The sequence below is a fragment of the Paenibacillus sp. PAMC 26794 genome (genome assembly GCF_000316035.1).
In the GTDB taxonomy this organism is placed as follows: domain Bacteria; phylum Bacillota; class Bacilli; order Paenibacillales; family Paenibacillaceae; genus Paenibacillus.
On record NZ_ANHX01000081.1, the window covers coordinates 1 to 57,671 of the forward strand.

The 57,671-nt window shown below is 46.1% G+C and carries 44 protein-coding genes, 1 pseudogene and 1 riboswitch (1 of these 46 running past the window's edge); all 45 genes and pseudogenes read left to right on the forward strand.

The window, feature by feature from the left end:
- Positions 1 to 384 (forward strand): annotated as a pseudogene (locus tag D829_RS0126370) (protein-(glutamine-N5) methyltransferase, release factor-specific); the annotation flags it as partial.
- 85 nt (positions 385 to 469) lie between these two features.
- A complete protein-coding gene (locus tag D829_RS0126375; protein WP_017691921.1) occupies positions 470 to 1,690 on the forward strand; it encodes an FtsW/RodA/SpoVE family cell cycle protein in 1,221 nt (406 codons plus the stop codon).
- Between the two features lie 226 nt (positions 1,691 to 1,916).
- Positions 1,917 to 3,134: an FtsW/RodA/SpoVE family cell cycle protein gene (locus tag D829_RS0126380; protein WP_017691922.1), complete on the forward strand. Its 1,218-nt coding sequence runs from the start codon at positions 1,917 to 1,919 to the stop codon at positions 3,132 to 3,134.
- A 771-nt stretch (positions 3,135 to 3,905) separates the two neighbouring features.
- Positions 3,906 to 4,565, forward strand: coding sequence for a stage II sporulation protein R (gene spoIIR / locus D829_RS0126385; RefSeq protein ID WP_017691923.1), 660 nt, complete (start codon positions 3,906 to 3,908; stop codon positions 4,563 to 4,565).
- A gap of 354 nt (positions 4,566 to 4,919) precedes the next feature.
- Positions 4,920 to 6,002, forward strand: coding sequence for an L-threonylcarbamoyladenylate synthase (locus tag D829_RS0126390; RefSeq protein WP_241230825.1), 1,083 nt, complete (start codon positions 4,920 to 4,922; stop codon positions 6,000 to 6,002).
- Between the two features lie 175 nt (positions 6,003 to 6,177).
- Entirely contained in the window at positions 6,178 to 6,738 is a 561-nt protein-coding gene (locus D829_RS0126395; protein WP_017691925.1) for a manganese efflux pump MntP family protein, read from the forward strand.
- 58 nt (positions 6,739 to 6,796) lie between these two features.
- The gene (locus D829_RS0126400) at positions 6,797 to 7,375 is read left to right on the forward strand and encodes a low molecular weight protein arginine phosphatase (protein ID WP_017691926.1); all 579 of its coding nucleotides are present in this window, start codon (positions 6,797 to 6,799) and stop codon (positions 7,373 to 7,375) included.
- 90 nt (positions 7,376 to 7,465) lie between these two features.
- Positions 7,466 to 7,547: riboswitch (ZMP/ZTP riboswitch) on the forward strand.
- A 141-nt stretch (positions 7,548 to 7,688) separates the two neighbouring features.
- Positions 7,689 to 8,282: a TIGR01440 family protein gene (locus tag D829_RS0126405; protein WP_017691927.1), complete on the forward strand. Its 594-nt coding sequence runs from the start codon at positions 7,689 to 7,691 to the stop codon at positions 8,280 to 8,282.
- 218 nt (positions 8,283 to 8,500) lie between these two features.
- A complete protein-coding gene (glyA, locus tag D829_RS0126410) occupies positions 8,501 to 9,748 on the forward strand; it encodes a serine hydroxymethyltransferase (RefSeq protein ID WP_017691928.1) in 1,248 nt (415 codons plus the stop codon).
- A gap of 428 nt (positions 9,749 to 10,176) precedes the next feature.
- Positions 10,177 to 10,806 (forward strand): uracil phosphoribosyltransferase, encoded by a 630-nt coding sequence (gene upp / locus D829_RS0126415; protein ID WP_017691929.1) that lies wholly within the window; start codon positions 10,177 to 10,179, stop codon positions 10,804 to 10,806.
- Between the two features lie 38 nt (positions 10,807 to 10,844).
- A complete protein-coding gene (wecB, locus tag D829_RS0126420) occupies positions 10,845 to 12,002 on the forward strand; it encodes a UDP-N-acetylglucosamine 2-epimerase (non-hydrolyzing) (RefSeq protein WP_017691930.1) in 1,158 nt (385 codons plus the stop codon).
- Positions 12,003 to 12,189: 187 nt separating this feature from the next.
- A complete protein-coding gene (locus D829_RS0126425; RefSeq protein WP_017691931.1) occupies positions 12,190 to 12,444 on the forward strand; it encodes an AtpZ/AtpI family protein in 255 nt (84 codons plus the stop codon).
- A complete protein-coding gene (locus D829_RS0126430) occupies positions 12,437 to 12,814 on the forward strand; it encodes an ATP synthase subunit I (RefSeq protein WP_017691932.1) in 378 nt (125 codons plus the stop codon). The genes D829_RS0126425 and D829_RS0126430 overlap by 8 nt, the downstream gene beginning before the upstream one ends.
- A 45-nt stretch (positions 12,815 to 12,859) precedes the next feature.
- Entirely contained in the window at positions 12,860 to 13,678 is an 819-nt protein-coding gene (gene atpB, locus D829_RS0126435) for a F0F1 ATP synthase subunit A (RefSeq protein WP_017691933.1), read from the forward strand.
- Between the two features lie 78 nt (positions 13,679 to 13,756).
- A complete protein-coding gene (gene atpE, locus D829_RS0126440; protein WP_017691934.1) occupies positions 13,757 to 13,981 on the forward strand; it encodes a F0F1 ATP synthase subunit C in 225 nt (74 codons plus the stop codon).
- Between the two features lie 114 nt (positions 13,982 to 14,095).
- Complete coding sequence (atpF, locus tag D829_RS0126445) at positions 14,096 to 14,584, forward strand: F0F1 ATP synthase subunit B (RefSeq protein WP_017691935.1); 489 nt, start codon at positions 14,096 to 14,098, stop codon at positions 14,582 to 14,584.
- Positions 14,581 to 15,129 carry a F0F1 ATP synthase subunit delta gene (locus D829_RS0126450; protein ID WP_017691936.1) on the forward strand — a complete coding sequence of 183 codons (549 nt, stop codon included), beginning with the start codon at positions 14,581 to 14,583 and terminating at the stop codon, positions 15,127 to 15,129. Before atpF ends, D829_RS0126450 begins: the two co-directional genes overlap by 4 nt.
- Before the next feature lie 16 nt (positions 15,130 to 15,145).
- Positions 15,146 to 16,660 (forward strand): F0F1 ATP synthase subunit alpha, encoded by a 1,515-nt coding sequence (atpA, locus tag D829_RS0126455; RefSeq protein WP_017691937.1) that lies wholly within the window; start codon positions 15,146 to 15,148, stop codon positions 16,658 to 16,660.
- A gap of 209 nt (positions 16,661 to 16,869) precedes the next feature.
- Positions 16,870 to 17,742, forward strand: a complete 873-nt coding sequence (gene atpG, locus D829_RS0126460; RefSeq protein ID WP_017691938.1) for an ATP synthase F1 subunit gamma — start codon at positions 16,870 to 16,872, stop codon at positions 17,740 to 17,742.
- A 93-nt stretch (positions 17,743 to 17,835) separates the two neighbouring features.
- Positions 17,836 to 19,239 carry a F0F1 ATP synthase subunit beta gene (atpD, locus tag D829_RS0126465; RefSeq protein ID WP_017691939.1) on the forward strand — a complete coding sequence of 468 codons (1,404 nt, stop codon included), beginning with the start codon at positions 17,836 to 17,838 and terminating at the stop codon, positions 19,237 to 19,239.
- A 60-nt stretch (positions 19,240 to 19,299) separates the two neighbouring features.
- Entirely contained in the window at positions 19,300 to 19,704 is a 405-nt protein-coding gene (locus D829_RS0126470) for a F0F1 ATP synthase subunit epsilon (protein ID WP_017691940.1), read from the forward strand.
- Positions 19,705 to 20,311: 607 nt separating this feature from the next.
- The gene (locus tag D829_RS0126475; RefSeq protein WP_017691941.1) at positions 20,312 to 20,569 is read left to right on the forward strand and encodes a DUF1146 family protein; all 258 of its coding nucleotides are present in this window, start codon (positions 20,312 to 20,314) and stop codon (positions 20,567 to 20,569) included.
- 523 nt (positions 20,570 to 21,092) lie between these two features.
- A complete protein-coding gene (gene murA / locus D829_RS0126480) occupies positions 21,093 to 22,439 on the forward strand; it encodes a UDP-N-acetylglucosamine 1-carboxyvinyltransferase (RefSeq protein WP_017691942.1) in 1,347 nt (448 codons plus the stop codon).
- A gap of 469 nt (positions 22,440 to 22,908) precedes the next feature.
- Complete coding sequence (gene spoIID, locus D829_RS0126485) at positions 22,909 to 24,249, forward strand: stage II sporulation protein D (protein WP_017691943.1); 1,341 nt, start codon at positions 22,909 to 22,911, stop codon at positions 24,247 to 24,249.
- Positions 24,250 to 25,317: 1,068 nt separating this feature from the next.
- Positions 25,318 to 26,055: a M23 family metallopeptidase gene (locus D829_RS0126490; RefSeq protein WP_017691944.1), complete on the forward strand. Its 738-nt coding sequence runs from the start codon at positions 25,318 to 25,320 to the stop codon at positions 26,053 to 26,055.
- Between the two features lie 170 nt (positions 26,056 to 26,225).
- Positions 26,226 to 26,513 (forward strand): sporulation transcriptional regulator SpoIIID, encoded by a 288-nt coding sequence (spoIIID, locus tag D829_RS0126495; protein ID WP_017691945.1) that lies wholly within the window; start codon positions 26,226 to 26,228, stop codon positions 26,511 to 26,513.
- A 219-nt stretch (positions 26,514 to 26,732) separates the two neighbouring features.
- A complete protein-coding gene (locus D829_RS0126500; protein ID WP_017691946.1) occupies positions 26,733 to 27,731 on the forward strand; it encodes a rod shape-determining protein in 999 nt (332 codons plus the stop codon).
- A 102-nt stretch (positions 27,732 to 27,833) separates the two neighbouring features.
- Positions 27,834 to 28,718, forward strand: coding sequence for a flagellar hook-basal body protein (locus D829_RS0126505; RefSeq protein ID WP_017691947.1), 885 nt, complete (start codon positions 27,834 to 27,836; stop codon positions 28,716 to 28,718).
- A 532-nt stretch (positions 28,719 to 29,250) separates the two neighbouring features.
- Positions 29,251 to 30,090, forward strand: coding sequence for a flagellar hook-basal body protein (locus D829_RS0126510; RefSeq protein ID WP_017691948.1), 840 nt, complete (start codon positions 29,251 to 29,253; stop codon positions 30,088 to 30,090).
- Between the two features lie 12 nt (positions 30,091 to 30,102).
- Positions 30,103 to 30,327: a DNA-directed RNA polymerase subunit beta gene (locus D829_RS0126515; protein ID WP_017691949.1), complete on the forward strand. Its 225-nt coding sequence runs from the start codon at positions 30,103 to 30,105 to the stop codon at positions 30,325 to 30,327.
- Between the two features lie 488 nt (positions 30,328 to 30,815).
- A complete protein-coding gene (gene fabZ / locus D829_RS0126525; protein WP_017691951.1) occupies positions 30,816 to 31,247 on the forward strand; it encodes a 3-hydroxyacyl-ACP dehydratase FabZ in 432 nt (143 codons plus the stop codon).
- Between the two features lie 111 nt (positions 31,248 to 31,358).
- Positions 31,359 to 33,080 (forward strand): phospho-sugar mutase, encoded by a 1,722-nt coding sequence (locus tag D829_RS0126530; RefSeq protein WP_017691952.1) that lies wholly within the window; start codon positions 31,359 to 31,361, stop codon positions 33,078 to 33,080.
- Positions 33,081 to 33,491: 411 nt separating this feature from the next.
- On the forward strand, positions 33,492 to 35,513 hold the full coding sequence (locus D829_RS0126535) for a DUF5693 family protein (RefSeq protein ID WP_017691953.1): 2,022 nt from the start codon (positions 33,492 to 33,494) through the stop codon (positions 35,511 to 35,513).
- Positions 35,489 to 36,670, forward strand: a complete 1,182-nt coding sequence (csaB, locus tag D829_RS0126540) for a polysaccharide pyruvyl transferase CsaB (RefSeq protein ID WP_017691954.1) — start codon at positions 35,489 to 35,491, stop codon at positions 36,668 to 36,670. The genes D829_RS0126535 and csaB overlap by 25 nt, the downstream gene beginning before the upstream one ends.
- Positions 36,671 to 36,677: 7 nt before the next feature.
- Entirely contained in the window at positions 36,678 to 37,439 is a 762-nt protein-coding gene (locus D829_RS0126545) for a WecB/TagA/CpsF family glycosyltransferase (protein WP_017691955.1), read from the forward strand.
- 372 nt (positions 37,440 to 37,811) lie between these two features.
- Positions 37,812 to 38,939 (forward strand): MraY family glycosyltransferase, encoded by a 1,128-nt coding sequence (locus tag D829_RS0126550; protein ID WP_017691956.1) that lies wholly within the window; start codon positions 37,812 to 37,814, stop codon positions 38,937 to 38,939.
- Between the two features lie 165 nt (positions 38,940 to 39,104).
- Positions 39,105 to 43,013, forward strand: a complete 3,909-nt coding sequence (locus D829_RS0126555; protein WP_017691957.1) for an S-layer homology domain-containing protein — start codon at positions 39,105 to 39,107, stop codon at positions 43,011 to 43,013.
- 204 nt (positions 43,014 to 43,217) lie between these two features.
- Positions 43,218 to 43,559, forward strand: a complete 342-nt coding sequence (locus D829_RS0126560; RefSeq protein ID WP_017691958.1) for a hypothetical protein — start codon at positions 43,218 to 43,220, stop codon at positions 43,557 to 43,559.
- Positions 43,560 to 44,139: 580 nt separating this feature from the next.
- The gene (locus D829_RS32000) at positions 44,140 to 47,097 is read left to right on the forward strand and encodes an S-layer homology domain-containing protein (protein WP_017691959.1); all 2,958 of its coding nucleotides are present in this window, start codon (positions 44,140 to 44,142) and stop codon (positions 47,095 to 47,097) included.
- A gap of 181 nt (positions 47,098 to 47,278) precedes the next feature.
- Positions 47,279 to 49,894 carry a hypothetical protein gene (locus tag D829_RS0126570; RefSeq protein ID WP_017691960.1) on the forward strand — a complete coding sequence of 872 codons (2,616 nt, stop codon included), beginning with the start codon at positions 47,279 to 47,281 and terminating at the stop codon, positions 49,892 to 49,894.
- Between the two features lie 135 nt (positions 49,895 to 50,029).
- A complete protein-coding gene (locus tag D829_RS0126575) occupies positions 50,030 to 50,596 on the forward strand; it encodes a hypothetical protein (protein ID WP_017691961.1) in 567 nt (188 codons plus the stop codon).
- Positions 50,597 to 50,744: 148 nt separating this feature from the next.
- Positions 50,745 to 51,017, forward strand: coding sequence for an alpha/beta-type small acid-soluble spore protein (locus tag D829_RS0126580; protein WP_017691962.1), 273 nt, complete (start codon positions 50,745 to 50,747; stop codon positions 51,015 to 51,017).
- A gap of 255 nt (positions 51,018 to 51,272) precedes the next feature.
- Positions 51,273 to 52,475 (forward strand): methionine adenosyltransferase, encoded by a 1,203-nt coding sequence (metK, locus tag D829_RS0126585; RefSeq protein ID WP_017691963.1) that lies wholly within the window; start codon positions 51,273 to 51,275, stop codon positions 52,473 to 52,475.
- A 192-nt stretch (positions 52,476 to 52,667) separates the two neighbouring features.
- Positions 52,668 to 56,381 (forward strand): SwmB domain-containing protein, encoded by a 3,714-nt coding sequence (locus tag D829_RS0126590; RefSeq protein ID WP_017691964.1) that lies wholly within the window; start codon positions 52,668 to 52,670, stop codon positions 56,379 to 56,381.
- Between the two features lie 296 nt (positions 56,382 to 56,677).
- A protein-coding gene (locus tag D829_RS0126595; protein WP_017691965.1) for a stalk domain-containing protein crosses the window boundary here: on the forward strand, positions 56,678 to 57,671 show its beginning. 1,730 nt of this gene lie beyond the right edge of the window; only the first 994 of its 2,724 coding nucleotides appear in the window; the start codon lies at positions 56,678 to 56,680; its stop codon lies off the right edge, out of view.

The following is a 57,671-nucleotide window of genomic DNA, read 5'->3' on the forward strand; positions in this document are numbered from 1 at the left end:
GTACAGATCGACTTCCGTGAAGGCGATCTGCTGGCCCCGTTCGCCGGGGCTCGGGTGGACATCCTGGTGTCCAACCCGCCCTACATCCCGGCGGCGGATATCGCCGGGTTACAGCAAGAGGTGCGCGATCATGAGCCGCGCATGGCACTGGACGGCGGTCCGGACGGGCTTGCACCGTACCGTATCATGCTGGAGCAGTTGGCGCTGCTGCCTGCGCCGCCGCAGATCATTGGTTTTGAGCTGGGCCAAGGGCAGGCTCGCGACATCGCAGCTTTGCTTGAAACGGCGGGACATTGGCCGGAAATAATCATTGTACCGGACCTTGCCGGAATCGAGCGGCATGTCCTGGGTGTTCGTACTTCGGAACAGGTGACGAAAATGTAAGGTTCCGCGGGTTTTCTTTTTGCCGTGAAATCCTCTACAATGAGATATACCGAAGATTTCTGAATGCTTGGGGGAACATAATTACATGCTGCACAAATTTAAAAAAATAGACTATTCTATTGTCTTTATACTCGTTATTCTGATGGGTATCAGTATTTTGTCGATTTACAGTACAACGTTTGGTCGTCCGAGATGGGAATCCTACCCCCAAAAGGCAGGGATTTTCTATATTATAGGTTTCATCGTATTCTTCGGAATGTCCATGATTAACTATAAAGTGATTATTAAAAACTATTTATATATCTACGGTGTGGGTCTACTGCTACTCGTCATCGTTAACTTTTTCGGTGTTACGTATTATGGAGCCCAAGGCTGGTTATCCATATTTGGCCTGAGTTTGCAGCCTGCGGAATTATTTAAGCTGTGTTTAATCGTTTTCCTGTCTGCTCTGCTTGCCAAAAAGAAAAATAGACCCTTATATTTCGGGCGGGATGTTATTCCGATCGCACTGTGTGTTCTGCCTCCTTTGTTGCTGGTATTATTGCAAAATGACTTGGGGAACGCCCTCAGTTATGTAGTCATTCTTGTCGGTCTATTGTGGATTGGTAATGTGAAATTCAGCCATGCACTGATTGGTTTTGTGATTGCTGTCGCTGCCTTTATTGGTGGAACACAGGCCTATATTCATTATCATGATGAAGTTGCCAAGTTCCTCAAAGATATTGGACGTGCTCACTGGGCTGAGCGGTTTGACCCTTGGCTCGTGCCAGAACAGACATCCAGAGATGTATTGTGGCAGACCTATAATGCCAAGTTAGCCATCGGTTCCGGAGGAATCAGTGGTAAAGGGTATCTCGAAGGTACGACAATCCAGTCCAATCGAGTACCGCTCGCATACGCGGATTCCATCTTTGTGCAGATTGGTGAAGAATTCGGTTTTGTTGGAGCCTCGGTATTGTTACTGCTTTACTTTATTCTGATTCACAGGCTGGTGTTGATCGCACTGGAGTGCAAAGATCGGGCTGGGCCGTACCTGATTGTAGGTATTATTTCGATGCTGCTCTATCAGATTTTTGTTAATATTGGTCCGTTTATCGGTCTGATGCCATTAACAGGGATCACACTTCCATTTATCAGTTTCGGCGGTACCTCTCTTGTGCTCAACATGCTCAGTATGGGTGTTGTCATGAGTATTAAAGTTCATACGGAAGAAAATGAAGATATCCTGGGTTCTTCAGAACAACTCAGTATCACGGAGATGGTCATGAAGTTGTTCAGACGGAAGCCGTCCCAGCAAGAGCAATAACTCTCGTGAACAGAACGTAAGATATATGCGTGTAAGCGTAAATAACGATATAACTATTAAACCCTGGAACAGATCTACCTCAGTCACATTGGGATAGCTGCTCCGGGGTTTTGTTTGTTCCTGTGGAGATTAGGATTTCCAATTTATTATCCAATTATATACAATGGTAATATTGAGTTCAATTGGAAATCATAGAATGCTAGATTTCAGGGGGATGGACGGAGTCATGTTTAGAATGCTGAAGAAGATGGACGGTGTAATCTTTTTTGTAATGCTGTTGCTCATGATTATTAGTGTATTTGCGATTTATAGCGGAACGCGGACAGATGCCAACCTGGCGAATCATCATGTCAAAACGATGTATTTCTATGTGGCCGGGTTCATTGCGGTGCTTGTGATCGGGCTTGTGAATTACAAGTTATACGTGAAATATGCGTTTTATTTGTATGGCTTGGGGATCATACTACTGATCCTTGCGAATGTCCTGGGCAGTTCGATCAATAATGCTAACGGCTGGCTGAAGCTGGGGGAATTTTCTTTTCAACCGGCAGAGCTGTTCAAGATGATTCTGATTCTGTTCCTCGCCCATTTAATTGTGAAGAGACAACGAGGCACGCTGAAATTTTGGAGAGATATTGTGCCGATTGGCTGCTGGGCGTTTATTCCGTTTGCCCTTGTTATGGCTCAGAATGATCTGGGAAATGCATTGGGGTATGTGGTGATTCTGGCTGCGGTATTCTGGATCGGAAATATGAGGCTGAAGCACGTATTGATTGCGTTGACGGTTGTGGGAGTAGCGTTTTTTGGCTTTGTTAAAGCCTACACCTTCTACCATGATGAAGTATTCACTTTTCTTGAAAAGATAAAAAGGGAGCATTGGGCGGAGCGAATTGATCCCTGGCTTGTACCGGAAAAGGCTACCTCTAAAGCTTCCTGGCATACGAAAAATGCAGGTTTAGCCATCGGTTCAGGGGGCATCATAGGCAAGGGTTATTTGCAAGGAACATCTGTTCAGAGTGGACGAGTCCCCTATACGTATTCTGATTCCATTTTTGTCGTGATCGCAGAGGAGTTTGGCTTTGTCGGTGCATCCGTACTGATTCTGTTGTACTTTATTCTGATTCAACGTATGGTGCTGATTGCTCTGACTTGCAGAGATCGCGCGGGACCCGTCATCATTGTTGGTATTATCGGAATGTTATTGTATCAGGTGTTTGAGAACGTGGGGGCGTTCCTCGGACTGATGCCACTCACAGGTATTACGTTACCGTTCATCAGTTACGGCGGCACCTCTTTGCTTATTAATATGGCTTGTATTGGGGTAGTCATGAGCATTAAGTTGTACGGGCAAGAAGAGGAGGATGAACTTCTGATGGGAGAGCAGCAACCCCGGTTGTCGGAACGTTTATGGAATATGCTCAAGAAAGAGAAAAGTGCTGTGTAACTGTTGAGTCGGTATAGTGAAAAGTAAAGCGGTGAGACGTATAACGTGATCGTTCGTAGGAATAAAGAGGTTGATTTGCCCTGTAACCAGGTGCGGATCAGCCTTTTTAACATGATGGGTGAGAAAGTGTGAATGAGAGATGAGAGAAGCAATGCATAGGTGTCTTCAAGCCAACTGTAGGCTGAGGCGCACCTGAAAGAGTTGGGAATAGAGTGTTGAGCATTGTGTGGAGCTTCAGGTGCCAGCTGTTAGGAGTTAAGAGTTAGGTGGTGCTAGGAGCTAACGAACCACACACGTCTTATTCGGGGATTTGAAGTGTCTGGAGAAAACTAAGGAATCTGAGACACGTTATATCAGCATAAACAGCCTTTTGTAGCGTGTTGATCAGATAACTTTGGGGAATAACGTGTCTCATGTTCCTTACAATTTCAAAAGAATGCCTGAAGGACAAATAAGACGTCCTCGGTTCTTTAGAACATCGACTGGTCACTCGCGAGAGTCATTCGCCTAGGGTCAGCCAGTACAGTCTTCAAGGCTTTTTGGACGCTGACATTTTGTCATCGTATAACTTGCCTGGGTTTAACCACACATTCTAGTAGTACGTGTTCAAATAGTTGGGTTTTCAGTACCGAGAAGATGGGATGAGGCTTTTTGAACAACCTCTAGTAGATTTATTACAAATGCTAGGTTTACTTCCGTCTCTGCCGGGCATACTGATAGACATGAGAGAGTTGCAGGTAGCGTGATCAGAGAGCCGAGGGGGAGAACGGATTGAGCAGACGAATTGTAAAGCAAATTGGACTTATTATTGTATGTCTTATGATGATTATCATGATGTGGGAAGGTCAGAAAACGGATGCAGCTGTGGCGGCCACAGCGATCCCTGAACAATCGATTCGCTTGCGTATTCTAGCAAACTCAGATGCACCGGGTGATCAATTGGTGAAACGCGAGATTCGGGATGCTATCGTTGCTCAGATGGGCGAGTGGGTAGCCGAACTGGAGAATCCGCAAAGTCTGGATGAAGCGCGCCAGGTCATTCGTGAGCATTTGTCCGAGATTGAGAATAGAGTAGGAGAAGAGCTGGCAAGTCGTGGCTTGCATTATGCATATCAGGTGGAGCTGGGTTCTGTTCCGTTCCCGACCAAACTATATGGGGGTACCGTCTATCCTGCCGGAGATTATGAAGCGGTTCGGATTACGCTGGGCGAAGGCAAAGGTCAGAACTGGTGGTGTGTGTTGTTCCCGCCGCTGTGTTTCATTGATGCAGGGACCGGGGATGCACTGGCGAAATCTTCAACGGTATCAGCCGCAGCGGCTGAACCAGGAGATGCAGAGGCATCTGTGCAGGGAGATACACCGGAAGCGAGATTCTTTCTGTGGGATATGGCTGTGAAACTGTGGAGTTGGGTAACTGGATTGTTCGCATAACAACTTAATTATACTATATATAAGGGCGACTTCGATTCAGGAAGCTGCCCTTTTGATATGAATTGGTGGCGAAGTTACAGTGAGACTCATGCGTGGAGTGAAGTGTGAAGGGCATCCGTGGCGGGACAGGTATGTTATAATTACTTATATTGAATATGGATATGAACTAACCTACTTGAAGTTTAGGAATGATGATATATGAGCAGAGAAAACGAACCATTGCAACACACCTCTGAGATGAGGGATGGTAGAGAAGAACGTGATATGAAAGCTCCGGGAGAAATGGTCACCAAGATGTGGGATGTACGCGTCTTGGTGAGCGCTGAGAACGATCACGGATTGGGTAATATTAAAATGTTGGATGTGAAAAAGGGGAGCGCCGATCAACAGGCGCTCGCCGACTTGCAGGCTGCCGCAGCCTGCATTCGTCAAGGTCAGACGGTGGCCTTTCCGACCGAGACGGTCTATGGCTTGGGTGCCGATGCGCGTAGCACAGCAGCCGTGGAGGCTGTATTTGTCGCCAAAGGCCGACCTTCCGACAATCCACTGATTGTGCATATCGCCCACCGTGACCAGTTGGGTGCTCTGGTCACGGAAGTGAACGAGACAGCCGAAGCGCTGATGGCGGCCTTCTGGCCGGGACCACTGACGCTGGTGCTGCCGGTTAGGCCGGGGGCGGTGTCCCCGCGTGTCACCGCCGGTCTGGACACGGTGGCCGTGCGCATGCCGGACCACCCGGTGGCCTTGCAGTTGATCGCGGCGGCGGCATGCCCTGTGGCTGCGCCAAGCGCCAACCGCTCCGGGCGGCCAAGCCCGACACTCGCGTCTCATGTACGCGAGGATCTGGATGGCCGCATCGGCGGCATCGTGGACGGCGGCCCCACCGGGGTGGGCGTCGAGTCCACGGTTGTGCAGGTCGGTGACGACGGTACCGTCACCATCCTGCGCCCTGGCGGCATTACGGCGGAACAACTGTCCGCCGTTGCCGCCCGTGTCGCCACGGACCCCGCGCTACTCGCGGAGGGGGCCGATGGCGTAGGCAACCCGGCGCCGCGCTCGCCGGGCATGAAGTACACGCACTACGCACCCACAGGGGCGCTGTGCGTGGTGGAGGGGCCGCCCGCAGCGGTGGCGGCCTGGATTAGCGCCGCCCTCGCAGAGGCGGCGCAGCGCGGAGAGCGCACCGCTGTGCTGGCGTTCGCCGAGCACGCGGAGCAGTACCGCGCCGATGCCGTGTTCTCGCTGGGCGACGCCAGCGAGCTGGAAGAAGCAGCGCGCCGGCTATACGCCGCGCTGCGCAGCTGCGATGAGCAAGGCGCCACATATATTGTGGCTGAAGCCTGCTCACGCGAAGGGCTGGGAGCAGCCGTCATGAATCGGCTGCTCAAGGCTGCGGGGAACCAACTCATACAAGTTGGCAACCAGCAACCCTCTTAACCTCTCCTGATCATACAGTCAGGAGAGCTGCTTAACTTTTTCCAAAACAAAATCAAGATTCTATAGAGCCAGCATCTGACCAGAGATCCGTCGCTGTTTGCCTTTCATCGGTCATGTTTAGGTCCTTGTCCGCATATCGTGTACAAGAACCTTTACGTGACTTGGGGGTATGGGGATGTGGGATGTGTCTGCCCATGTAGGGCAGTTGGTAACCATTTTGATCATGGCTGTTGCGCTTGGCCTCGATGCGTTCTCACTCGGAATCGGAATTGGCATGAAGGGCATTCGGCTGCGGGATGTATTGCGAATCAGTATTGTAACAGCGCTATTTCATATCATCATGCCGCTCATCGGCATGTATATGGGAAAATACGTCAGCTCCCTGCTTGGTGACATTACGACATATGCGGCAGGTGGATTGCTTGTACTGCTGGGTGCTCATATGATTCTGAATGCATTCCGTGAAGGAGATACAAAGCTGGTGGACCACCGTTCCCTGCTCGGCGTTGTTTTGTTCTCCCTCAGCGTTAGTGTGGACTCGTTCTCTGTGGGTGTTTCACTGGGGATGTTCAGCAGTGATCTGATCTTAACTGTACTTGCGTTCGGCGTTTGTGGCGGGGTGATGTCGGTTATGGGGCTGCTATTAGGCCGTCGGGTGAGCCAGAATCTCGGGGATTACGGCGAAGCTATTGGTGGTGCAATCTTGCTTGCGTTTGGACTTTTGTTTATATTTTAGAATAAAACTTAAGGAATCATATCATTCGCATCATATGTAAAATGGGGAGGCTAACACAATGAAACATATTTTATTCGTATGTACAGGAAATACGTGCCGCAGCCCCATGGCAGAGGGGCTTTTGCGAAAACTGGCATCGGAGCGCGGCATTCAGGTAGAGGTTCGCTCCGCAGGTGTGGCAGCAACGTCGGGGATGCCGATCTCCCGACATGCTGAAGCGGTTTTGAGAGATCATAACGTTGAAGGTCCACCTCATTCCACACAGCTTAGCTCTAACCTGGTAGGTTGGGCCGATCTGGTTCTTACATTAACACGGAGTCATAAGCAGCATGTCATGCAGGTTTTTCCCGATTCAGTCCACAAAACCTATACGTTGAAAGAGTATGTGGAGGACGACGAGCAGGTATTAAGAGATGTTCAGGAATTGGACAGCCTGTTTGCAACGCTTGAGATGAAACGTGCCCTTGGGCAAGAGATCCTGGCATCGGAGCGTGAGCGAGCCATCGAGATTAGACAACGGATTCCAAGTTTCGACATTTCTGATCCGTTTGGTGGCAGCCGTGATGATTACAATATAGCTGCGGCCGAGATTCGGACGGCACTGGATCGGCTTTTGGATAAGCTGGGAAAATTCTGATCCTGCGGGGCAGGTTATAGAAATAGGACATGTGATGTAAATTAACCGTTGATTTTAGCCGCGGGTTGTTTTATGATGAAGGGGAAAACAGGGATCCGGTGTAACTGGCGACGAAGTGGGCATAACCACGATGGAGCACCGGAACAAACGGCCGGTCGCCTGGGCAAAAGAGCAATTCTGCGTTACCCGCAGACTGCTCTTTTTTTCGTCTTTCATCTGATTATTCGCTATAATAGTACCTGAGATGCCGTGCAAGAATACGAAGGACAGCCAAGAGACAGCGGGCATGATTTTATCGGGAGGCGATGATAGGATGTCTATAGAGTTAAATTCGGAACAACCCGGATTGCAGGAACAGACAGCGTCTATTCTGCATGAACTGGCGCTTGCCGGACAGCTTGGGCCTGGACAGATCGTTGTGATCGGTACAAGCACAAGTGAAGTCGCAGGCGCTCGGATTGGTACGAGTGGTGCCATTGAAGTGGCGCAGCAGCTTCTTGCGGGTATACGCGAGGTGCAGGAGGAATTCGGTTTTGACACGGTATTCCAATGTTGTGAGCATCTGAACCGTGCGCTGGTAATGGAACGTTCTGTGCTTACTCGACTTGGATTGACCGAGGTTGGTGCAGTACCCGTGCCCAAGGCCGGGGGTTCAATGGCATCCGCAGCATATCGTTCGCTGACCGATCCATGCCTGGCTGAACATGTGCAGGCCCATGCGGGACTGGACATTGGGGAGACGATGATAGGGATGCATCTCCGGCATGTAGCCGTACCCTATCGTACAGCGCTCCGCTATGTTGGAGATGCTCGTGTAACCACAGCGTTGACCCGTCCGAAGTTGATTGGCGGCGAACGCGCGGTGTATCGTATGGAAGAACAACCAGATTCGACATTTTGTGACTAACATATAAAGCGAAACTAATTGGGTTACACTCCTGACTTTGATTGCATCACCATCTTCCGATCGCTGTTATCCCCAGATTTTTTAATTCCCTATTTAAAGGGGAAATCCGGTGATAAAGGCGACCACTTCGTTTCTTCAGATTGGTGTTGCGCTCGCCGTTTTCGTGTAAACATTAGTTTCACTTTATAACTTCACTTATAACTGGGAGGAATTTAATCATGGAACAATTGCGCAAGAATGACCCGGCAGTACTGGAAGCGATGAATCTTGAACTGAAACGTCAACAGAACAACATCGAACTGATTGCATCGGAGAACATCGTAAGTGAAGCAGTAATCGAAGCAATGGGATCTGTTCTGACCAACAAGTATGCTGAAGGCTATCCAGGTAAACGTTACTATGGCGGTTGTGAGCATGTGGACATCGTTGAAGACATCGCGCGTGATCGTGCCAAAGAATTGTTCGGAGCAGAACACGTGAATGTTCAACCTCACTCCGGTGCACAAGCAAACATGGCAGTTTATCTTGCAGCGTTGAAACCTGGTGATACTGTACTCGGTATGAACCTTGCCCATGGTGGACACCTCACACACGGTAGCCCGGTTAACGCATCCGGTTTGCTGTACAACTTTGTAGCATACGGCGTACAGGAAGATACATTCCTGATTGATTATGATGAGGTACGCAAAGCGGCTTTCAAACACCGTCCTCGTCTGATCGTTGCAGGTGCAAGTGCATATCCACGTACCATTGATTTTGAAAAGCTGGCTTCCATCGCCAATGATGTAGGCGCTTTGTTCATGGTGGATATGGCTCACATCGCAGGACTGGTTGCTGCTGGTTTGCATCCAAACCCGGTTCCACATGCGCATTTCGTAACAACAACAACACACAAAACGCTGCGTGGACCTCGTGGTGGTATGATTCTGTGCCGCAAAGCATGGGCAGCAGCGATTGATAAAGCCGTATTCCCTGGTTCCCAAGGTGGCCCTCTGATGCACGTGATTGCATCCAAAGCGGTAGCATTCGGAGAAGCTTTGCAACCTTCGTTCAAAACATATGCACAGAATGTCGTGAAAAATGCACAGGTTCTGGCTGAAACACTGATCGCTGAAGGATTGAACATCGTATCCGGTGGTACAGATAACCACTTGATGCTGATCGACACACGCAGTGTGAACATCACAGGTAAGGAAGCTGAGCATGTGCTCGATTCCATCGGTATTACCGTGAACAAAAATGCAATTCCATTCGACCCTACAAGCCCGTTTGTAACGAGTGGTATTCGAATTGGTACACCTGCTGCAACTTCCCGTGGAATGAACGAAGAAGCTATGGTAGCGATCGGTAAGATCATTGCTAAAACGCTGAAAAATCCAAAAGATACAGCGAAGCTGGATGAAGCCCGTGCAGAAGTGACTGCACTGACAGACCAATTCCCGCTCTATACAGATCTTAAATACTAAAAAACTTTGCTCATGCTGTTTGTATTTGAGATGTTTTTAAAATGGGATACAAAAAAACGAAGCAGACAGAATGAGACCGCAGAAGCGAAGCGTTCGCCTTTATCCCCGGATTTTCCCCTTGTTAAAAGGAGAATAAAAAAATCTGGGGATAACAGCGATCGAAGGATCATTCTGTAGGCGGAGTGCCATTGTATTCATCATTTTCATTTTCACAACGACATAACAGCAAGAGCAAAACAGGACCGGATGGATCATTTTCCGGTCCTGTTTTTTATAGGATTCGGTAATCTGTAATGATTGGGTGCCCTTTGATGGTGTAATTCGTTGTTGGTGATGATATAATATACAGGATTTATCGAGCCCATGAATGGTGGCTAGGTATATTTGGAAATGCTGAACATGAAGAACTTACCGGAGGGACAAATTAGATGGGAAAATTAGTAATATGTGATCACCCTTTGATTCAACACAAACTGACGTTTATACGCGACATGCGTACGAATACGAAAGATTTTCGTGAATTGGTGGATGAAGTGGCAACGTTGATGGCTTATGAGATTACAAGAGATGTTGAACTGGAAACGATTGATGTACAGACACCTGTAGCTGCAACTCAAGGTAAAGTCATCTCTGGACGTATGCTCGGACTGGTGCCGATTCTGCGCGCAGGACTCGGAATGCTGGATGGCGTTGTGAAATTGTTGCCAGCGGCAAAAGTTGGACATGTTGGTCTGTTCCGTGACCCAGAAACACTGCAACCGGTAGAATACTACACCAAACTGCCTACAGACGTAACAGAGCGTCAATTGATTGTAATTGATCCGATGCTGGCAACGGGTGGTTCGGCAATTGCAGCTATTGACGTGCTCAAAAAACGTGGTTGTACCCAAATCAAGATGATGAACCTGGTTGCAGCGCCGGAAGGCGTAAAAGCTGTGCAGGATGCACATCCCGATGTGGATATCTATGTAGCAGCATTGGACGACCGTCTGGATGATCATGGTTATATCGTTCCAGGGCTTGGAGATGCAGGAGACCGTCTATACGGCACTAAATAAGCATATTGCATGCGGAGTAGAAAAGGGGCTTTGCTCGAATGTCCAACAAAATTAAAGTCATGACGATCTTCGGGGTGCGTCCGGAAGCCATCAAGATGGCTCCGCTTATTTTGGAATTGCAGAAACACCCTGAGTCTATTGAATCTATTGTTTGCGTAACTGCGCAGCATCGCCAGATGTTGGATCAGGTACTTGAAGTTTTCGACATTCATCCCGATTACGATCTGGATGTGATGAAAGACCGTCAGACATTGAATGAAATTACAATTCGTGTGCTTGGTGGTCTGGATCCGGTGTTAGCCGAAGCTAAGCCGGATATTGTACTGGTTCACGGGGATACATTGACTACCTTTGTAGCGAGCTATGCAGCATTCCTGCAACAGATTCAGGTAGGGCATGTGGAAGCGGGGCTGCGTACGTGGAACAAGTTGTCTCCATATCCAGAAGAGATGAATCGTCAGCTGACGGGAGTACTGGCTGATCTACACTTTGCGCCTACGGATTGGTCTTCTTCCAATCTTGCCAAAGAAAATAAATCAGAGTCTAGTACGTACGTCACAGGCAACACGGTAACAGATGTGTTTCAATATACAGTACGGGAGGACTACACACACCCGGTACTTGATTGGGCCCAAGGCAAACGCCTTGTGCTGATGACAGCTCATCGCCGTGAATCTCAAGGCGAGCCTCACCGCAACATTTTCCAGGCCGTCAAACGGATTGCCGACGAATTCGAAGATATTGCCATCGTGTACCCGGTGCATCCAAGTCCTGCTGTGAAGGAGCCGGCTCACGCGATCTTGGGGAATCATCCCCGTATTCAATTAATTGATCCACTAGACGTGGTGGATTTGCATAACTTTTACCCGCACACTCACTTGATTTTGACCGATTCAGGCGGTTTGCAGGAAGAAGCGCCTTCGTTTGGTGTGCCTGTGCTCGTATTGCGCGATACAACAGAACGCCCGGAAGGTATTGAAGCCGGAACGCTGGAATTGGTAGGTACCGAAGAGGAACGTGTGTATGAACGGACCAAAGCTCTGCTTACAGACAAAACCCTGTATGCAAGCATGAGCCAGGCTGCCAATCCATACGGTGATGGACATGCTTCGGAAAGAATTGTCAATGCGATTTTGCATCATTTTGGTGTAAATAGTGAGCGTCCGGAATCATTTCACAGAAAATTCAAAAAGTAATACATTTTTTTTTGGCGGATTTATAAAGGGCATAGCATACAGTTAAACTGTACGGTTTACGTGGGTTTATGGGCTTTGAGGGTCCATATTCCCGTCGTTTCCCCCTTTAAAACGCTAAAATCATTCAATTGACAAAGGCTCTCATCATTCAGTAAAATTAACTGGGATTGCAAGGGTGGCGTGTAAAATGGCCGATTCGAACAAACCAAATTCATCCCGTAACCATGACGATAATGTATGGAAAGCGATGGGACTCGTGACAGCTTTTGGGATCGAGATTGCCATTCTCGCTGTTGCCGGATATTACGCTGGCTCCTGGTTGGACAAGACCATCGGAGGTAACGGAATATGGATCGCCGTAAGCGTTCTCTTTTTTCTTGCGGCAGGCGGTGTAAGCATCTACTTTATCGCGAAAAAAATCATGGGGGAAAGTGATGAGTGAACTAACCAGATACCGCAGATCGATGACTGTTTTCGTCATGTACTTTCTTATGATTTGTTTTCTCGCAGCGGCCTTTATGCCACGTGTGGAGACAATTGCTTTGGGACTGGCCCTGGGTACAGGAGTTAGCTGGATCAATGCATTTTACCTGGGCTACAAAGTAAGGAAAATGTCTGATGATGCGGCAGAAGGTAACTTGAAGCGTGTCAACTTGGGATTTTTGACAAGAGCGGCATTCGCTGTGCTCGGTATATTCATATCGATGCGCTTTCCGCAGTACTTCAATACATATGCGGTTGCAGGCGGTCTCGTCATTGCACAATATTCCTTATTGATTATAGGGATTGTCTATTCCCGCAGAGCAGAATGATGTTAAGGGCTGCAGCTTTCAAGTCGAGAAAGGGGTGAGAAAAATATGCATGAAGCTCCAATTATTATGCTTGGCGGATTTCGACTGGATCTATCGGTTCTGTTGATGCTAGTAGTTACAGGTGCAATTGTTTTTATTTTTGCTGTACTGGCAACACGGAGATTATCCGTTGAAAATCCCGGCAAGCTGCAAAATTTTATGGAGTGGGCAGTAGAATTCGTCCGCAATCTGATTTCCAGTACAATGGATATGAAGAAAGGTAAACATTTTATCTCTCTCGCTCTTTCCATGATTATGTTCATTTTTGTAGGGAACATGCTCGGCCTTCCGCTCGTGGCTGTATCTGAGGTAACAGATGTTAATCAGGCACAGGTATTCGGTAAGCCGATTGTTACAGCGGTGGAGGCGTTTGAAAAAGCGCATGCCAAGGACCCTGAAGCACACCCGCACGTTGAACTGGCCTGGTGGAAATCACCAACAGCCGACTTGTCTGTAACGATGGGACTTGCTCTTGTAGCGTTCCTTGTATCTCATGGACTTGGATTGTTCCGTAACACCAAAGGGTATCTCCAGCATTACTTCAAGCCATTCGCCTTGTTCTTGCCAATCAACTTGATTGAGACGGCATCCAAGCTGTTGACACACGGTATGCGTTTATTCGCGAATATCTTTGCAGGTGAGGTACTGATCGCAACGATCCTGAAACTGACCACATTCAAAGTGTTTGGTGCTATTGCAGCGATTCCGCTACTTATGGTGTGGCAAGGCTTTAGTATCTTTATCGGCGCGATCCAGGCATTTGTGTTTGTTATCTTGATGATGGTGTACATTTCACAGAGCATCGAGACGCACGACGAGCATTAAGTTTCAAGCCCTACGAAGATTTCTTCACCAGGCTGAACAATAAAAAATTCGATTTATCATTTTAAGGAGGATATACAAATGGGAGCAATGGCATTAATCGCAGCAGCAATTGTTGCAGGACTGGGCGCGTTTGGCGCAGGTATTGGTAACGGTATGGTAATCAGCAAAACGGTGGAAGGTATTGCCCGTCAACCGGAAGCAAAATCCACTCTTCAAACAACCATGTTTATCGGTGTAGGTTTGATCGAGGTATTGCCGATCATTGGTGTCGTACTCGCGTTCATGTTCTACGGTATGGCTTAATTAAATTTTAAAGGTTTGGCGGGGAAGGCCATAGCCATCCGCGCCTTCTTTTTAGGTAATGTCCGTACTAACGGATGAACGTTTCAAGGATACCTCCAGGAAGGAGTGAACAGATTGAATTTCATATGGGAAAATACGCTTCTTGCGATGATTGCATTTGTAATTTTATATTGGCTGCTTAGCCGCTATGCTTTCGGTCCTTTGTTCTCGATTATGGAAAAACGCCGTGAACTTGTGATGACGCAGATGAATGATGCTGCTCAGACTCGGGATCAGGCCATTGCCTATGTGGAGGAACAAAAACAAGCGCTGGAGCAAGCACGCAAAGATGCTTACGACATCATTGAACAGTCCAAACAAACAGGTGGCAAACAGGCTGAATCGATTATGGCTGATGCGAAAGCGGAAGCTAACCGTCTGAAGGACGATGCAGTACGCGAAATCGAGAGCGAGAAGAACAAAGCAGTCGCAGCGCTTCGCAGCGAACTGGGTACAGCTTCCGTTCAGATTGCATCCAGATTGATCAAAAAAGAAGTTGAGAACGGTCCTGCACAAGAGGAACTTGTGAACCAATACCTCAATGAGGTAGGAGGCCGACAATGAGCCGCGATACGATTGTTGCCAAGCGTTATGCGAAAGCATTGTTCGAAGTTGCTCTACAGCAACAGCAGGTGCTTGAAGTTGAGCAGGAACTGGCTGTGGTAGTCAGTGCATTGACAGGAGATGCTGATATCGAGAAGTTTATCGTATCTCCCAATATCTCTGATGAAGCCAAGCAGAACGTGCTTCATTCAAGTCTTGATGGTAAGGTATCCGTGCCGGTCCTTCGTACAGTCTTGTTGTTGATTGAGCGCGGACGCGTTGAATTGCTGGAAGATTTGCTGAATGATTATCGGAAGATCCAAGGTGAGTCGCTCGGCATCGCTGACGCGCGTGTTTACTCGACTTATGCATTGAATGATGAAGAAAAAGCAGCGGTTGCTCGTGAATTCGGTGGCCGTGTGAATAAAAAGATTCGTATCGAGAATATTGTTGATCCGACTCTGCTGGGCGGATTGAAAGTCGCCATTGGCGATACGATCTATGACGGCAGCTTGGCTGGCAAGCTTGAACGTCTTGAGCAGTCTTTTAACAGACGAGTACAGTAGATTGGGGTGAGGACACTTGAGTATCAAGCCAGAAGAAATCAGTACATTAATTAAGAGCCAAATCGAACAATACAAGACCGATATCGATGTAGTCGAAGTTGGGACGGTTATCGAGGTTGGTGATGGTATCGCTCGTGTTTACGGACTTGAGAACGTCATGTCCAACGAGTTGGTTGAATTCCCAAGCGGTGTTATGGGACTCGCCATGAACGTGGAAGAAAGCAATGTCGGTGTCGTTATCCTGGGACCTTACTATGATATTCGTGAAGGCGACCAAGTAAAGCGTACTGGCCAAATCATGCAAGTGCCTGTAGGCGAAGCATTGATTGGACGCGTTGTGAACCCACTCGGTATTCCAGTGGATGGCAAAGGGCCAATCGCTACAACGGAATTCCGTCCGGTTGAAGGTAAAGCACCAGGCGTAATGGATCGTAAATCCGTTCATGAGCCGATGCAAACAGGGATCAAAGCCATTGATGCAATGGTACCAATCGGTCGTGGACAACGTGAGTTGATCATTGGTGACCGTCAAACGGGTAAAACATCCATCGCGATTGATGCGATCCTGAACCAAAAAGGTAGCGGCATGAAATGTATCTATGTGGCTATTGGTCAGAAACAATCTACAGTTGCTCAAGTTGTGGAAACTCTTCGTCGTAAAGGCGCAATGGAGTACACGATCGTTGTAACTGCAGCTGCTTCCGATCCATCACCACTTCTCTACATCGCACCGTATTCCGGTTGTTCGATGGGTGAGTACTTCATGTACAAAGGCGAGCACGTTCTGGTTATCTATGATGACTTGACCAAACAAGCCTCTGCATATCGTGAGCTTTCTTTGTTGCTTCGTCGTCCACCAGGCCGTGAGGCTTATCCGGGTGACGTCTTCTACCTGCACTCCCGTTTGCTGGAGCGTGCCGCGAAGCTGAATGATGAGCTGGGTGGTGGTTCTTTAACCGCACTGCCGTTCATTGAAACACAAGCCTCCGACGTATCAGCATACATTCCAACGAACGTAATCTCCATCACGGACGGACAAATCTTCCTGGAAGCTGACTTGTTCAATGCTGGACAACGCCCGGCAATCAACGTAGGTATTTCCGTATCTCGTGTCGGTGGTTCTGCTCAGATCAAAGCGATGAAAAAGGTTGCAGGTTCCCTGCGTCTGGACCTCGCTCAATATCGTGAGCTTCAAGCGTTCTCCCAGTTCGGTTCCGATCTGGATAAAGCGACTCAGGCCCGCTTGAATCGTGGTGCACGTATGATGGAAATCCTGAAGCAAGGTGTGAACCAGCCTCTGGCTGTAGAACAACAGGTGGTCAGCTTGTACACAGCCGTTAAAGGATTCCTGGATGAAATTCCTACAGGTGATGTGACTCGTTTCGAAGGTGAGTTCCTTGCGTTCATGGAGAGCAGCCATCCGGAAATTCTTGGGTCCATCCGTGACACTAAAGAACTGACTGCAGACAACGAAAACGCGCTGAAAGGTGCAATTGAGAAGTTCAGAAAGAGCTTTGCCGTCTCTGTCTAAATAAATGACTGCAGGTGCGGAGTTGTCTAACCGATTCCGCATGTCTGCATGTAATACTTTGACTCTGTCAAAAAAGATGATGCTTACGATGTAGTTTTGACTCTGTCAAAACTAGTGGTGATGCTTACGAAGTAACTTTGGCTTTGCCAAAGTAGGGTTGTGCTTACGATGTAGTTTTGACTTTGTCAAAACTTTAAGGTGGTGAAATCATGGCAAAAGGCATGCGCGAAATTAAGCGGCAAATTAAAAGCGTACAAAGCACCAAGCAGATCACCAAAGCAATGGAGATGGTAGCTGCTGCAAAACTGCGTAAAGCGCAGGAAAAAGCGGAAGCAGCCCGTCCGTATTCGGAGAAGCTGAAAGAAGTTGTAGCTAGTATTGCATCGAGCACGCAAGGAATCCAGCATCCGATGCTGGAGAGCCGTCCAGTCAAAAGGACAGCTTATCTGATTATCACATCGGACCGTGGGCTTGCAGGTGGCTACAATGCGAACGTTCTGCGTCAGGTGAATCAGACGCTCAAGGAACGCCACAACTCTCAGGATGACTACGAATTGTTCGTCATTGGACGTAAAGGACGCGATTACTTCAGACGTCGTGAAATGGCGATGGCATCCACAACAACGGATCTGTCGGATTCGCCTTCATTTGCAGATATCAAATCCATCGCACACGAGGCTGTTCATGGGTTTGAACTGGCTGAATTTGATGAATTGTACATTTGTTATAACCGCTTTGTGAATGCGTTGACCCAGATTCCTACGGTAGAAAAACTTCTTCCGATGGAAACACCTGAGGTAACTGTTGCGGAAGGACCAACGGCAAGCTACGAATACGAGCCGTCTGCTGAGGCTGTACTGGAGGTTTTGCTTCCGCGTTACGCGGAGACGCTGATCTATGGTGCGCTTTTGAACGGTAAGGCGAGTGAGCTAGGCGCGAAAATGACGGCGATGGGTAATGCAACCAAAAATGCATCCAAAATGATTAACGAATTGTCATTGACCTATAACCGTGCCCGTCAAGCGGCGATTACGCAGGAGATTACGGAAATTGTGGCAGGTGCCAACGCAGCACAAGGCTAATTGTTTTTATTAATGAAGGCTTGCAGAGCAAAGATAAACGAACGGTACATTATTTTTGCAAAAGTAGCAGGCTTGTAGGAGGGGAACGTTAAGATGAACAAAGGACGCGTTGTGAGCATCATGGGTCCGGTTGTTGACGTCGAGTTTGATCGCGGCGGTCTGCCGGAAATCCTCAATGCCATTACGATCACTACAGTAAGTGAGAGCGGCGTAAGTGTGAACCTTACACTCGAAGCTTCGAGACATCTGGGTGACAACCGTGTACGTTGTATTGCGATGTCCTCCACGGATGGACTTGTACGTGGTATGGAAGCATTAGATACAGGAGCTCCAATCTCTGTACCTGTCGGAGAAGCGACACTGGGTCGGGTATTTAACGTACTCGGCGAAGCCATTGATACTGGCGGTCCTGTAGCTACTGAACAGAAGAACCCGATTCACCGTTCAGCGCCTGCATTTGATGAACTGACTACCCAGGCAGAGATGCTGGAGACAGGAATCAAAGTTATTGACTTGCTCGCTCCTTACGCCAAAGGTGGTAAAATCGGTCTCTTCGGTGGTGCCGGTGTAGGTAAAACGGTAACGATTCAGGAATTGATCAACAACATCGCACAAGAGCACGGCGGTATCTCCGTATTCGCAGGTGTTGGTGAGCGTACACGTGAGGGTAATGACTTGTATCACGAGATGAGTGATTCCGGCGTTATCAACAAAACAGCAATGGTCTTCGGACAAATGAACGAGCCTCCAGGCGCACGTCTTCGTGTAGCCCTCACAGGTCTGACGATGGCGGAATACTTCCGTGATGAAGAAGGCCGTGACGTGTTGCTCTTTATCGATAATATCTTCCGTTTCACCCAAGCGGGTTCAGAAGTATCTGCCTTGCTTGGACGTATGCCTTCCGCGGTAGGTTACCAACCTACGCTGGCAACAGAAATGGGTCAACTGCAAGAACGTATCACTTCAACGAAAAAAGGTTCTGTAACATCCATCCAGGCCATCTACGTGCCTGCGGATGACTATACAGATCCGGCTCCTGCAACGACGTTTGCCCACTTGGATGCAACGACGAATCTGGAGCGTAAAATTTCCGAGATGGGTATCTATCCTGCGGTAGATCCGCTGGCATCCAGCTCCCGGATCTTGTCCCCTGAAGTTGTAGGTGAAGAACACTACAACGTAGCTCAAGGCGTTAAACGTATCTTGGCGCGTTACAATGAACTGCAAGATATCATTGCGATCCTGGGTATGGACGAGTTGAGTGAGGAAGACAGAGCGCTTGTATACCGTGCTCGTAAAATCCAACGTTTCTTGTCCCAGCCATTCCACGTTGCTGAAGCATTTAACGGTATTCCAGGTAAATACGTTCCGGTTAAAGAAACGGTGCGCAGCTTTAAAGAGATTCTCGAAGGTAAGTATGATGATCTTCCGGAAGCAGCTTTCCTCTTTGTTGGTACAATTGAAGAGGCAGTGGAGAAAGCCAAAACACTGGTTTAGTCTGAATCCAGGATTGTCCTTATGTGGGCTATCCTTCGGATAGTTTCAGGAGGGATGGAATTGAGCACCTTTTTGTTGGAGATTGTAACACCCGAGCGTCTGGTATATTCAGAACAAGTGGATAGCATCACAGCTCGTGGTATTGAAGGGGAACTGGGTATTCTGCCTGGTCATATTCCTATGGTTACACCTTTGCAGATTGCACCAATCTATATCCATAACGGAAAAGAAAATAAACGAGTTGCTATCGGTGGCGGGTTTATCGAAGTTCGTAAAGATAAGGTTGTTGTACTCGCAGAGAGTGCTGAATTCCCGGAAAGCATCGATGTGGATCGTGCGCGTGCGGCGAAAGAGCGGGCAGAGCGTCGGCTTGCAAGCCAAAGCAATCAGGACCACTTTGATCACCGTCGTGCAGAGATTGCGCTGCAAAAAGCGGTTAACCGGATTAATGTATTCGGCAAATAAACGATTCTTGGAAGGCCCGGCGGCTTAGTCTGCCGGGCTTTTTTGAGTTTGTTTGATAGAATTGTTTTATCGAATATATCAAAATGGCTGACCACAAATCCATCCTATCCCTTCAGTAAACAAAAGTATTTTAAGCAAAATGTTCACCGATTATGAGGATTTGAATAGAATGTAGGACTAAAGTAGTGGGCGCATCTACCACTAAGAGAACCATTTTTTTCATGAGTGAATTTAAATTATTTCCGAGGAAATGACAGAATCGATATCGAAATAGCGCTCTTTTATGTCGTTTTAGTCACAAAATCCCGGCATTTTAAAATTAAAATAGTTTAGAAGTGGAAATCAATGTAATTGACAATGTATGATGAAAGAGCCTATATTCCATAGAGTCAGCAGAAGCAGGAAGCTGCGTAGTAGATTCCATAGTCATGCACAGCCGCATTGTTGCTGCTCGGTGATTGGGCATCAGGAGATTCCTGCCTGGCAGGAGTAAATCTGACAGTACGCTCAGTATGTTGTGCTCAAGACATTCCAGTATACTAACAAGTTATGGGTGCCAGGCATATGATATGCTGATCGCTGCAACAAATGTGGAGGTAAAGAATATATGGATACTGATCTGACGAATCAGGTGAACCAAGCGTTAAGCACCAATGGATTGGTCTCAATCATTGTCTCCCTGTTATGTATAGCGTTGTCTTGGTGGGCTTTGACAAATCTCAAACTGGATTTAATCATCAGGCAACCAAGAGGTGCTCAGGGAAGACTGTTGCATTTGTTGCTCGCCATCATTTTGGGGCATGCCGTTGCTGGCTTTGTCATTGACTACTTGTCCTGGACTCAAATGTTGCGTAATTTGTTTTAATGTTGAGATGGTTGGTTAATCATCTGTTAGGTTCTTCAAGCTGCTCATTGTCGAATAACATCGATTAATTGTGTTAACAATTAGAGTATGAGTTGTCTGTAGAGAAATTAAGAAAAAAATGTGACGTAAAATTGGATGAATTTGAGATGTTTTATGTAAAAATGCTTGTATCGTACAATTCAACAATGTTATGATGGAAGTTAGGGAATTCACAATTGTTCACTTATTTTGTAGTTATAAACGGGATATCCGGTTCATGCCGGCTAATAACCATCCCACTCTGTCTGTTCTGATGCTCTGCTGGCTTGTAAGACACTGATTTTACATGCTGAATAGCAAGATGCACGGCACATGGTATCATTGATATGGATTATAAAAAACCAATTCTTTTCTGAACGGACATCTGTGGCAATATGCCAGAATATGTCGAAATTCCACACACAGCAACAGTCCTTTCTACACACAGTGGGGCTTACGTATTCCGGAATGAAGAAAAGGGAATAAAAGCGCGGAGGGAACCATGATGAGCAAATTTATCGTCCGCGGTGGCAAAAGGTTGACCGGAAGTGTCAAAGTTAGCGGCGCTAAAAATTCTGTTCTTCCGATCATCGCTGCCTCTCTCTTAGGGGAAGAAGGACAAAGCGTTATTATTGACGCGCCTCCTCTAGACGATGTGATGACGATTAACAAGGTGTTGGAATCGCTGGGAGCGGGAGTTACATACCGGGACGAAGTGATTACCGTAAATGCGGAGAAACTTACTTCCTGTGAAGCCCCGTATGAATGGGTAAGTAAAATGCGGGCGTCTTTCCTGGTCATGGGGCCTTTGTTGACTCGAATGGGTCATACAAGAATCTCACTTCCTGGTGGATGTGCCATCGGTACACGGCCTATTGATCAGCATTTGAAAGGTTTTGAAGCCATGGGCGCAGAGATCAGCTTGGGCCAAGGTTATATCGAAGCTCGTAGCCAAGGACGGTTGCGTGGCGCGAAAATTTATCTGGATGTGGCTTCCGTAGGTGCCACTCAAAATATTATGATGGCTGCAACATTGGCCGAAGGTGTAACTGTTCTGGAGAACGCTGCAAAAGAACCTGAGATTGTGGATCTTGCCAACTTCCTGAATGGGATGGGTGCCATCGTACGTGGTGCTGGTACTGGAGTGATTCGCATCGAAGGTGTGGAGAAGCTGACAGGCGTTACTCACACGGTCATTCCGGATCGGGTAGAAGCTGGTACGTATATGGCTGCTGCTGCAATCTCTGGTGGTGACGTGTACATTGAAGGTGCAATCTCTGATCACTTGGGCTCCGTTATTGCGAAGCTTGAAGAGATGGGTGTAACAATCCAACCGGATGAGAATGGCGTGCGTGTAATCGCAGATCGTCCTCTTAAGGCTGTGGATGTGAAAACATTACCATACCCAGGATTCCCGACAGATATGCAATCCCAGATGATGGCGCTCTTGCTCGCATCTGAAGGAACAAGTGTCGTGACAGAGACTGTTTTTGAAAACCGATTCATGCATGTGGATGAATTCCAATTGATGAATGCGGAGATCAAAGTTGAAGGACGTTCGTCCATCGTCACAGGTAATGCCAAACTGAAGGGTGCCAAAGTAACGGCTACTGATCTGCGTGCGGGTGCCGCACTCATTATTGCAGGTCTTGTTGCTGAAGGTACAACGGAAGTGGGCGGTGTTCATCACATCGACCGTGGCTATGTACATCTCGCTGAGAAGCTTAACGGACTTGGAGCCGACATCTATCGCATCTCGGTTGATGAGCCTAAGCTGGAAGCAACCAAAGCACCTAGTGAAAAAGTGGAGAAAGAAGTACCGATGTTTAAGGTACAACCAACTTTGGCTTAACACTGGATTGAATAGAAAAAATATGGTCCCTCTATTATGAGTCACACGGTTGTGTGGATTATGAATGCGAAGGAACGTATATTGTGAAAAATGATAAAGCTAAGCCATCTGGCTTGGCTTTTTTTGTGTTTATTTTTAAGAAGATGACGAGATATGTGATACCTGATTCTATTAATAGCTGGTCCTAACTTGTATAGCATAACATCGTATTCTGTATCGATTCTGAACCAAATGAAAGAGCATACTTTATATAGGGTGTCGGTTCTAATTAAACACTGGTATTCAGCGACAGATCAACGTTTCTAAGATGTACATAGCAAAAGAAAACAGGAAACTGAACAGAACGAAAAGGGCCTCGTTTCTCTCAAATCAGGTTCTATCAGATCAAGCCAGCTCATAACCTAAACTATGGATTTGAACAACACGACCGGCACATGACCGGCCATAGATAATGGAGGGTTATATTCGAATGAAAGAAACCCGTGTACAGGTAAAGGTACCCCTTGTCCCTCGTCCAGGTATGCAAGAGCCGGAGGGAAATACTGTTTCTGGAGCGGAAAAAGACAAACCTGTCCCATTGAACCTGAGGACTGTTCCATCACAGCCTGCAAGATTAACCAATCCAGGACGGGTGTCGACAAATGAGTTGAACCGACAGACAACCGAGCACATTCATATACCTGTTATTGAGCTGGATCAGTTCCGCCGAGTAAAGCGTCGCCGAATGCGGACATTTGGACGAAAACCCCGATGGGGACGCAATACGAAGCGATGGCAACCTGCTGCCGCTGTATCTGCCTTATTGGCAATGGCGTTGCTAATTCCGGTAATTCTGGTATGGCCACGGACAAGCGAATCACCAAAGCCGATCCCTGCTCCAACAGATTCAATCAGTACAAGAACCCCAGCTCCTGCGCCAGCCGTTCCTGTTACGTACCCTGAACCCGAAGTACGCGTATACCTGTCTGCAACGGGCACAACGATGAATCTGCCATTGGAAGACTATGTTACCGGAGTTGTGGCAGCTGAGATGCCGGGGGAATTCAGACTGGAGGCGTTAAAGGCGCAGGCAATAGCAGCTCGCACATTTATCGTGCGAAGACTTGCTGCGAGTGATACAAGCGGTGTTCCATCAGGTGCGGCGGATGTGACGGATACGGTCAGCCATCAGGTGTTTATTCCGCCAGATCAGGTAAAAGCGGATTGGACGCGTCTAGGGAAGGCGAAGGAATGGGAGAAGCTGCAACAGGCTGTCCGCGAAAGTCGAGATACGGTGATGACATATCAGGGCAAGGCAATCACCGCATCCTTTTTTTCCACAAGTAATGGGTATACCGAGAATGCGGAGGATGTATGGGGGAACGCTGTGCCGTATCTGCAAAGTGTAGACAGTCCGTGGGACAAAGACCTGGCACCAGGATTCAAGCAGACTGTTACCATGAAGCGTAATGAGATTCTGCAGAAGTTAAACCTGGACGCCATTCCGGTGACCGCCCAGAAGGGTGGATCGTGGATGGAAGTATTGTCTACAACCAAAGGACATCGGATTAAGGAAATGCAGATCGCAGGTGAAACATTCAGCGGACCCGAGGTGCGTAAGCTGCTTGGATTAAGATCCAGCCAGTTCAGTTGGAAGACCACAGGTGACGAGGTCCAAATTACAACGTTCGGGTATGGGCATGGGGTTGGCATGAGCCAGTGGGGAGCAAACGGCATGGCGCAGGAGGGACACACGGCCACCCAGATTCTCAAACACTACTATACCGGCATTTCATTCGGACAGGCATCCAAGATGCTGGCAGCGAAGTAGGAGAGATGAATACGGATGGATAAAGCGAAATAATTCGAATGGGTAGGAATATGTGCGAATGTATGCAAATGTATGGGAATGAGAGCAGTTTAGGTTTGGAACTCATCAGACTTCCCATATACCATTGGCGCGCTAACGAATCTGGGAGACCTTATTGGGCGTAATCACAACGAATGGAAATTCTAACGAATCTCAGACGCGTTATTATCACGATATACCATCGAATTGGGGCGATAATAGCGACCAAAAGAGTAATTAGCGTGTCTACGGTTCGTTAGAATTCCTAAGCTGAGATTTCCCCGCCAATAAGGCCGCCTGAGTTCGTTAGAAATATTTTATTATCTAATCATTAGCAAAATTGAGGGTACTGTCGTTCATTACATGCTCATTCGCAATAAGCAGCCGAACCAAAAACACAATCAGAACGTTGAAATCAAGTTCCCAAGCCCTAAGGTTAAAAAATTGATTTATGTTCCCTGTCTACCAAGCAACTTCTAACTATACTGTAACCATTCATGATCCAGCTTCTTTCAAATCTAGATATTGTATTGAACATTTATTATTGATGTGGCATCGCCAATCTCTAATCTCACTTTAACGAACCTAGAGCACCTTACATCTGCATTATCCAGTCATATCCTATATCATTTCGCTCTCACCGATAAATGCACTTCATAGAAGAATGGCCTCTGCAGCCAATCCAGACCAGTCTACCAACCACCCATTCCGGAGCTTTCGAGATTCGGCTATATATGAGGAGAGTGCTAGCGTATGGGGAGCGCAGGGGACAGAAAAAACCTGTAGAAGCGAAGCTAAAATCTTTCTGAAAGAAAGCTGCATCGGAAGCATTAACTTGCCTTTATCACCGGATTTCTCCCTTGGGAGAAATAATCAGAAAAATCCGGGGATAACAGCCGGTCGAAAGGTTTTCTGGCCCCGAAGCGGCGCACGCACTAACCACTCACCCCACACATATATAGCACTCTCTGAAACCTCCGTGAAAATAATTAGAGTCGCGCGTGTATAAAAGAGTTGCACCCGGTAACACTTGTTACTGAGGTGATTAAGATGAATGAACAAAACAAAAAAACAATCCAAGAAGAAACTCCTAAAACAACTCAAGGAGTACCGGCTAGTCAGCCCTCTTCATGGAAAAGAGCAATGTCCAAACGCTGGGTCTTCCCGGCAGCCTACATCGCAGCAGCAGGCATTATACTAACCTTAGTGTGGGTCTATCAGGGCACAGGCGACAAAACGCTAAACTCGGACCCTGCTAGCGGGGTAGTAGAAACAGGCGCATCGGTGGGTACAGAAGGAACAGCGGTAGGCGGAGAAGAAAGTGTGGAAGTTGTTGCAAAGTCGGAGAATTTTGGTTGGCCGGTAGCGGTACCGTCCGAAATTTCGGTAGTAAAACCTTTCTATGATAGCGAAGCTTCAACTGAGGAACATGAAGCGGCAATGGTGCAGTACAATGATACATTCATCCCGAACACGGGTGTGGATCTGGCACGTGGGGATAACAAAACGTTTGAAGTAAAAGCAGCGCTTGCCGGTAAAGTTACCCGGGTTGAGCAAAACCCGCTCACAGGTCAGGTTGTGGAAATCACACACAGCGATAACCTGAAGACGGTATACCAAAGCTTGGCAGACGTCAAAGTGAAACAGGACGACGAAGTGAAACAGGGAGATGCGATTGCATCCGCTGGCGTCAATGAATTGGGTAAAACGCTTGGCAACCACCTTCACTTTGAAGTGTACGAAGACGGTCAGCCGGTTAACCCGCAAGGATATCTTCCGGAAAAATAAATGATTTATACCGCAGCGACATGACGGGCAGAGGGTTAAACCTCTGCTCTTTTTGTGCTTTTCAGAAAATAATGGGACCTTCGAAGCTTGTCACACCTCTAAACCGCGAATATATAGGCATGCTCCTCATATAATGTACCAAACTATCCACACAGTAGGGAGGCGGGAGCGTGCACGATTACATCAAGGAACGGACCATCAAAATTGGTCGCTGCATTGTTGAGACGAGGAATACGGTCCGTACCATTGCCAAGGAATTCGGCGTGTCAAAGAGTACTGTGCATAAGGATCTGACGGAGCGTCTGCCGGAAATCAACCCTGATCTTGCTGACCAGGTGAAACACATTTTGGAGTACCACAAGTCGATCCGCCATTTGCGGGGCGGTGAGGCGACCAAAATCAAATACAAAAAAACGAGCGGCAAGAAACGTGAGGTGTTGGCTTCCGCCAAATTGTAAGCATCTTCTCAAAGACGTAAGCCAAAAAGCTCACACATGCATTGAATCCCTCCCCTGAAGTATGATATGTTAAAAGCTGGTACAGGATCGAATTATGACATCTTATCAGCCCGATTTTTACATATATATGTTGCACTTTGTCGAACGAGCGGTGACGTGATAAGGGACTCTTTTTCACAGGATACGCTGACCAAATAATATCACTTTGGGGGCTCTTTTATGTTTAGCAAGGATATCGGTATTGATCTTGGCACGGCGAACGTGCTTATTCACGTGAAAGGAAGTGGGGTTGTCCTCGATGAACCTTCCGTCGTGACCATTGAAAGAGATACGAAGCGTGTCCTTGCTGTTGGGGAAGAAGCGCGTCGTATGGTGGGGCGTACTCCAGGTAACATTATTGCCATTAGACCGCTGCGTGACGGCGTTATTGCGGACTTCGAGATTACGGAAGCGATGCTCAGACATTTCATTAATCGTGTGGGTGCAAGAAGCTGGTACAGCCACCCTCGAATTCTGATCTGTGCACCAACGAACATTACTTCCGTGGAGCAGAAGGCCATCCGCGAGGCGGCGGAACGCAGCGGTGCCAAAGAAGTGTTTCTGGAAGAAGAGCCAAAAGCGGCAGCGATCGGTGCGGGAATGGATATTTTTCAGCCGAGCGGCAATATGGTCGTGGATATCGGCGGCGGAACGACTAACGTTGCAGTCCTGTCTATGGGCGACGTGGTCACCGCCTCTTCTATTAAAGTCGCAGGGGACAAGTTCGACGAAGCGATTACCAAGTTTATCAAAGCCAAGTACAAGCTTATGATCGGTGAACGGACCGCTGAAGATATCAAAATTGCGATTGGTTCCGTACATCCGGGCGGACGCCAAACGGAGATGGACATTCGCGGACGCGATATGGTATCCGGTCTGCCTGTTACCGTAACGGTATCGGGAAATGAAGTACAGGAAGCGCTCTGGGATTCCGTGCAATCCATCATCGTGGCAGCCAAATCGGTATTGGAACGTACACCGCCTGAATTGTCAGCGGACATTATCGACCGTGGTGTTGTTTTGACTGGTGGAGGTGCATTGCTGAACGGACTGGACGAGCTTTTGTCCAATGAATTACATGTACCGGTATGGGTTGCGGAAGATCCAATGCACTGTGTCGTGAAGGGGACAGGCATTATGCTTAATAATTTGGATCAGGTGGTTAAGAAAAAGTTCTAATCTGCCGATATAAAAAGCAAAGGTTCGCCATGCTCGGAAAGCAGAACGGACAAGTAGCCAACCTGCGATGCAGGACAAGCGCTTGAGGAGAGGGGTTAATTCATGTTAAGAGGTCTGTACACCGCTACTGCGGGAATGATTACGCAACAACGCCGCCATGACACAGCAACACAGAATATCGTAAATATGAACACCACGGGATACAAACAAGTGAACAGCGTAAGCCGTTCCTTCCCGGAAATGCTCATTACTTTGGTAGGCGGAGATGCAAATCTTCCAACAAAGCGGCTGGGCAAGCTGAACACGGGGGTGTTCGCGGAAGAGAGTTTGTCCATGAATTTGCAGGGGACCATTATGGAGACTGGGCAGAAAAATGATTTTTCCATTTCATCCAATATGTCGGTCAATGATCCGCAGACTGGACAACCTGTCGCTTTTGACGGTTCAGGCAAATTTGTACGGGCTGATGGCACGGTAACCTACCAGCCTCAAGCGTATTTTACAGTGCAGGATGCGGAAGGTAATACCAGATATACACGTGATGGTCACTTCGAGATTACAGGAACGGGACAATTGTTAAGTTCAACAGGCTCTCAAGTGTTGGATAATAATGGACAACCTGTTGTGTTGACAGGTTCCGTGGAGCAATTTAAAGTGGATGAGCAAGGCCGTTTGGTGGATGCAGCAACGGGTGCACCAACAGGCGTTACACTGGGAATTAGTGTCATTGACCAGCCGAACCAACTGGTTCGTCAAGGTGATGGCAATTTCAGTCTCAGCGATGCAAACGGGGCAACGTCCCGGATGATGGCTGCCGGTGATAATGTGCAGATCCGTCAGGGTTACCTGGAAGGCTCGAATGTTGATGCCTCACAGGCAACGGTTGATATGAACGCCGCATACCGTGCGTATGAAGCGAACCAGAAGGTCGTACAATTCTACGACCGCAGTCTGGATAAAGCCGTCAATGAAGTCGGGCGTGTATAACGCCGACGTTTAAATATAACCGCGCAGCGGAGAGCCAAACGCCCTTTGCACAGCAAAGCAGAGAGGCTCACGCGAAGCGCAAGAGCCTAGACGCAACCGAGCCTATGCGAGGAATGCGTGGCAGTACCTGAGCGCAGCGACGGTCTCGACAGCCCTTTGCGGAGCAAAGCAGGGAAGAGACCACGCGGAGCGCAAGAGCCTAAACGCAGCCGAGTTTATGCGAGGAATGCGTGGCAATACCTGAGCGAAGCGAAGGTCTCGACAGTCCTTTGCGAAGCAAAGCAGGGAAGAGACACCGCGGAGCTACACGCCGCATAAAGAGCGTGCCGGGTTATGATTCAGCCATGTGAAACTATGGCTGAATCATAGCACGGCAGTCGCGGCGCACACACACCACCGTCACTTAGCAAGATCGTACCCCACTTACCTAATCCGCCTGTTTCGGGAGTCCAGAGGGCAGCGCCATCTGGGGCCCTCCCTACTAGGGAGGGTTTGGGAGGGTGGACAGGACACAAGGGAGGGTATACCACCAATGAATAATTCCATGATTAGTGCCAAGGTTTCCATGACTGCCATACAGCAGCGTCTGGATGTCATTTCCGATAATATTGCCAACGTGAATACGGCAGGCTATAAGAGCAAGCAGGCGGCATTCGAGGATGTGCTGACCCGGGTTCAACAACAACCGGACAAGTACAAACTGGATGGACGTTCCACACCGATGGGATATAACCTCGGTTTTGGTGCTCGTTTGGCGGATGTGACGAAGGATATGTCTCAAGGCCCCTTGAACGAGACTGGCCTTCCAACCGATCTGGCCATTGAGGGAAATGCGATGTTTGCAGTTGAAGCGAATGGGGAGAAAATGTGGACACGTCAGGGTGCATTTCATTTTGTACCTGATACAAGACCTAAGCCTACTCCGAATTCACCTGATATGATGGTCATGGTCAATGGAGAAGGCCACTTTGCCCTGGATCGTCAAGGCAATCGTATTACGGCACCGAATAATAGCAAAGTTGCTTTTGATGAAAATGGCAACCTGTTAATCCGACGCGGTAATGAGGCAAACGCAACCATTGGAGCACAGCTGCAAGTGGTAGACATTGAACGCCCTGAGGGGCTGGTACAGTATGCGGATAACCTGTTCGGTCTAGATGCGGGATTAACAGAAGATGATGTATTTGGCGCTAATGCAGCTACACGTCAAGCGGCTGCGTTGATCCGTCCAGGATTTCTGGAGCAATCCAATGTGGATCTGACACAGGAGATGACTCTGCTTATGCAAGGACAGCGGACATATCAGCTGGCGGCAAAGGCGCTAACTTCAAGTGATTCCATGTTGGGTCTTGCCAACAATATGAGAGCGTAAAAGGTGAATGTGATGACAGAAACACAGCAGCAGAACAGTAAGCCAGAGAAAAAGGAAGTCAAGAAGAAGAAGAGTGGATGGCGCATCGCAAGATGGTTCCTGGTTCCGGTCCTGCTTGTTCTTGCCCTCGCTGGCGGAATGGTAGCTGGATATGTGGTACTGGGCAAACAGGATATCGGTTCCGTATGGCAATGGAGTACATGGGAACATGTATATAATCTGGTGTTCGCTCCATAATGTAACGAGTTAAGCGAAAACTCCTGCGCAGGCAGGAGTTTTCTTTTTGACGTTGAAAACAGTATAATGATGGATGACGTTTGACGTCACAAAAGAGGCCTCCCCTGCGAAAGACATTCGTCATCGCGAAGAGAGACCCCTTATCTTAACCTTCACTACTGCAGTCATGAAGGATATCACTAGTGTTAACCCAAAATATGCTTTCCATACAAAATTCAAAAATTAAAAACCTTTTATATGAGCTTCGACTTGATCATAATCAGGTTTTCCATGTCCGCACTAAAGTCAGTGAAGGGAACGGAATCGTTCGAAAGAAGCGAAGCGCTCGCCTTTGTTTCCTAATGTTATCCATCTGAAAAATAGTTCAGAAACATTAGGAAACAACAGCGATCGAAAGAACGATCCGTAACCGTAACGGTCACCTATGCGCACATGAAAAATCCATGATGAAGAACGCTCATATAAACATCCCGAGAGGAGATTACACTGTGCTCGATATCAAACAGATTCAAGAAATCATCCCGCACCGCCCCCCGTTTCTGCTGGTGGACAAGATTCTAGAGATTGAGGATGGCAAACGTGCCGTTGGTTTGAAAAACGTAACCATTAACGAACCTTTCTTCATTGGTCATTTCCCAGAGTATCCGGTAATGCCGGGTGTACTGATTACAGAAGCGCTGGCGCAAGTTGGTGCAGTAGCCATTCTGAATTTGGAAGGCAACAAAGGAAAAATCGGCTTTTTGGTGGGACTGGACAACTTCCGATTCCGTGGACAAGTTGTGCCCGGAGATACGTTGATTCTGGAAGTGGAGATTACACGTCTGAAGGGTTCTATTGGTAAAGGTAAAGCAACTGCCCGAGTGAACGACAAAGTGGTCGCTGAAGGCGAGATTATGTTTGCACTGTCTGACCCAAGCTGATTACATACGTGAGCATTGACATCATGCAGGAACGTAGACGGACCGAATGATGCAAGATGTTGAAGTAACTCAGCACACCTGAATTTATATAGACGGAAGGGGTTTATCGGAATGGAACAGTTAAGCACAGCAGCAGCAGAGACGTTGCAGCAATGGTTGGAGGATGCTTCGATTGATGAAGCAACGAAACAGGAGCTTCGTGACTTGCAGGATCAGCCGAAAGAGCTGGAGGAACGTTTTTACAGAAACCTGGAGTTTGGTACAGGTGGATTGCGCGGAGTCATTGGTGCCGGAAGCAACCGGATGAACCGATACACCGTAGGTCGGGCAACGCAAGGATTTGCGCGTTATTTGCTTGAGCAGCATGGTGACCAAGAAGGCAAACCTTCTGTTGTCATTGCTCATGATTCCCGTCATTTCTCACCTGAATTCACTCTGGATGCTGCGCTTGTACTAGCTGGAAACGGCATTGTAGCCAAGCTGTTCCCATCCCTGCGTTCAACTCCTGAGTTGTCATTCGCGGTGCGTCATCAGAAGGCAACTGGCGGAATCGTTGTAACAGCGAGTCATAACCCACCGGAATACAACGGATACAAAGTATACAATCATGAGGGCGGTCAATTGGTACCGGATGAAGCGGAAAAAGTCATTCAGTACATCCAGGAAGTGCCTTCCCTTGCTGACGTGAAGAAACTGACGCAAGAAGAAGCAGAAGCTCAGGGGCTCTTGATCTGGTTGGGTGAAGACCAAGATCAAGCGTTTGTGGATACCGTAGCAAGTCGCAGTCTGAGCCGCGAACTGATCCAATCCGGCATTGGCCGTGATTTCAAAATCGTTTACACACCGCTTCACGGAACAGGCAACATCCCTGTACGTCGCGTGCTGGAGCAGATCGGATTCGAGCAAGTGCACATTGTGGCTGAACAAGAACAGCCGGATGCTGAGTTCTCTACCGTGAAATCCCCTAACCCGGAAGAACGCGAAGCGTTTACGCTTGCCATGAAGCTGGGAGAATCCGTAGGCGCTGACATTCTGATCGGAACAGATCCGGATGCAGACCGTATGGGTGCTGTTGTGAAAGACAACGATGGCAAATATTTCGTCTTGTCTGGTAACCAGTCTGGTGCCATTATGGTACATTACCTGCTCAGTCGCCTGCAAGAGACCGGAACACTGCCAAGCAACGGTGCAGTTGTCAAAACGATCGTAACAAGTGAGATGGGTGCTGTTATTGCTGAACATTACGGTGCAGAAGTGATGAACACATTGACAGGCTTCAAATATATCGGTGAAAAAATGAACCAGTTCGAAGCAACAGGCAGTCATACATTCTTGTTCGGATATGAAGAGAGTTATGGCTACCTTTCAGGCAACTATGCCCGTGACAAGGATGCTGTCCTTGCCTCGATGCTGATTGCTGAAGCAGCTGCGTATTATAAGAGCCAAGGCAAGACGTTGTATGATGTCTTGCAAGATTTGTACAACCAATTCGGATATTTCTTGGAGAAGCTGGAGTCCCGTACGCTGAAAGGCAAAGACGGCGTAGCTCAGATTCAAGCCAAAATGACGGACTGGCGTTCGAATCCGCCACAAGAAGTAGCGGGAATTGCTGTACAAGATGTACTGGACTACTCCCTTGGTCTGGACGGTCTTCCGAAGGAGAACGTACTGAAGTTCATTTTGGCAGATGGTTCATGGTTCTGCTTGCGCCCTTCAGGAACAGAACCGAAGATCAAAGTATACTTCGCCGTGCGTGGAGAGAATTTGGAAGATGCGGAAAGCCGGATCGAGCGTCTGGTGACTACAGTGATGTCGCGTGTAGACGCACAATAATACGAATGCAACAATGAGCAAGAGCATGAGAAGGCCTCTCCGCACCGTAAGGTTGGTTGGCGGAGGGGTTTTTCTTTGAAATAATATTACAGATGGATCTATATAAATTGAACTGAACATTTACACGAGAACGTAGAGGGTAGAAATAACCTGAAGAAGTGAAACGTTCGCCTTTATCACCAGATTTTCACCTTTATTAAAAGTGAATCAAAAAAATCGGGGGATAACAGCGATCGGAAGGTTGTTCTGTCATCGAAGTGGCAAGTGTAAATAATGCTTCAGTTCAATCTATATAGCATATAAGAGGGCTTGTTAACACAAGCTGTTTGTAACCTATTGTATGAATGTTAAATGAACGAATTACTTGAGCTGAACGTGCATTTGGTTCCAACACTTGAGGAGGTACATGTAGTGCGTCAAAAATGGCTTTATTGGAATAACGCTTCTCGGAAGTGGTTGTGGCTCGTCGTTATTATCGGTCTGGTTGCGTCCATCCCTGTAATCAGTGATCGGGTGCAGACAGAATCTTCTGCCAAAAAGGTGGAGCTTGTCTTCAATTATCGGGGTCTGCTGGATATCTCAGCGTATCAGGCACATCCGCAGGATTTCATGAATGAACAATTGACTCGTCTAAAAGACGCAGGCGTAACAACGATGGCTGTGTTCGAAAGTACATTGGACGAGCTGAGAAAAACACGCCGACTAATGGTATACAACGGCCAGGATCTCGCAAACCTGACCAAAGATGTGATCCCTTCTAATGCAAATTACACGTATGTGTTATTTACATCGGAGGAAAACGCACAGACGTATACCCCTATTATTGAACAAACGTTCGCTGATCGGCAGATTCCGGTAGTACCTTGGGAATATGAAGGTCGAAGCGGCTTAATATTGCAGACTCCTCCGGAGAATGCCAACATGCAGCCTTTGCAGCCCGATCCGGTTGCCGTGAAGATGCTGCGTGATAAAGGTTTTTACATTTTGCCGCGGATCTCGGACAGTGTGCCATACAGCCAGGAGTCGATGGAGCGCTTGCTTACCTTCTTCGAAGAGAATGGCGTAAAGCGCATCTTGTTTGATGGTGATGCTGTGAAAGGGTACAATGATAATGCAGACATGAAAAGTCTAGACCAATTCGCACAGTTGCTGAACAAGCACAATATTGGTCTTGCAGCCATCGAGAACTTGAAGAAACCGCAGTCTGGTTTCCAGACCCTTGCTTATAAAACGGATTACAACGTTACGCGTCTGTACTCGCTTAGTGATGGAGATGCCAATCTGGATGTAGACACGATTGCTGACCGTTTTGTTCTCGCAACCAAGGATCGCAATATTCGTATGCTCTATATGAATGCATCGCCAAGCCGGAATACAGCAAAGGCTATGATTACAGATCCAATTGAGAATCTGATCAATAGTCTGGGTGAGCCGGGTCATGCGGTAGAACGCATGGCGAAGCATGGATTCGAGTTAGGACAAGCTGAAGCATTTACAGTTAAGGATTCTTCGATTCAGCGTTATGCCAAGCTGGTTGCTCTTGTTGGTGCAATTGCCATGATTGCACTTATGGTTTCTTATTTTATCCCACTACTGACTTTGATCGCATTTGTGGTCGCTTTGGTGGGCAGTGCAGGATTGTTCCTTTTGAAACCAACGCTGCTGGAGCAAGGAATTGCCTTGCTTGTGGCAATCGCCGCGCCGACCATAGCGATGGTGCTGGCCGTTCGTACAGTGAACTATCAGCAACAGCGTCAACCAGACGCATCCGCGGGTCGTCGTTTGAAACAAACGTTGGTGTTATATGTAAGAACTTCGATTCTGTCATTCCTGGCGGTACCTTTTGTCATCGCATTGCTTAACAGTATTACGTACAGTCTGGTGATTAACCAGTTCCGCGGCGTGAGTCTGTTGCACTTTGCACCTATGGCACTGGTAGCGATCTATATTGTGTTTTATCGTGGTTCGGGTTCGTTCTCTATTAAGAAAATTAAAGAAATGCTTCGTATGCCAATTAATGTGTTAATGGTTGTTTTGGCACTTGTTGCTGCCGTTGTTGGATACTATTATTTGAGCCGTACAGGCAACTCGGGTTCAGTAACACCATTAGAGATGTTCCTTCGTACCACGTTGGAAGATACGTTCGGTGTACGTCCGAGATTCAAAGAATTTATGCTGGGACACCCGCTATTTATCGTTGGCGTGTTCGCCGCTTTAAAATATCGTAAAGTCATCTTTGTGCTCATTATTGCAGCGATTGGACAGTTGTCCATGGTGGATACGTTCGCGCATATCCATACGCCGGCTGTATTGTCACTCATTCGTGGAGTGATGGGATTGGGACTTGGCTTAATCTTCGGTATCATTGCTGTGGGTGTGTGGCAAGTAGCGGAAGGATGTTGGAAAAAATGGTCACCACTTCTCAAAAGTTAGTCATCTCGGGGTATTACGGATTCCGCAATAGCGGAGACGAAGCGGTGCTAAAGTCGATTTTGACAGCGCTGGAAGAGGAAAGCCAAAGGTCGAACATAACGATTGAACCTATTGTTCTCTCGGGTGATCCCGAGTCGACAACCGCCATGTACGGTGTGCGCTCCGTGCATCGTATGAAATTGAAGGAAGTCCGTGAAGCACTCAAGGAGAGCGACGGGTTAATCAGTGGCGGAGGAAGTCTATTGCAGGATGCAACTGGACTGAAATCCATTCCTTATTATCTGGGTGTAATCAAGCTGGCCCAGTGGCTGAAAAAACCAACGTTTATCTATGCACAGGGGATTGGCCCAGTGAATCGTAAAATTTTCAATCCGATGATCAAATCGGTCTTTAAGGCCTGCACCTATGTATCCGTACGGGATGAACAATCTGCAGACTACCTGCGTGGGCTCGGGTTACAGTGGAATCAGATCCATGTTGTACCCGACCCAGTAATGGGCTTGCCATTACCTGAAACAAATTCGAAGGCTGTAGCTGGCGCTACTTCAGCAGATGCTGCTAACCAGGCTAATCGAGTGGAACCTTCAACTGGAGGACATACGAAGCTTCCTGTGATCGGCGTTTCGGTACGTTTTTGGGAGTCAGACCGGAAGGAACTTACGGCTATTGCCGCCGGATTGAAAAAGCTGTGCTCCAAAAGAGCGGTGCACTTGCGTTTTCTGCCATTTCATTTGCCAGTGGATGAACAGGCATCACGTTTCCTTATGGAAATGCTCGGTGATGTGACCAGCAAAGGCAGCAAGATTAGCATCACAGAAGATCTGACCGACCCTCAGCTTATGCTGGAGGAAGTCAGCAAGTGTGATCTCGTCATCGGTATGCGTCTGCACAGTCTGATCTATGCAGCTTCGCAATATGTGCCTCCGGTGGGTATCTCGTATGATCCGAAAATTGATCAATTCCTGCTTCGTCTGGACAGTGAACCAGCAGGAAATACGGATACACTCGATGGAGATAAACTCGCCAAGACTGTTGTTGGACTGCTGGATCAACGTTCACAGTGGTTGAAGGAACATGAAGAAGGCATCACCCAACTGAAGCAGGAAGCCAGAGTGCCTGCACAGCAGATTATTAACTATTTAGGCCGCAAAGGATGAGATAAAGATGAGTCAGACCGGATCAATACCTACCGTTTCGATCTACGGCATTCCTTTTTCCAAACTGACGATGAAAGAAACGGTAAAGGTTCTCCAGGAAGCTGTGCTGTCCAAACAGACACCACATCAGGTCATTACAGCCAATCCCATTATGGTTATGGCCGCATTGGAAAATCCCGCAATCATGGAAGTTATGCAAGCTGCGGAATTGATTGTTCCTGATGGAACAGGTGTCGTATGGGCTGCAAACTATTGTGGAGATCCTGTAGCTGAGCGAGTGCCGGGTTTTGAGCTTTTACATGAATTGCTGCGTGTTGGAGAAAACTATCGATGGGGCGTATATCTGCTGGGTTCCACCCCTGAGGTGATTCAAGAAACGGCAGTTCGGTTACAACAGCAATATCCGGCGATTCGAATTGTGGGTTATCGCGACGGTTATTTTGGTCCGGCTGAGGATGAACAGGTCATCGCTTCCATTCGGGAAGCGGCACCTGATCTGTTGTTTGTAGCACGTGGGGCAGACACCCAAGAACCGTGGATTCACAAACACAAAAATGCGCTAAAGGTTCCTGTAACCATGGGCGTTGGTGGCAGCTTTGATGTGATTTCGGGTAAAACTAAACGTGCGCCTGTCCTGTTTCAAAAGTTAAGACTGGAGTGGTTTTATCGCTTATTGCGTGAACCAAGCCGGGCTGGCCGGATGCTTGCGCTTCCGAAATTCGCTGTTAAGGTGATGCGTGACAAAGAAAACGTGACGAAAGTCCGTTAAAAACAGGTAATTGCGAGATAAATGCGTGTTTTTGCTAGAAATTGAGGATGGCTTTTCGGGTGTGATGAGCGTATAATTCATTCCGGATTACATCTGTGCCACTCCATGAAAACAGAAGCGTTACACTTGGCACTACGATTGCAAGGCAACCTGTCGATCGCCGTTATCCCCAGATTTCCTTTTATCCTTTTCCAAAGGATGAAATCCGGTGATAAATGCGAACGTTACACTTCTCTAGTTTTCCTTGCACTCTCCGTTATCGTGTAACAAAATTTTTCATCAAAAGTGACTAACAAATAATTTTATATATAAAAAGAGATCAGGGGATTTATAATTTCGTACAGGTATTATAATTGGGGGTCGAATGTTCAAATGGTAGCGATCTTTATCATTGGATTTATCGTGTCAATGGGACTGGCTCTTGCCCTGACACCACTTGTCAAAAAGTTCGCAGTCCGCATTGGCGCGATGGATACGCCGAATGCACGTAAAGTACACACACGGATCATGCCACGTCTTGGTGGTCTGGGGATATTCCTGGCCTTTATTATTACAGTTGCTGCATTGCTTCCGTTTGTATCGGCATGGTTCACGACTCGGGATATGAGTTTTGTCAGCGCGTTTCTGATTGGTGGAACTATTATCGTACTGATCGGCGCACTCGATGATCGGTTTGAACTATCGGCCAAAGTGAAGCTGCTTGGTCAGATCGTTGCTGCTTCTGTCGTTGTATTCGGATTTAATATCCGGGTAGATTTCGTTAACATTCCGTTTCAGGATTCCTACTCTTCACTCGAAGCTTGGGTATCCATACCGCTGACGATCTTCTGGATCGTTGGTGTAACCAATGCGATTAACCTGATTGATGGTCTGGATGGTCTGGCAGCCGGTGTATCTGGTATTGCAATTGGTACCATTGCCGTGATGTCCTTCCTGATGGGTAACATGATGATTGCCTTGATGTGTCTTGTATTGCTGGGTAGTATTATCGGATTCTTGTTCTTTAACTTCCACCCGGCCAAGATCTTCATGGGGGATACCGGATCACTATTCCTTGGTTTCTCTCTGGCGATGTTATCCATGCTCGGTTTCAAACAAATTGCTATCGTGTCCTTTATTACACCGTTGATCATTATCGGTGTGCCGCTCTCGGATACCTTCTTCGCGATTATCCGTCGTGCGGTACAACGGAAACCGATTTTCGCACCGGATAAAGGTCACCTTCATCACTGCTTGTGTGAACTTGGATTCAGTCACCGTCAGACGGTGCTGATCATTTATGGAATTGCCGCGTTCTTCGGAGTTCTGGCCATTATCCAATCGTCCGCTGCTATGTTCGAAGCCAACTGGGTAACGTTTGTGGTCATCTGTATCATGATGTTCTTCCTTCAGGTGGGAGCAGAAGTCATCGGGCTTGTTAGCAAAACGAGAAGACCGGTTATTAACTTCCTGATGCGTATGCGCGTCAAGCTGAATCCGGAGACTCGTTCGAAATCATAAATAGATAAATGTAATGGTTACAGCTATTCTTGAATATTATTCCAGACCCAACCTTATCCCTAGTGGATAAGGTTTTTTGTTTATTTTGAGATTTTTACTAAATAATTGGAACCTTTTGCCGATATATAAAGGTAACTGACTTAAAAAGAGGAGAGATGATACGTAATGCAACAAAAGAAACGGCCGTTGGTCTGGATCATGTTGGTCACCATGGTGTTCTCATTGTTCCCACAAGGTCTGTTCGGTGGGTCCGTTGCTTCGGCTGCCAACGCACAGACTACTTATTTCACACCAGATAATACCACTATTAGCAATACAGCCGATCTTAATTTGGATGACTCAGATAATGCAAGATTCCTATCCCGGTCTTTGGCTTACCAAACGACTTCAGGGACACTTACGATAACAGGTGCTTACGCTTTCGTATCCAAAGATACGATGCGGGTAAAGGTCGAACAGCTTAACTCCGTTCCTGTGACAGCGGGAAGCACCAAGATGAAGTGGGAAGCAGATGCTACTCGTGCGAATACGACTGCAGTTACTGCAAGCACAAGTGGTAACAATAAATTCTCTGCTAACAATCTGACACTGTTCCCGGGCTTCAACCGAATTACCTTTTACGGTAATCAGGGTGCAGTGGAACGCTCGGACACGTTCTATGTGCTCTATGATCAGGTTCCTTTTATTCAGGACTTCAAGATTTTTACCGATCCGAGCACTGGGTCCAACACGTCTTATGGTCTAAATGAAGGATCGCAGACTGTTGTAAATACACAGCTCGTATCAGTACAAGGTAAAGTTCAGAATTCATCCAAAGTTACGGTTTCCCTTAATGGCGGGGAAGAACTGGATACCCCTTTACTACCAAACGGGACATTTTTCACGCCCCAGCTTAAGTTGAATGCAGGATTGAATAATTTGAAGTTCACCATAGCGAATGGTTCCGATTCTGTGATTACAGAGCGTTCCGTTTATTATTATGATAAAAATCAGCCGTTCTCAGCGCTCAATGTAATTTTGAGTGATACCGACACCAAATCAGTACTCGATGTTACACCTACGTTCTCTACGGTTGCTAGCGGAGCTAAGCTTGATGTGCAATTAATATTGCCCTACACTGCCAGCAATAGTGCATTCGAGGATGTAGGGACATTTTCAGCTAATGGAACACCAATGACACTGACGGGTGTTAAGGAGGTCATCATTCCGGGTCCAGACGGAACTACACCCGAGTATCGTTTGGTAACATTCAAGACAGACAATGCATATGCATTGCAACCCGGTACAACCGATCCAACAAAACCTGCCAAGAATCAGACAGTCGATGTTGCAGTCGTTTATGGCAATTTCAGTGCCGGTTACAAAGGTAAATTTACTTACGCGCCTGACGTGAAGGCAATTACGAATATGTACTACCTTCCAGATTATGCTGGAGGAGCGGTAACGAACAAAGTCGCATTAAATAATGCACAGATTGATAAAGATAGCTTCTATATCCTAGTTGAATCGAGTCAAGACATTGGTACTGAATTACCAATTGGTCAATACATGCCTACAGGTACCAATAAGGTTAATATTTCGGCAACGGATAAGGCTGCTACTGGCCTTACAAGCAAACAAGCAGTATATTTGGTGAAAAACCTGGCCAATGGTACTCAGAAAATTCGCTTTTACTACACAACGCCAGATCCATATTACGACGTTACTGTATCTTACGCTTCTAAAAGCTATATCTATGTAGCCAACTTGTACGATGGACAGACGTATAACTTTAACTCAAGAATAACGAATACTTTAAAGGTAGATGGCGAGTTTATCGGATTCAGCACATTGAGCTCAAATCAATTTGTTCCCCAGTTGCTAGTGAATGGGGTCGATCAAAGCAAGGTTACTGGTTTCCCAGGAACAAACGGCAAGTTCTCATTCTCATTAGACATTAAGAAAGAGGGACCGCTAGTATACGGGGAAAACACGATCACGATTATTGGTACTGATCAGGATGGTGCGGGTAAAGCCAAAATTATTGAGAAAAAATTGAGAATTTACATCTCGGATAGTAACGTATCCAATATTGATAAATTCATGCCAACCCTTGTTCCTACTGACACTCGTCAGGAATTTTACGATGCAGATGTGAGCAAATACACAACAGAGGAAATGGACAAAATTTTCAAAGTTACACCAGATTTTGTGATTCGGGATGGCAAATATGTAACAAGTGAAGAACGATATGACCTTGTATTCAAAGGTGGCGGTGCACAGATTGCCAACTTATATTCTGGGTCAAAGCTGATATTTAGTTATAATCCGATCCCAGGTACGGACTTACAGGATATTAACAAGCAGACTTCAGACGGCCACACATTTGATTTTGCGGGAAATCAAGATGAATTTATGATTCGTATTCGTAACTATGTCTTTGATGCACCTGGCAGCCACGTCTATACGTTGGAGTTAATTAACGGAACAGGTGCAAGAACGACACAAAGACTCGAGATTGTAAGAGAACCTTCTTCCTATCGAATTCTGTCTCCTGTAGCAACTGTAGGAGAACAGATCGTAGTTACCAAAAACTATGTGCACTTTGATATTGAGGCTGAAGGAGCAACTCAGGTTTTGATCAATAAAGACCCTGCCGTTAAACGTCCGGACATGAATGATCGCTTTGTTCTGGATTATGTAGGACTGAAACAGGATAAGAGCAATGCTATCAAAATTCAGATTGTTAGGGATGGCGGTGCCATCAACGACACTGTCAACGTATTCTACACAGGTACAGTAGCGACAGATGCACAGTACATGGCACCTAAGATTGTCAATAAATACTCAGTGTTTAACAAGAAACTTGAATTGGCTTTCCCGAAAGGAACCATATTACAGTCCGCTGCAAAATCGAGCAGTGGGGTAATTAAGTTTTATCCTGACAACAAAATTCTGTTTGGTATTGCCGATCCAAAGGATGGCGTACTTGAACGGAAAAATGACTATGGCTTTAATATCGGACAGGCTGATCCTCGCAGTACGGGAGGATTGACACCGATCACAGTACCAACCATTTTAACAGAGCTGTTCAACTCGAATCTGACTACAAGTAACTTTGTGCCGATCTCTGATACGTATTGGATTAACGGTGGGATTGGTGAGCTTGGAGATAAAGGGACGAGTGGATATAAGCCTGGAACGAATGGTGTGACACCATACTCCCTTGAAGGAAGCTTTACGCAATATCCAACAGAACGTGTCCTGGTTCCTTCTAACCGGGGAACATTAACGCTTGCGTATGATCCAACCATTGTTGATGAAGTGGGTTCAACAATTACGGTATTCCGTTACACAGACAAAACCAACATTGGTGAATGGGTACCGATTGGCGGAGTAGTAGACACTAAGAAACACACAATTACAGTTTCCTTTGATGAGTTTGGTTACTACAAGGTTATGAAGCAAAGTAAAAGTTATCAGGATATCACAAATCATCCGTGGGCAAGAAATCTGCTGAATGCATTGTATTCCAAAGGGATCATGAATAACCTGCGTTTCAACGCATTTGGTTCAGATGATCAGACGACACGCGGAGAATTCGCTACCTTGCTAGTTAAAGGTCTGGATATCCCATTGAACTATACCAATATACAAACCTTTACTGACGTGTCTCCTACGACCAAGAGTGATACGTGGGACTATGCCTCCATTGAAACAGCGGCGAGAGCAGGTATTGTAACAGGTTTGAGCGACGGGTATTTTGGAGTAGAGGACTCGATTACACGTGAACAGGCAGCGGTGATGATTGCACGGGCAATGAGCAGCAAGCTTGCGGCCAACGATAGCAAATTGTCTTCAGCTTTAGCGAAGTCGTTCCAGGATTCCACTTCCATTGAGTACTATGCTCGTCCGTCAGTACAGGCGGTAACCAAAGCGAAAATCATGGAAGGTAGCCCTGTGCAGGTCACAGGATCTACAAAAACGTTGTACCAGTTTAACCCTAAAGGGAATTTGACACGTGCAGAAGCAGCCAAGATTGCTGTAGAGCTGCTTAAGAAGAGCACGAAGTTATTCCCTAAAACGTTGAGCTAATCTAGCATAGTTGAGATAATTTTAGGAAGGACCTTTCCCTTTTACTAAAGGGATGGGTTCTTTTTATGACTGAAGAAGAGCTTATATAGAATTCATTTATAATAGAAGAAATCTGTTTTTTACCAATAACTATTTTTGTAATTTGCTAGAGATTAAGATACAATAACGGTAAATACACAATGATCTAGAGGGTGAAGTTAGCTAATGAAACCGATTTATTCGAGAGCCCAGCTGGGCTACATGAAGGCAAAGACACAGTTCGAGAAGCAGGCAGTAATCCTGGAGAAAAAGTTGGAAGATACACGTAAGACAGAAGAGATCTCTCAGGAAGTAATGGAAGGACTTGTACAGTCCACCGGCTTCCATGATGCGTATAACAATCTGGTTCTGGCTGAGAATGAATTGATTGAATGGTCTCACACCACGATGAAGCACGAGAAAACATATCGGGAGAACAGACAACCAATTGACGATATGTATCTGAGATTGAATAGTGATCCGAATATGCGTGCTCAGATTATTGAACTGGCCATGAAAATTCGTTAAGTTATAGTCACTGATCCAAGAAGAGGGCCCTGAGGGCCCTCTTTTTTTATTTCGATATTTTAAGATTTTGTCGCTTCATCGTGGAAAATAACGGGTATAAATAAACGTCCACATCATTCCTTACGCAGGGTGATTATGGAGAAAGCGTCATAAATACAACTGCATTAAAGGTTTTGAACCCGTTAAAGACCCGCACTGCATCAATACATAAATAAATTCAAAACTTTTTTTGAGGAATCCGCAACTTTTTGAAATCTGCTGCGTTTAAGATGTAGAGTCGAAAACATTGGGCAACTTACCAAGAATGACCTCGTGAAGAATCTTGTCTATTTATTAGAAAAAATTGCTTTACGGCACGAGAGACCCATTGTATAATACGTAGGTAGGATTAGGAAACTACTCTATTTACGTGTGATTCTATTATGTTGTTTACAAGTTTCTGTGATATGCTCACAGACATCATTTATATTAACTTGCTCAAAACTCTGGAAAGGGGGTGCAACAATATATGAGGAATACGAGCGACCCTATTAAAGAAAATTCTAATGTTATGAACGCCCAAGGAGGAGACAAAAAGGTTATGAAGAAAATTTTATCCGTAGCATTGTCTACAGCAATGGCATTCTCAATGTTTGCATCTGTAGCATTCGGTGACACAGCAGTTTCACCACAACAACAGTTTGATGCATTGAAAGCAAAAGGTATCTTCTCTGGTTATCCAGATGGCACAGCAGGTCTTGATAAAGACATGACTCGTGCTGAATTCGCAAAAGTTATCACTAAATTGCTCGGTCTGAAAGAGATCACTGGAACTCTTTCTTACACTGACAAAAACTACACAGCTAAAAACTGGGCTGTACCTTACATCGAAGCTGTAACAGCTGCGGGTATCATGGAAGGTAAAAACGTAGAGAAAAAAATCTTTGACTTCAACGGTAAAGTGACAGTAGCTGAAATGGCTACAATCTTGACTCGTGCACTTGATCTTGAAATCCCAACTGAAACTAACAACACTGCAGCAGCATGGGCTAAAGGTTATGCTCAAGCAGCGATCAATGCAGGTCTGATCGACGCTAACGCTAACTTCGCTGGTAATGCTTCCCGCGAGTTGTTGGTAGGTGCAGCATTCGCAATCGATCAAGCTCAAAGCTTGAAAGTATCTTCTTACACAGTAACTGAAGGTGGAAAAGTTGTTGAATTCAAAATCAGCGACGGCGAAACTGTAAAAGTAACTTTGGATAAAGCTCTCGAAGCTAACAAAGAAACTGAAGTGAAATTCACTTACAAAGATAAAGAGTTCACTGAGAAAGTTACTTATGTAGTAACTACAGCTACTAAAGTTGAAGCAGCTACTGCATCCAACTTGAAACAAGTAGTAGTAACATTCGATGGATCTGTTGAAGAAGATTCCGCAGAAACTGTAAGTAACTATACAATCAGCGGATTGTCTATTGAAAAAGCTACTTTGGGTGCTGATAAAAAATCAGTAACATTGTTGCTGACTAACAGCAGTAACTTCGTTAACCAAAGACAGGCTTCTGTTGTAGTTAACAATGTTAAAAATGCTGATAGCTCCAAAACAATCAGTGGTACAGTTTCCTTTACACCACTTGATGTAGCAGTTCCAACAGTTGAGTCTGTTACAGCTTTGGGAACTAAAGCTGTTAAAATCAAATTCAGCGAGCCAGTTAAGTCTACTGGAATTATCTCCAGTAACTTCCGTATCGACGACAAAGCGATTGCAGCAACTGTGCAATACACTTATCCTGATACTGTAATCTTGGCAACTGAATTGACTGAAGGTGCTCACACTCTGCGTGTAAGCAATGTTCAAGATTACTCTAACTTGACAATTGTACCTAACACTGTTGAATTCACTGCTGCTACTGATACAACTGCACCTGTAGTTGAATCTGTAACATCTAAAGACCTGAAAGAAGTTACAATCACTTTCAATGAACCAGTGAAATCTGTTTCTGGTGCATATGCTAACGTTTCATCTATCACTCCAGAGACAACTACTGTAAGTGATAACAAAGTAACTTTGAAATTCAAAAATCCGTTGAATGCTTCTGAAAACAACATTCGTTTGAATGGTGTTACAGACTACAGTGGCAACACTGCAAACTTGGATGTTAAAGTAACTCCAACTTTGGACACAGTTCGCCCGGTAGTAGTTGATACTAAATTCGAGCGTGAAAATGGTAACTACGTAGCAACTTTGGTATTCAGCAAAACACTTGATGATGCATCTGCAAAAAATCGTGAGAACTATGTGTTGAAAAATGCTGCTGGTAATAATGCAACTACAACTACTGCAGTAAATACAAGTGGTAACCCAATCCGCCAACCTGTTTTGCAAGCTGATGGTAAAACAGTTAAAGTGAACTTTGGACCTACATTGAATAATGAAACTTATACATTGACTGTTTCTGGCGTAAAAGATTCTGCTACAATCGGTAACGTATTGCTTCCATACACAGTTTCCCTTCCTGTAGGGCAAGCTTCTGAGACTGCAATCAACAGCTCTTGGAAAACTCAAGAAAATGGACATAACTATGTTTACGTTCAATTCAATCGTGCTTTGGCAACAGAAGGTGCTGGTAGTGCATTGAATTCTTCTAAATATCTCTTGAACGTTGTTAATGGTAAGCAAATTGCAAAAACTGACAACGATGTTCAATTGATTACAGCTAACACTGTTCGTTTGGAAGCTACAAACTTGGACGCTTCTGAGTTTGGAAACTTGACTAGCCTCAAAGCAAATTATATTGCTGATTCCACTGGTACTTATCTTGCTGCTGGAGCAGGCTACTCTACTACTGCAACAGTTAAAAGCTCTAATAATGCTGTAGTATTGACTGATGACATTGAAGTTACTGGCAAGAAAACTGTTGTTGTTAAATTCGACGGTCAAATTTCCAACTATAATGCTGGCGATTTCGTTGTTAAAAACGGTGCTACTCCAACAGATGCAGGAACTACAGTTGCTACTGGATCCACTGCTACATTGTCTAACGATCAAAAAACATTGACAATTACATTGGACAAAAACTTGGATCCTAAGTTCACTACAGGTTTGACTTTGGTTCGTGTTGGAACAGGAACTGTTGATGCTTTCGGTAATGTTGTGACTCTTCCAACAACTGACGACGCTAATGTGTTGGTAAACAAAATTCCAGCATCTTTGGTTGAGACTAATCCAGTAGTTGTTGCACAAACAGATAACAAAACTTTCGACGTATCTGTGAAATTCGACAAAAATCTTGCGATTTCTTCAGATAAAAACCTTATCAAAGGATTGTTGAAAGTAGTTATCGGTAATCAAGAAGCAACTATTGATGATGTGACAACTATTGCATTGGATACTGACACTTCGATTTTGAAGTTCACAGTTAATACTACTAATGCTGTAGATGCTGGCGAAACAATCTTTAGTGTAACTTATACTGGTGGTTCTGCTGCAGTTAAGGCTACTCCAGGTGATGTTAATGTCGCTGCATTCAGCGAACAAGGTACATTCACTGTTACTCCTTAATTAATAATTATCTTCAATGAAGGACTCCTACTTAAATGTAGGAGTCTTTTCTTTTTTTATAAACTAGTTACGTTAAACGTTTTATAGAGATGGCCTTGTGAATTTAAACAACATCGTAACTTTCTCCTCTTCCCAAACGTTTATACTATATAGCAACAAGCAACTTATGGGAGGTTTGGAAGTGGATCAAAAGAAAATGTTTTTGAGCTTGCTCGCAAGTGCAATGTTGATCAGTTCAACGGCTGGCATCGCCATGGCAGCGAGCACAACCAATAAAACGTCTGCCGCCAGTTCAAATAGCAGTACATCGAAGAAAACGACAACAACAATGCAGAAGGTTGTACATACACTCGGTAACCTATCGGCTGTTAAAGTGACTGCACGAAGTTCCGTAAGATTAACAGATGTAAATATCTTGGCTCAGGACGATGGCAATGTGGTTACGTATACATTGTCTTACAAGAACAATGACAGCACCCCAATGATGATGCTCGATTACTGGAGCAAAGTGAAAACGAAGGGTGGAACATCGTTCTCGCCTAAACTTATCGTAAAAGATCAGGAAAAGAAAACCGTCGCGCCTGGATCAACAGTTGAGTTGACCTATGTCATGAAAGTGGGTCGCGAGGTGAAACTCAGTGATCTGAACTTCCTCATCGTGAAATGGGATTTCAGTCAAGCTAACTATGAACGTACGCTGGGTAAGTTTAACGTGCCCGCATCCTATAGCATTACTACGCCTGTAAGTAAGCCTAAGACGGTTCGTCTAAGCGACTCTGCGGTAAAGGTGAAAGTATCAGGTATTAAAGTGTTTCCAGGTGAGGATAAGAAACAGTATGTGAAAATTGGCGTGAATTTAAACAATATCAGTTATAAATTGCTTGAAAATCCAAATATCAAATGGATCTTACGTACGCCAAGTGGTACGAACTACCCGTTAACTCCGGATAAAGACAGCACGAGTGTCAGTATTCAGGCTCAAGCTAATAAGGCCCTTAATTTGATGGCATCTCTCCCTACGTCAGTGAAGCTGCAAAAGTCTGAGCTGTTGCTTGTAGAGGAACAGGGCGAAGAGAAAAGTGTTCTGCCTGTTGCTGCATTGCAATTGCCAGAGGCTAGCAAAACGAATGTAGAAGTCGCTGCCAATCAACCCAATATTATTTCAGTTGAAGGACAACGACTGTCCACATTGCTTGAATCTGCCAAAGTCCGAATTGATGATGGTGAGTATAGTCTTAACCTTCAAATGAAGCTGAAGAATGAAGGCAAGAAAGCCATTAAGGTGCCGACGTATACCTTCGAGGTACGGAATACAGACGGAACAGTCTATCCGATTGAAACTAAAGCATTGGATACATTGAAGTTGAACCCAGGCGATATCAAGACAATCAAGCTAAGTGTAACCCTTCAGGGTGATGGTGATACAAGCAAAATCAAGCTGTATGTAATGAGTCCGGTAGACAAAAATGAGAGCACAGAATCGACAACCTCTGCTCCAACGAATGGATTTGTTTTCTCCTATCCTGTTGGTGTCTATGCTATTCCTGAATCGGTATCCAGTGGAGATGGATTGACAACCGAGACAGTGATTAAGAACAATAAAGGAACGTTTGGTGTTTCATTGGGTTCTCTGCAACGTCTACCATGGTTGGATAGTGATATTATTGCTGCAAAAGTGACTATTCGTAATGCAAGTACCAAAACGGTGCAACTGCCTGAACTTGAGGCAATGTTTACCATAGATTCTGCTTTGATTGAAGGCGACAAGAAACTGATATACACCCAATCTGGAAAACTGTTGGGGGCTGGTATGACAACTGAAGCATACTTGTTAACCAAGATTCCTTCTGATCTGCGAATGTCTCGTTTAGAGGTTAGTTTGAGTGAAAAAGTGAGCGAGGAAGAAACGAATGAGTGGATTACGTTGAACACATCGGGCTTAATACAACCTGTTTCGTATGTTGGAACAGGCAAGACGTATACGTTGGGAATTGGTGATAAAGAGACGGAAATGGGCGTGCGCAGAACGATCCGTTATCCAGGGACTTCGTCGGATATCGTATATACGGAGTTCGAAGTTACCAACAAATCACTACGACAGAGCGGCCTTGGCAAACTTGTAGGTTACTTTAAAACAGCAGACGGGCAGTATTACCGTGCTACAGCGAAGCAAGCAGATAGTAAACCGGGTCCAGGCCAGAAGTCGATTGTGACGTTCTATGCCAAGCTTCCGAGGTCTGTGACGTTTTCTGACCTGCGTTTAGTTGTGGGCGAAGGTATAGCTGATAACAAGTTTGTTACAGGTGAAGGCGAGGCTACCGCCTATGTGAATGCTCTGGCATTCGAAGTACCGCCAACTTCGATCAGCGTACAGGGTTCCCTCACCAATATTGATCTCTATCCATATGCTCTGACAGCTAACAGTGTTCGTGCATATCTGGCGGGTAGCTCTTCCGTACAGATTGATATGAATTATAGTCTGAGTCGCAATGAGGAAATTGAGATGGGAGAGAACGAACATAAATTGATCCTTGCTATAACGGATCAAACAGGTAAAACTTTTGAGAAGGAAGTAACGCTTGGAACCGATCTCAAAGTTGGTAGTAATCAAACTTTGAACTGGAGTATTGAAGATAGTATTTATGAGAAATTACGTGGCGGTTCTTATCGCTTAACTGTGTATGACCAATTCCAAGGACAACGTATTCGTCTTGCAGAGCAAGCTTATGGATTCGACATTACTAAGCTGCCAAAAGAAGAATTTGAATTGCCAACGTTTCCTACGAATGGGCTCTAATTATAAATAACCATTACCATAAATATTTTATTAACCTCGTTTCCACCCCAACGGAAACGAGGTTTTGCTTGTCGCATCCCTATTTTTTCTCTATAGTTAAAGTTAATAGATTACCAGAGGAGGAAAATGATTCACATGAAACCCTATATGAAAGTATCCCTTGCTGCGCTCGCGATTGGTGTTGGCGTGTGGGTTGGGTCGGTATACAGCAATACAGCCATCGGTGCAGGTACAAGCCAGCCAGGAACAGCAGACGATCCGGTTGTAACGAAGAGTTATGTAGACCAGCAGATTCAGAAAGCATTAGGTGGTGGCGTTAGCACTGGTTCTGGCAACTCATCCGGTAGTAACTCCGGCTCTACGGGAACCGGGAACTCAGGTAGCACAGGTGGAGACACTTCACTTCCTCCACTGGTCTCAGGCGCTTCTGATGCCGTTGAGATCGTAACGGTGAAGCCGGGTCAACAGCTGATCGGCAAGTCTGGCGCGGAGTTCATTGTACGTAGCGGCAAGGCTGTGATCGTCAGTGAAGGTACGAATGGTGTAGCTGATCTGACGGACGGGATTGACCTGACGAATGGACAGGCAGCGCCCACCAATCACCTGCTCTCTTTTCCAAGGGATGGACGGGGGATCACGGTATTGGAAGGAAACAAATACAGCTTAACCGTAATGGTTCGTGGTGGATATACTCTGAAATAGATTTTGCAGCTATTAAAGGAATTATTCATTAGTCATACTTTTCATTTGCTCAGATTACCCAGTTCTAACAAACATTAATACGGCTAGCCTACCTTGTTCCTGCTCACTCTATAACTGTTGACAATCAATTAATGGAGGTGCAGGAACCATGGCTAGAAGCAATCGCAAAGTGGTACCCGAAAGTCGTCAAATGCTGGATCAGATGAAGTATGAGATTGCTGCAGAGTTTGGTCTCAATGTGGGTTATGGTGGCAGAGGTTTGGCTGGTGCGGATACAGAATTTGGATCTGAACTGGGTGAAGTGAGTGATCACTCCTATGGGCAATACAAAGGGTGGGGACATCTGACTTCCCGCGAGAATGGATCGGTTGGTGGAGAGATCACCAAAAGGCTAATTCGTCAGGCAGAGCAGCACTTATAGGGCATTTTCCATACCCCGTTTCGTTTGACACGTCTTGACAAATACGTTAAGATGGCACTTGAGGTATGCAACCTTTTCCACTAGGGAAAGGTTGATTTTCGTTTGAGGCAATTACCTGAAAAATCCTTATCTTCGGTACTGCGGACCCTGCGTCCTTATTCCATTTTGGAAAGCTTCGAGGGTACAGTGAACGAATCGCTGTCATGTTTTGTTCGGGCAATCGCCATACTACTAGTTATGGGAGGTTGAAACTTCATGTCTGTTAAAGGCCGGCATCTATTTACATCGGAGTCTGTAACCGAAGGACATCCGGATAAAATCTGCGATCAGATCTCAGACGCCGTATTGGACGCGTTTCTTGCAAACGACCCCAATGCTCGCGTAGCTTGCGAAGTTTCCGTAGCCACAGGCTTAGTGCTTGTCATCGGTGAAATCAGTTCAGCTTCTGAATACGTGGACATTCCGTCCATCGTTCGTAATACAATTAAGGATATTGGCTACACACGTGCCAAGTTCGGTTTTGATTATAACACTTGTGCAGTTCTGACTTCTCTGAATGAGCAGTCCGCTGATATTGCCCAAGGCGTTAACGCAGCACTTGAGAACCGTGACCCGGAACAAGTCGCTCGTGAAACAGAAAACATTGGTGCAGGTGACCAAGGTCTGATGTTCGGTTTTGCAACGAACGAAACACCGGAACTCATGCCTTTGCCAATCGCTCTGTCCCACCGTATCGCACGCCGTCTGGCGGAAGTGCGTAAGAACGGTACATTGGAATATCTTCGTCCGGATGGTAAAACGCAAGTAACGATTGAATACGACGGTGATAAACCGGTACGTGTGGATACAATCGTTGTGTCTACTCAGCACGCTGAGGAGACTACGCTGGAGCAGATCCAAAAAGACATCAAAGAACATGTAATCTTGCCTGTCGTTCCAGCTGGATTGCTGGATGAGCAGACTAAATATTTTATCAACCCAACAGGACGTTTCGTTATTGGCGGACCTCAGGGAGATGCAGGCCTTACTGGACGTAAAATCATCGTAGATACTTACGGCGGTTATGCACGTCACGGCGGTGGTGCGTTTTCTGGTAAAGATCCGACAAAAGTAGACCGCTCGGCAGCATATGCGGCTCGTTACGTAGCAAAAAACCTTGTAGCTGCAGGACTTGCAGACAAAGTGGAAATCCAGCTCGCTTACGCGATTGGTGTAGCCAACCCGGTATCGATCAACGTGGATACATACGGAACTGGCAAAGTCAGCGACGAGAAATTGGTTGAGCTTGTACGTAACAACTTTGATCTTCGTCCGGCTGGCATCATTCGTATGCTGGATCTGCGTCGCCCAATCTACAAACAAACCGCTGCTTACGGTCATTTCGGCCGTACAGACCTGGATGTACCTTGGGAGCAAGTGGACAAAGTAGACCTTTTGAAAACTCAAGCAGGTCTGTAAGTTATCTAACGCTATATGGTCATCCAATGAAGCCCTTGATTCCGCTATGGAATCAGGGGCTTTTTGCATCTTTTTACAAAATTAAGAACCATACATTTCCATTTTGTTAATTGAAAATCTTCCTCTGACCGACATAAATATAGAGGTCTGTATATCAGACAATTAGGATATTGAGATAAGGGGGAAGGTTGGGTGTTTGTGAAAAAAATGGCCCGCAAGGGATTGGTTAGTCTTATGGTTGTGATGTTAGTTGCACAAGGCTGGTTGACCGGTTGGGTAGGTATGGAACCTGCATATGCAGCAGACGAGTTGGCTGGGAAAGGGATTAGTGCCACGATTCCTCTGTTAAACGCTACTCAGGTGGATGGTTCTGTATCACTCAAAATTGAATTCAATAACCCGGTAAAGAAGGTTGAGGGTACAACAGATAAAATCACCATTCGTCGAATATCTGATAGCTCCATCGTTACAGAGATTGAAGTGAATAGTCCGGCGGTAAGTGTCAGACCAGATGATATCGATATTAATGCAAACCTAGGGAAAGTGGTAGAAATTAAACCAGCTTCAGCTTTGCCAGGCGGTAGCTTCTATGTTTCTATTGGCAGTCAATCTTTTGCCTATGAGAATAATCAACCCTTTGCAGGCTTAAATAGGGAGTGGGTATTTCATACCGCTGGGCCCAGTGCCGCTCGATTAGTAGGTCGATCTCCCGTTAATGCGGCTACAGGTGTAGCGCCGTCTGCCAATATCCTGCTTACCTATGATCAAGCGATGTCGAGAGGTAATGGCAAGCTACAGATTTATCAAGGGAATACGTTATTCGAAGAGGTTGATGCCAGTTCTTCACAGATCAGTTTTAACCCAACCCAAACAACAGTTACGATTGATCCCGCTAAAAATTGGACGAATAACAGCACAATATACATAGTTGTACCAGAAGGTTTTTTACGTGATGCCAACGGGAATGACAGCCGGGCTATACAGCGAAGTGACTGGGGATTCACTGTGCTCTCTGACCCTGCAGCATTAACTGTGGCCTCCATGTCTCCAACGAACGGGGCAACAGGTGTAGCGCTGTCAGGTGAGTTGACCCTAACGTTCAACAAAGAACTGGACACTAATTATTCAGGGCAAGCCACACTTAAAAATATTAATGGTGGAACGGTTAATGCTACAACAATCATAAACAGTTCAAATAACCGTCAGTTACGCATCATTCCACAAACAAGTTTGACGAGTAACACAACGTATACGATTGATATTCCTGCTAATGTATTTCGAGATAAATCCGGAAATTTGTTCACTGGATTGAATGGAGCTACAGCATGGACCTTCAGAACGTTGTCTGTTGATACAACCGCCCCTGTACTTAAGACAGTAAAAATGTACAGTAATACGATCATCCGATTAACGTATGATGAGTTGCTTTCAACCCTTGATCCGTTATCATCAAGTTTTGCAGTTACGGTTAATGGTGAAAATCGGAATGTAAGCTCATCCTACGTGTCAGGTGATAGTGTGTATGTTGTACTTGATACGGGAGTAGCGGTAGGGCAGGTGGTGAGAATCGCTTATACACCTGCAACTGGGATACGCAAGATTCAGGATCTATCACTTAATGCAGCGCCAGCATTCTCTGCCAGAGACGTGGAGAATGGTCTGGATTCAATCATGTCCAAGCCACGTGAAGGTATAGCGTATACGAATACAATTAATCTCTATTATCCTGAGACCGTGTATATTAACTCAAGTGATGCATATAAACAATTTAGTGTTACTGCAGATGGATCAGTTGTGGGTGTCAGCAGTATGTCGACTAATAACAGTTCACTTGTTACATTGAATCTCAGTCGTTCAATATCTAATGGTGAAGTTGTCCGTGTATCCTATCAACCGGGTGAACAGCCTGTTAAAGATAGTCGTGGTCAGGCACTTGCTGGTTTCAGTGGGTTTTATGTGCGCAATAACAATGATACGAAGCCGCCTGAATTCCAGAAAGCTGAGATCAATAGCAATAAACTATGGATCTACTATAATGAGCCATTAAGTCGATTGAACAAACCTTTGAACAATCAGTATTCCGTATTGGTAGATGGTAAAGCCGTATTTGTTAATAATGTAGACATCGAGGACGATCTTGTTACACTAACGCTTGCTTCACCCGTAACAAGTACACAGATCGTAACCCTTTCTTATGTTCCAGGGGCATATCGTCTGACAGACTTAGCTGGTAATCAAGCAGCTCTGCTGGATCTTGTGCCTGTGACGCATACTTATGGGAACGGAACGATCTTGTCAGGTGTTTTACAAGGGGACACAATACGGATTAATTTCCGAAACGCGTTAAAAACAGAGCCGTTATTAACACCTGCTCAATTCAAAGTACTGATTGGTAGTAAGACCATTCCGGTGAATTCTGCCTCTGTAACAGGATCAGTGGTTACCTTGAAACTTTCCGAAACGGTACCGGCTGGACAGACGGGTACGGTTACTTACACACCTGGAACAGTGTCGCTTAGAGATGCGCTGAATTCTGAGGTAGGGGCTTTCGGTCCGTTAACACTTCAGGAGAGCACAATTACTAATCCCACAGATACTACAGCAGTAGGGCGTCCAGCGTGGCTGACCGAGTGGAGTGCGGCTGATTCTGGATTTGGTCAAGGACTTCTGGTCATGAGTACGGATGTAGCTTCTGCCAAGAGTTCCCCATCACATAATAATCGTACAACGCAGCAATATACGATCGATGATACCAAGCTTGGTCAAGCATTCGAATATGCTTCTGCAAATTTTAAATTAAACCAACCTATATTGTTTGAGGTACCGGCAAGTAATGAGACGGCATACGTTGGAATTCCATTCCATAAGCTATCCCAAATCGCTTCCAGGTATCGCACAGGTACGATTGGAGTCAAATATAAAGACAGCATATGGAGTGTGCCTTTATCTGAACTGAACCTGGTAAGTATGGGACAAAGTGCAGGAATTACTACAGCTCCGGGTACGGCAACACTGTATGTACAGATGGAGACTGTGCCAAGACTTTCTGCAGGCTCCATGGAATATGTTTTATCGAGATCCAACGCTCAGAGTCTGGGAGATGCCACGGAGGTATTCACCACATTATTCAATGGCAACACAGGCAAAAGTGTGGAACAGAATATCAAAAGCCAGTACTGGATTAAGCTTCCTGGCAACACATCCACTACTCTAACGGGATTGACTGCGATTGATCCCAACACACAGGCATTATCCTATGTACCGACCGGATTTAGAACAACGTCAACTGGAATTACAGCAAGAGGATTACTTAATGGGAATCAGATTGTAGCACCGATAACACATCTGGTTAGCTTCCCGAACACGGCAGATTGGGCACGTAATGCTGTAACCGAATTGGCCTCCAAATGGATTATTACCTCAGATAATCTTGGAACATACAATACAAATACGAAGATAACAAGAGCAGAGTTTGCAGAATGGGTGGCCAAAGGTTTGGGGCTCAAAGCCAACGCGACAGCGGCACAAAAATTCAAAGATCTTGGCAAGAAAAGTTCAACGAATGCATTAATTGGTGCAGCGGTTGAAGCCAAAATCATTGTGGGCACTAGCGATGGAAAATTTCAGCCCGACCGCTTAGTCACTCGGGAGCAGATGGCAATCATGTTGGTTAGAGCAATGAATTATGCCGGGCAATCACCATCTCTTCAATTATCTGCAAAGAACACGCTGTCCAGATTTAAGGATGCAGATAAAATAAAATCTGAGGATGCTGTTGCGAAGGCAGTTCTAACAGGAATTATCCAAGGGGTGTCATCAACAGAATTTAAGCCTTTAGACAGAGCAACAAGAGCACAGGCTGCAGTAATGCTCAAACGTATGCTGAATCAGATTGGTTACCTGTAGTAACGAGTCCCACGAAATAACTAATACTATGTAAGAGGCATATCAGCCAGATTAAACTTGCTGATATGCCTCTTTTTCGTTGAGATGGACGAGAACAGCTAAAACCGGCAGTAAGGATGTGCCCAGTTATCTATTTTCAAAATCTATGCATGCTAATATAGGGACAAACGTAACTTTTTCCACAAAAAGCAGTCTATTAATAGAAGAGTATACTAGAGATCTCGCTATCTGCTGCCTACTTGGCAGTGTTCGTGATGTCTAAGATTGATATACAAGATGGGAGAGACGTTTCAGACATGCTGGGGAAACATGGGAAACAGCTGGAAGACGTTAAGGGCAGTAAGGTGAAGAAATGGGCGATTGTAACGCTGGCGGGTGTGATTTGGATTGCACCGGTGATGAGCACAGGCGGACAGATGTGGTCAGGTACTTCGTGGCAATCAGTAGCCGCAGCAGCATCTACGAATACAAGCAAGTTAAGTGAAGAAATTCTGACTTCGGGTGCGAAGCTCATGAAATACAGATATACAACAACACGTTCCGGTTCCAAGGTCAACGTACTGGCGGATGTGATCCAGGTGGATCTACAGAACCCGTATGTGAAGCTGGATGTGATGACAGGCAAGGGCGGTAATCTGAACAGCAAACAGAGCACAGGTGCTATGGCTAAGGAAAATGGTGCAGTAGCCGCTGTGAACGGTGATTACTTCAATGTATCCGGAGAGCTCGCGCCGATTGGTGGACAGGTCTCCGATGGCGTATTGGTTTCCACACCTTCCGAACTTTCAGGCATGTATGCCCTCACGGTGACCAAGGATGGCAAGCCGATGATCGACGAGTATTCTTTTGACGGGACCGTGAAGGCACAGGATGGTTCAACCTTTGCTTTGCGTGGGATAAATAAAGAGGATTACACGGTAGAGTCGGGTGCAGTGAAATATAGTCATGCCAACTCGATGTATATTTATACACCTGCATGGACCTCCACCAAACGTCCAAATGACCCTTCCACTACGCCGACAGAGGTTCTTGTGCAGAACGGAGTCATTACCCAAATTTCGGATAAAAAAGCGTTAAACATGACGGTGCCGCAGGATGGGTACATTTTGCGTGCGCATGGAACAGCGGCGACATGGATCATGAGCCATCTATCCGTTGGGCAAACCTTGGATGCGGATTACAAACTGAAAGCTAAAACAACCGGGCAATCGGTCGATCCAAGTAATCTGGAGATGATGATTGGCGGTCATACCATTTTGGTGAATGGTGGTAAGGCAGCTTCCTTTTCCC

Excerpts from the sequence above, each read along its gene's own strand:
- D829_RS0126380 (WP_017691922.1), top strand. The coding sequence starts at position 1,917 with ATGTTTAGAATGCTGAAGAAGATGGACGGTGTAATCTTTTTTGTAATG.
- D829_RS0126395 (WP_017691925.1), top strand. The coding sequence starts at position 6,178 with ATGTGGGATGTGTCTGCCCATGTAGGGCAGTTGGTAACCATTTTGATC.
- D829_RS0126510 (WP_017691948.1), top strand. The coding sequence starts at position 29,251 with ATGAATAATTCCATGATTAGTGCCAAGGTTTCCATGACTGCCATACAG.
- D829_RS0126450 (WP_017691936.1), top strand. The coding sequence starts at position 14,581 with ATGAGCCGCGATACGATTGTTGCCAAGCGTTATGCGAAAGCATTGTTC.
- D829_RS0126405 (WP_017691927.1), top strand. The coding sequence starts at position 7,689 with ATGTCTATAGAGTTAAATTCGGAACAACCCGGATTGCAGGAACAGACA.
- D829_RS0126425 (WP_017691931.1), top strand. The coding sequence starts at position 12,190 with ATGGCCGATTCGAACAAACCAAATTCATCCCGTAACCATGACGATAAT.
- wecB (WP_017691930.1), top strand. The coding sequence starts at position 10,845 with ATGTCCAACAAAATTAAAGTCATGACGATCTTCGGGGTGCGTCCGGAA.
- D829_RS0126515 (WP_017691949.1), top strand. The coding sequence starts at position 30,103 with ATGACAGAAACACAGCAGCAGAACAGTAAGCCAGAGAAAAAGGAAGTC.
- D829_RS0126530 (WP_017691952.1), top strand. The coding sequence starts at position 31,359 with ATGGAACAGTTAAGCACAGCAGCAGCAGAGACGTTGCAGCAATGGTTG.
- atpB (WP_017691933.1), top strand. The coding sequence starts at position 12,860 with ATGCATGAAGCTCCAATTATTATGCTTGGCGGATTTCGACTGGATCTA.
- D829_RS0126390 (WP_241230825.1), top strand. The coding sequence starts at position 4,920 with ATGTTGGATGTGAAAAAGGGGAGCGCCGATCAACAGGCGCTCGCCGAC.
- D829_RS0126430 (WP_017691932.1), top strand. The coding sequence starts at position 12,437 with ATGAGTGAACTAACCAGATACCGCAGATCGATGACTGTTTTCGTCATG.
- D829_RS0126580 (WP_017691962.1), top strand. The coding sequence starts at position 50,745 with ATGGCTAGAAGCAATCGCAAAGTGGTACCCGAAAGTCGTCAAATGCTG.
- spoIID (WP_017691943.1), top strand. The coding sequence starts at position 22,909 with ATGAAAGAAACCCGTGTACAGGTAAAGGTACCCCTTGTCCCTCGTCCA.
- D829_RS0126490 (WP_017691944.1), top strand. The coding sequence starts at position 25,318 with ATGAATGAACAAAACAAAAAAACAATCCAAGAAGAAACTCCTAAAACA.
- D829_RS0126555 (WP_017691957.1), top strand. The coding sequence starts at position 39,105 with ATGCAACAAAAGAAACGGCCGTTGGTCTGGATCATGTTGGTCACCATG.
- D829_RS0126500 (WP_017691946.1), top strand. The coding sequence starts at position 26,733 with ATGTTTAGCAAGGATATCGGTATTGATCTTGGCACGGCGAACGTGCTT.
- D829_RS0126400 (WP_017691926.1), top strand. The coding sequence starts at position 6,797 with ATGAAACATATTTTATTCGTATGTACAGGAAATACGTGCCGCAGCCCC.
- D829_RS0126505 (WP_017691947.1), top strand. The coding sequence starts at position 27,834 with ATGTTAAGAGGTCTGTACACCGCTACTGCGGGAATGATTACGCAACAA.
- D829_RS0126550 (WP_017691956.1), top strand. The coding sequence starts at position 37,812 with ATGGTAGCGATCTTTATCATTGGATTTATCGTGTCAATGGGACTGGCT.
- murA (WP_017691942.1), top strand. The coding sequence starts at position 21,093 with ATGAGCAAATTTATCGTCCGCGGTGGCAAAAGGTTGACCGGAAGTGTC.
- D829_RS0126475 (WP_017691941.1), top strand. The coding sequence starts at position 20,312 with ATGGATACTGATCTGACGAATCAGGTGAACCAAGCGTTAAGCACCAAT.
- metK (WP_017691963.1), top strand. The coding sequence starts at position 51,273 with ATGTCTGTTAAAGGCCGGCATCTATTTACATCGGAGTCTGTAACCGAA.
- upp (WP_017691929.1), top strand. The coding sequence starts at position 10,177 with ATGGGAAAATTAGTAATATGTGATCACCCTTTGATTCAACACAAACTG.
- atpE (WP_017691934.1), top strand. The coding sequence starts at position 13,757 with ATGGGAGCAATGGCATTAATCGCAGCAGCAATTGTTGCAGGACTGGGC.
- atpD (WP_017691939.1), top strand. The coding sequence starts at position 17,836 with ATGAACAAAGGACGCGTTGTGAGCATCATGGGTCCGGTTGTTGACGTC.
- D829_RS0126545 (WP_017691955.1), top strand. The coding sequence starts at position 36,678 with ATGAGTCAGACCGGATCAATACCTACCGTTTCGATCTACGGCATTCCT.
- atpG (WP_017691938.1), top strand. The coding sequence starts at position 16,870 with ATGGCAAAAGGCATGCGCGAAATTAAGCGGCAAATTAAAAGCGTACAA.
- D829_RS0126575 (WP_017691961.1), top strand. The coding sequence starts at position 50,030 with ATGAAACCCTATATGAAAGTATCCCTTGCTGCGCTCGCGATTGGTGTT.
- D829_RS32000 (WP_017691959.1), top strand. The coding sequence starts at position 44,140 with ATGAAGAAAATTTTATCCGTAGCATTGTCTACAGCAATGGCATTCTCA.
- D829_RS0126560 (WP_017691958.1), top strand. The coding sequence starts at position 43,218 with ATGAAACCGATTTATTCGAGAGCCCAGCTGGGCTACATGAAGGCAAAG.
- csaB (WP_017691954.1), top strand. The coding sequence starts at position 35,489 with ATGGTCACCACTTCTCAAAAGTTAGTCATCTCGGGGTATTACGGATTC.
- glyA (WP_017691928.1), top strand. The coding sequence starts at position 8,501 with ATGGAACAATTGCGCAAGAATGACCCGGCAGTACTGGAAGCGATGAAT.
- D829_RS0126375 (WP_017691921.1), top strand. The coding sequence starts at position 470 with ATGCTGCACAAATTTAAAAAAATAGACTATTCTATTGTCTTTATACTC.